The 55,866-nt window shown below is 48.2% G+C and carries 57 protein-coding genes and 1 pseudogene (2 of these 58 only partly in view); 36 read left to right on the forward strand and 22 right to left on the reverse strand.

The annotated features are described in order from the left end of the window. Positions 1-613 carry the 5' portion of a TsoY family (seleno)protein gene (locus tag LEUMU_RS0121250; RefSeq protein ID WP_022954327.1) on the reverse strand. 599 nt of this gene lie to the left of the window's left edge, so 613 of the gene's 1,212 nt are visible here — the first part of the coding sequence; it begins with the start codon at positions 611-613; its stop codon lies off the left edge, out of view. Positions 614-791: 178 nt separating this feature from the next. Here LEUMU_RS0121250 and LEUMU_RS0121255 point away from each other — a divergent pair, with 178 nt between their 5' ends. Together LEUMU_RS0121255 and LEUMU_RS29390 are read left to right on the forward strand one after the other, a co-directional pair. After that, positions 792-1,295, forward strand: coding sequence for a helix-turn-helix transcriptional regulator (locus tag LEUMU_RS0121255; protein WP_022954328.1), 504 nt, complete (start codon positions 792-794; stop codon positions 1,293-1,295). Positions 1,296-1,313: 18 nt separating this feature from the next. Continuing rightward, a pseudogene (locus LEUMU_RS29390) lies at positions 1,314-1,993 on the forward strand (VIT1/CCC1 transporter family protein). 31 nt (positions 1,994-2,024) lie between these two features. Here LEUMU_RS29390 and LEUMU_RS0121265 read toward each other — a convergent pair. Further along, the gene (locus LEUMU_RS0121265) at positions 2,025-2,549 is read right to left on the reverse strand and encodes a cytochrome b/b6 domain-containing protein (protein WP_022954329.1); all 525 of its coding nucleotides are present in this window, start codon (positions 2,547-2,549) and stop codon (positions 2,025-2,027) included. Positions 2,550-2,551: 2 nt separating this feature from the next. Then, entirely contained in the window at positions 2,552-2,854 is a 303-nt protein-coding gene (locus LEUMU_RS0121270) for a PepSY domain-containing protein (protein ID WP_022954330.1), read from the reverse strand. Positions 2,855-3,097: 243 nt separating this feature from the next. On the opposite strand from LEUMU_RS0121270, the gene LEUMU_RS28380 reads away from it, so the two are divergent. Together LEUMU_RS28380 and LEUMU_RS0121280 are read left to right on the forward strand one after the other, a co-directional pair. Continuing rightward, positions 3,098-5,455, forward strand: a complete 2,358-nt coding sequence (locus tag LEUMU_RS28380; protein WP_022954331.1) for a hybrid sensor histidine kinase/response regulator — start codon at positions 3,098-3,100, stop codon at positions 5,453-5,455. A 79-nt stretch (positions 5,456-5,534) separates the two neighbouring features. After that, complete coding sequence (locus tag LEUMU_RS0121280; protein ID WP_022954332.1) at positions 5,535-6,137, forward strand: protein-methionine-sulfoxide reductase heme-binding subunit MsrQ; 603 nt, start codon at positions 5,535-5,537, stop codon at positions 6,135-6,137. Here LEUMU_RS0121280 and LEUMU_RS0121285 read toward each other — a convergent pair whose 3' ends face one another. The 6 genes from LEUMU_RS0121285 to LEUMU_RS0121310 all read right to left on the reverse strand — a co-directional run bounded on the left by LEUMU_RS0121285 (position 6,138) and on the right by LEUMU_RS0121310 (position 13,502). Further along, the gene (locus tag LEUMU_RS0121285) at positions 6,138-6,851 is read right to left on the reverse strand and encodes a Crp/Fnr family transcriptional regulator (RefSeq protein ID WP_022954333.1); all 714 of its coding nucleotides are present in this window, start codon (positions 6,849-6,851) and stop codon (positions 6,138-6,140) included. 63 nt (positions 6,852-6,914) lie between these two features. Beyond that, a complete protein-coding gene (gene cydC / locus LEUMU_RS27235; RefSeq protein ID WP_022954334.1) occupies positions 6,915-8,684 on the reverse strand; it encodes a thiol reductant ABC exporter subunit CydC in 1,770 nt (589 codons plus the stop codon). Further along, complete coding sequence (gene cydD / locus LEUMU_RS27240) at positions 8,681-10,618, reverse strand: thiol reductant ABC exporter subunit CydD (protein WP_022954335.1); 1,938 nt, start codon at positions 10,616-10,618, stop codon at positions 8,681-8,683. The genes cydC and cydD overlap by 4 nt, the downstream gene beginning before the upstream one ends. Positions 10,619-10,628: 10 nt before the next feature. Beyond that, positions 10,629-10,730: a cytochrome bd-I oxidase subunit CydX gene (cydX, locus tag LEUMU_RS28655; protein ID WP_022954336.1), complete on the reverse strand. Its 102-nt coding sequence runs from the start codon at positions 10,728-10,730 to the stop codon at positions 10,629-10,631. 12 nt (positions 10,731-10,742) lie between these two features. Further along, the gene (gene cydB / locus LEUMU_RS0121305; protein WP_022954337.1) at positions 10,743-11,888 is read right to left on the reverse strand and encodes a cytochrome d ubiquinol oxidase subunit II; all 1,146 of its coding nucleotides are present in this window, start codon (positions 11,886-11,888) and stop codon (positions 10,743-10,745) included. 12 nt (positions 11,889-11,900) lie between these two features. After that, positions 11,901-13,502, reverse strand: coding sequence for a cytochrome ubiquinol oxidase subunit I (locus tag LEUMU_RS0121310; RefSeq protein ID WP_022954338.1), 1,602 nt, complete (start codon positions 13,500-13,502; stop codon positions 11,901-11,903). A gap of 169 nt (positions 13,503-13,671) precedes the next feature. Here LEUMU_RS0121310 and atpD point away from each other — a divergent pair, with 169 nt between their 5' ends. The 12 genes from atpD to LEUMU_RS0121370 all read left to right on the forward strand — a co-directional run bounded on the left by atpD (position 13,672) and on the right by LEUMU_RS0121370 (position 24,057). Continuing rightward, complete coding sequence (gene atpD / locus LEUMU_RS0121315) at positions 13,672-15,087, forward strand: F0F1 ATP synthase subunit beta (protein ID WP_022954339.1); 1,416 nt, start codon at positions 13,672-13,674, stop codon at positions 15,085-15,087. Next, positions 15,080-15,484 carry a F0F1 ATP synthase subunit epsilon gene (locus tag LEUMU_RS0121320; protein WP_211223049.1) on the forward strand — a complete coding sequence of 135 codons (405 nt, stop codon included), beginning with the start codon at positions 15,080-15,082 and terminating at the stop codon, positions 15,482-15,484. The genes atpD and LEUMU_RS0121320 overlap by 8 nt, the downstream gene beginning before the upstream one ends. Positions 15,485-15,535: 51 nt before the next feature. Further along, the gene (locus LEUMU_RS0121325) at positions 15,536-15,853 is read left to right on the forward strand and encodes an AtpZ/AtpI family protein (protein WP_022954341.1); all 318 of its coding nucleotides are present in this window, start codon (positions 15,536-15,538) and stop codon (positions 15,851-15,853) included. Continuing rightward, entirely contained in the window at positions 15,846-16,208 is a 363-nt protein-coding gene (locus LEUMU_RS27245; protein WP_022954342.1) for an ATP synthase subunit I, read from the forward strand. Before LEUMU_RS0121325 ends, LEUMU_RS27245 begins: the two co-directional genes overlap by 8 nt. Beyond that, positions 16,198-16,869: a F0F1 ATP synthase subunit A gene (locus tag LEUMU_RS0121335; RefSeq protein ID WP_022954343.1), complete on the forward strand. Its 672-nt coding sequence runs from the start codon at positions 16,198-16,200 to the stop codon at positions 16,867-16,869. The genes LEUMU_RS27245 and LEUMU_RS0121335 overlap by 11 nt, the downstream gene beginning before the upstream one ends. Before the next feature lie 36 nt (positions 16,870-16,905). Further along, complete coding sequence (locus LEUMU_RS0121340; protein ID WP_022954344.1) at positions 16,906-17,196, forward strand: F0F1 ATP synthase subunit C; 291 nt, start codon at positions 16,906-16,908, stop codon at positions 17,194-17,196. Positions 17,197-17,198: 2 nt separating this feature from the next. Beyond that, positions 17,199-17,993 (forward strand): F0F1 ATP synthase subunit delta, encoded by a 795-nt coding sequence (locus LEUMU_RS27250; RefSeq protein ID WP_022954345.1) that lies wholly within the window; start codon positions 17,199-17,201, stop codon positions 17,991-17,993. Next, on the forward strand, positions 17,980-19,410 hold the full coding sequence (locus tag LEUMU_RS27255; RefSeq protein ID WP_022954346.1) for an alternate F1F0 ATPase, F1 subunit alpha: 1,431 nt from the start codon (positions 17,980-17,982) through the stop codon (positions 19,408-19,410). Before LEUMU_RS27250 ends, LEUMU_RS27255 begins: the two co-directional genes overlap by 14 nt. After that, entirely contained in the window at positions 19,403-20,275 is an 873-nt protein-coding gene (locus LEUMU_RS0121355) for a F0F1 ATP synthase subunit gamma (protein WP_022954347.1), read from the forward strand. Before LEUMU_RS27255 ends, LEUMU_RS0121355 begins: the two co-directional genes overlap by 8 nt. Before the next feature lie 83 nt (positions 20,276-20,358). After that, on the forward strand, positions 20,359-21,849 hold the full coding sequence (locus tag LEUMU_RS28385) for a sensor histidine kinase (RefSeq protein WP_084708157.1): 1,491 nt from the start codon (positions 20,359-20,361) through the stop codon (positions 21,847-21,849). A gap of 48 nt (positions 21,850-21,897) precedes the next feature. Beyond that, on the forward strand, positions 21,898-22,323 hold the full coding sequence (locus LEUMU_RS27265; RefSeq protein WP_022954349.1) for a response regulator: 426 nt from the start codon (positions 21,898-21,900) through the stop codon (positions 22,321-22,323). Positions 22,324-22,329: 6 nt separating this feature from the next. After that, complete coding sequence (locus tag LEUMU_RS0121370; protein WP_022954350.1) at positions 22,330-24,057, forward strand: putative bifunctional diguanylate cyclase/phosphodiesterase; 1,728 nt, start codon at positions 22,330-22,332, stop codon at positions 24,055-24,057. Here LEUMU_RS0121370 and pyrE read toward each other — a convergent pair. Continuing rightward, the gene (gene pyrE, locus LEUMU_RS0121375) at positions 24,030-24,674 is read right to left on the reverse strand and encodes an orotate phosphoribosyltransferase (RefSeq protein WP_022954351.1); all 645 of its coding nucleotides are present in this window, start codon (positions 24,672-24,674) and stop codon (positions 24,030-24,032) included. The genes LEUMU_RS0121370 and pyrE overlap by 28 nt on opposite strands. A gap of 170 nt (positions 24,675-24,844) precedes the next feature. On the opposite strand from pyrE, the gene LEUMU_RS0121380 reads away from it, so the two are divergent. Continuing rightward, positions 24,845-25,069 (forward strand): DUF3622 domain-containing protein, encoded by a 225-nt coding sequence (locus LEUMU_RS0121380; protein ID WP_026745012.1) that lies wholly within the window; start codon positions 24,845-24,847, stop codon positions 25,067-25,069. Positions 25,070-25,071: 2 nt separating this feature from the next. Here LEUMU_RS0121380 and LEUMU_RS0121385 read toward each other — a convergent pair whose 3' ends face one another. Next, a complete protein-coding gene (locus LEUMU_RS0121385) occupies positions 25,072-26,004 on the reverse strand; it encodes a LysR family transcriptional regulator (RefSeq protein WP_026745013.1) in 933 nt (310 codons plus the stop codon). A gap of 4 nt (positions 26,005-26,008) precedes the next feature. Beyond that, positions 26,009-27,532 carry a thioredoxin family protein gene (locus LEUMU_RS0121390; RefSeq protein WP_022954352.1) on the reverse strand — a complete coding sequence of 508 codons (1,524 nt, stop codon included), beginning with the start codon at positions 27,530-27,532 and terminating at the stop codon, positions 26,009-26,011. A 41-nt stretch (positions 27,533-27,573) separates the two neighbouring features. Here LEUMU_RS0121390 and LEUMU_RS0121395 point away from each other — a divergent pair, with 41 nt between their 5' ends. The 4 genes from LEUMU_RS0121395 to LEUMU_RS0121410 all read left to right on the forward strand — a co-directional run bounded on the left by LEUMU_RS0121395 (position 27,574) and on the right by LEUMU_RS0121410 (position 31,536). Continuing rightward, positions 27,574-28,386 (forward strand): DUF4198 domain-containing protein, encoded by an 813-nt coding sequence (locus LEUMU_RS0121395; protein WP_022954353.1) that lies wholly within the window; start codon positions 27,574-27,576, stop codon positions 28,384-28,386. Between the two features lie 210 nt (positions 28,387-28,596). Then, positions 28,597-29,052 carry an ankyrin repeat domain-containing protein gene (locus tag LEUMU_RS0121400; protein ID WP_022954354.1) on the forward strand — a complete coding sequence of 152 codons (456 nt, stop codon included), beginning with the start codon at positions 28,597-28,599 and terminating at the stop codon, positions 29,050-29,052. A gap of 175 nt (positions 29,053-29,227) precedes the next feature. Continuing rightward, positions 29,228-30,385 carry a DesA family fatty acid desaturase gene (locus LEUMU_RS0121405; protein WP_022954355.1) on the forward strand — a complete coding sequence of 386 codons (1,158 nt, stop codon included), beginning with the start codon at positions 29,228-29,230 and terminating at the stop codon, positions 30,383-30,385. Between the two features lie 116 nt (positions 30,386-30,501). Next, positions 30,502-31,536, forward strand: a complete 1,035-nt coding sequence (locus LEUMU_RS0121410; RefSeq protein WP_026745016.1) for an IS110 family RNA-guided transposase — start codon at positions 30,502-30,504, stop codon at positions 31,534-31,536. 241 nt (positions 31,537-31,777) lie between these two features. Here LEUMU_RS0121410 and LEUMU_RS0121415 read toward each other — a convergent pair whose 3' ends face one another. Further along, positions 31,778-32,917, reverse strand: a complete 1,140-nt coding sequence (locus LEUMU_RS0121415; RefSeq protein ID WP_022954357.1) for a DUF1501 domain-containing protein — start codon at positions 32,915-32,917, stop codon at positions 31,778-31,780. Between the two features lie 11 nt (positions 32,918-32,928). Continuing rightward, complete coding sequence (locus tag LEUMU_RS0121420) at positions 32,929-34,269, reverse strand: DUF1800 domain-containing protein (RefSeq protein ID WP_022954358.1); 1,341 nt, start codon at positions 34,267-34,269, stop codon at positions 32,929-32,931. A 231-nt stretch (positions 34,270-34,500) separates the two neighbouring features. Between LEUMU_RS0121420 and LEUMU_RS0121425 the strand changes: the two genes are divergently transcribed. Next, the gene (locus tag LEUMU_RS0121425; protein ID WP_022954359.1) at positions 34,501-35,394 is read left to right on the forward strand and encodes a LysR family transcriptional regulator; all 894 of its coding nucleotides are present in this window, start codon (positions 34,501-34,503) and stop codon (positions 35,392-35,394) included. Here the strand turns inward: LEUMU_RS0121425 and LEUMU_RS0121430 are convergent. Together LEUMU_RS0121430 and LEUMU_RS0121435 are read right to left on the reverse strand one after the other, a co-directional pair. Then, the gene (locus LEUMU_RS0121430; protein ID WP_022954360.1) at positions 35,384-36,508 is read right to left on the reverse strand and encodes a Gfo/Idh/MocA family protein; all 1,125 of its coding nucleotides are present in this window, start codon (positions 36,506-36,508) and stop codon (positions 35,384-35,386) included. The genes LEUMU_RS0121425 and LEUMU_RS0121430 overlap by 11 nt on opposite strands. Positions 36,509-36,556: 48 nt before the next feature. Beyond that, the gene (locus LEUMU_RS0121435; RefSeq protein WP_022954361.1) at positions 36,557-37,276 is read right to left on the reverse strand and encodes a GntR family transcriptional regulator; all 720 of its coding nucleotides are present in this window, start codon (positions 37,274-37,276) and stop codon (positions 36,557-36,559) included. Between the two features lie 151 nt (positions 37,277-37,427). Between LEUMU_RS0121435 and LEUMU_RS0121440 the strand changes: the two genes are divergently transcribed. The 6 genes from LEUMU_RS0121440 (at position 37,428) to LEUMU_RS0121465 (ending at position 42,990) form a co-directional block, all read left to right on the forward strand. Further along, entirely contained in the window at positions 37,428-38,585 is a 1,158-nt protein-coding gene (locus tag LEUMU_RS0121440) for an LLM class flavin-dependent oxidoreductase (RefSeq protein ID WP_022954362.1), read from the forward strand. Beyond that, positions 38,585-39,487, forward strand: coding sequence for an aldo/keto reductase (locus LEUMU_RS0121445; protein ID WP_022954363.1), 903 nt, complete (start codon positions 38,585-38,587; stop codon positions 39,485-39,487). Before LEUMU_RS0121440 ends, LEUMU_RS0121445 begins: the two co-directional genes overlap by 1 nt. Then, complete coding sequence (locus tag LEUMU_RS0121450; RefSeq protein WP_022954364.1) at positions 39,484-39,963, forward strand: flavin reductase family protein; 480 nt, start codon at positions 39,484-39,486, stop codon at positions 39,961-39,963. Before LEUMU_RS0121445 ends, LEUMU_RS0121450 begins: the two co-directional genes overlap by 4 nt. A gap of 67 nt (positions 39,964-40,030) precedes the next feature. Then, positions 40,031-40,582: a TRAP transporter small permease gene (locus tag LEUMU_RS0121455; RefSeq protein WP_022954365.1), complete on the forward strand. Its 552-nt coding sequence runs from the start codon at positions 40,031-40,033 to the stop codon at positions 40,580-40,582. An 8-nt stretch (positions 40,583-40,590) separates the two neighbouring features. Continuing rightward, on the forward strand, positions 40,591-41,877 hold the full coding sequence (locus tag LEUMU_RS0121460; protein ID WP_022954366.1) for a TRAP transporter large permease: 1,287 nt from the start codon (positions 40,591-40,593) through the stop codon (positions 41,875-41,877). Positions 41,878-41,916: 39 nt separating this feature from the next. Beyond that, on the forward strand, positions 41,917-42,990 hold the full coding sequence (locus LEUMU_RS0121465; RefSeq protein ID WP_022954367.1) for a TRAP transporter substrate-binding protein: 1,074 nt from the start codon (positions 41,917-41,919) through the stop codon (positions 42,988-42,990). A 342-nt stretch (positions 42,991-43,332) separates the two neighbouring features. Here LEUMU_RS0121465 and LEUMU_RS0121470 read toward each other — a convergent pair whose 3' ends face one another. After that, positions 43,333-43,815 carry a tetratricopeptide repeat protein gene (locus LEUMU_RS0121470; RefSeq protein WP_040504002.1) on the reverse strand — a complete coding sequence of 161 codons (483 nt, stop codon included), beginning with the start codon at positions 43,813-43,815 and terminating at the stop codon, positions 43,333-43,335. A 13-nt stretch (positions 43,816-43,828) separates the two neighbouring features. On the opposite strand from LEUMU_RS0121470, the gene LEUMU_RS0121475 reads away from it, so the two are divergent. After that, complete coding sequence (locus tag LEUMU_RS0121475) at positions 43,829-45,250, forward strand: cytochrome-c peroxidase (protein WP_211223050.1); 1,422 nt, start codon at positions 43,829-43,831, stop codon at positions 45,248-45,250. 362 nt (positions 45,251-45,612) lie between these two features. Here LEUMU_RS0121475 and LEUMU_RS0121480 read toward each other — a convergent pair whose 3' ends face one another. The 3 genes from LEUMU_RS0121480 to LEUMU_RS0121490 form a co-directional block, all read right to left on the reverse strand. Next, complete coding sequence (locus LEUMU_RS0121480) at positions 45,613-46,539, reverse strand: FAD:protein FMN transferase (protein WP_211223051.1); 927 nt, start codon at positions 46,537-46,539, stop codon at positions 45,613-45,615. Between the two features lie 94 nt (positions 46,540-46,633). Beyond that, on the reverse strand, positions 46,634-47,614 hold the full coding sequence (locus tag LEUMU_RS0121485; RefSeq protein WP_022954369.1) for a type II secretion system protein N: 981 nt from the start codon (positions 47,612-47,614) through the stop codon (positions 46,634-46,636). Beyond that, complete coding sequence (locus tag LEUMU_RS0121490; protein WP_022954370.1) at positions 47,611-48,492, reverse strand: phosphoribosylaminoimidazolesuccinocarboxamide synthase; 882 nt, start codon at positions 48,490-48,492, stop codon at positions 47,611-47,613. Before LEUMU_RS0121490 ends, LEUMU_RS0121485 begins: the two co-directional genes overlap by 4 nt. Before the next feature lie 74 nt (positions 48,493-48,566). Between LEUMU_RS0121490 and purE the strand changes: the two genes are divergently transcribed. Genes purE through LEUMU_RS0121505 form a run of 3 tightly spaced genes read left to right on the forward strand, consistent with a single transcriptional unit; the run spans position 48,567 to position 50,793 of the window. Further along, a complete protein-coding gene (gene purE / locus LEUMU_RS0121495; protein WP_022954371.1) occupies positions 48,567-49,061 on the forward strand; it encodes a 5-(carboxyamino)imidazole ribonucleotide mutase in 495 nt (164 codons plus the stop codon). A gap of 8 nt (positions 49,062-49,069) precedes the next feature. Then, positions 49,070-50,197, forward strand: a complete 1,128-nt coding sequence (locus LEUMU_RS0121500; protein WP_022954372.1) for a 5-(carboxyamino)imidazole ribonucleotide synthase — start codon at positions 49,070-49,072, stop codon at positions 50,195-50,197. Between the two features lie 2 nt (positions 50,198-50,199). Continuing rightward, a complete protein-coding gene (locus tag LEUMU_RS0121505) occupies positions 50,200-50,793 on the forward strand; it encodes a class I SAM-dependent methyltransferase (RefSeq protein ID WP_022954373.1) in 594 nt (197 codons plus the stop codon). 51 nt (positions 50,794-50,844) lie between these two features. On the opposite strand, the gene ftsY is transcribed toward LEUMU_RS0121505, so the two are convergent. Then, positions 50,845-51,978, reverse strand: coding sequence for a signal recognition particle-docking protein FtsY (ftsY, locus tag LEUMU_RS27270; RefSeq protein WP_022954374.1), 1,134 nt, complete (start codon positions 51,976-51,978; stop codon positions 50,845-50,847). A 41-nt stretch (positions 51,979-52,019) separates the two neighbouring features. Here ftsY and LEUMU_RS0121515 point away from each other — a divergent pair, with 41 nt between their 5' ends. From LEUMU_RS0121515 to rsmD, 3 genes are read left to right on the forward strand one after another with little or no spacing between them, the layout of a single operon-like run. Continuing rightward, positions 52,020-53,441, forward strand: a complete 1,422-nt coding sequence (locus LEUMU_RS0121515; protein ID WP_245570711.1) for a M16 family metallopeptidase — start codon at positions 52,020-52,022, stop codon at positions 53,439-53,441. Next, the gene (locus LEUMU_RS0121520; protein WP_022954376.1) at positions 53,441-54,772 is read left to right on the forward strand and encodes a M16 family metallopeptidase; all 1,332 of its coding nucleotides are present in this window, start codon (positions 53,441-53,443) and stop codon (positions 54,770-54,772) included. The genes LEUMU_RS0121515 and LEUMU_RS0121520 overlap by 1 nt, the downstream gene beginning before the upstream one ends. Further along, positions 54,750-55,340, forward strand: coding sequence for a 16S rRNA (guanine(966)-N(2))-methyltransferase RsmD (gene rsmD / locus LEUMU_RS27275; RefSeq protein ID WP_022954377.1), 591 nt, complete (start codon positions 54,750-54,752; stop codon positions 55,338-55,340). Before LEUMU_RS0121520 ends, rsmD begins: the two co-directional genes overlap by 23 nt. Positions 55,341-55,369: 29 nt before the next feature. Here rsmD and hspQ read toward each other — a convergent pair whose 3' ends face one another. Beyond that, positions 55,370-55,687 carry a heat shock protein HspQ gene (gene hspQ, locus LEUMU_RS0121530; protein ID WP_022954378.1) on the reverse strand — a complete coding sequence of 106 codons (318 nt, stop codon included), beginning with the start codon at positions 55,685-55,687 and terminating at the stop codon, positions 55,370-55,372. Positions 55,688-55,858: 171 nt separating this feature from the next. On the opposite strand from hspQ, the gene udk reads away from it, so the two are divergent. Then, a protein-coding gene (gene udk / locus LEUMU_RS0121535) for a uridine kinase (RefSeq protein ID WP_022954379.1) crosses the window boundary here: on the forward strand, positions 55,859-55,866 show its 5' portion. The gene runs 631 nt beyond the window's last position; only the first 8 of its 639 coding nucleotides appear in the window; it begins with the start codon at positions 55,859-55,861; the stop codon falls past the right edge of the window.

Here is a 55,866-nt window from a genome sequence, read left to right on the forward strand (position 1 = left end):
CGCCAGCGGCTGAGAAGCCCACGCCGACCATCGCAAAGGCAAACACTGATAACAGCTGGCTTAAGCTATTGTTTTTACGGGTATCGAAGTTACCTTGTGACAATAAGCGAGAAATAAAATTACCGTATAAGATCAGCGCATAAACACCAATTGCAGCAAAAGCCAGTAGCGCGCCTGGGAATAGGTATTCAACGATCGTCCATAAGCTCGGTACAAATAATGCACCCACAATAAACGCCACATTCACCGACATTGCATAGGTTAGCGGAATAGCCATTAACTGTACTTCGCCATTGCTGGCAAACAGGGCTTTATGGGCCTCAGTTGTCTTGAACGCCTTGTACTCTTGGATATTCCAAACCAGCAAACGAACGTGCAAAACACTAAAGACAATAATGCCAATAATCGCGGCCACGATCATGCCAATTTGCCATATATTGCCGGTCTGAACCAGCGACATCAGCGTGTCAAAGGTGGGTATTGGTGCGGATGTGTGGGGTGTCATAAACATCAAATACATAAAAAATGAAACCACCAAGCCGCCTGCGCCCAGCGCTGCCAGAAAGTACATCGGGGAATATTTTTCACCCATGTGTTTGTTTAATGCGAACATCTCTTCGTCCTCCATTAGGTTTGTCATAGGTTTAGTGTATTAGTAAGTGCTAATATTTAAATTGATATTTCTCAATCGAGAAGTCTGCCAGCGAATTGGCTAACAATTTTGCATTAGGAGAGGGGGCTGCTATAGTCCGGACAGCTCAAAAATACTCAATTCAGGGAATGATGTTGTGATGAACTTTCGCCTCCAAGAGCTCTTTTTTATTGTTCTGCTAACTGTGACTGCGCTGATGAATATCGCTGATTTTATTGGTGATTATCGGGAGCAGTCTCCTGCGTGGCATTTGTTTCAAGAAGCGTTTGTGGTGATTGCTTCGGTGGGCGGTATTGCGTATTTGCTGTGGGAAGTGATGCTGCGCCGTCGTGAAATTGAGCAAATCAAACAGCAGCTGCAACAGGCCAATACTCGCTTATCAGCCTCAAACGAAAAACTCAAAGGCGTGCAGCAGTCATATCGCGAAGTGATTCAGCAACAATTGACGGATTGGGCGCTAACGCCCAGCGAGCGCGACGTGGCTATGCTATTACTCAAAGGGCTAAGCTTTGAGGAAATCGCCGGTGTGTGGGAGACCAAAGAAAAGACCGTACGCCAACAAGCTTCAATGATCTATCGCAAGTCCGGTTTAAATGGTCGACATGAATTTGCCGCTTGGTTTTTTGAAGACTTCTTACAGTAACGAGCAAAGGCCACTTTTATGCGGAAAAAAGAAAAGCATTATTCCAATCGGGTTGGCTGGTTACGGGCTGCAGTATTGGGGGCGAATGACGGCATTGTCTCGACCGCGAGTTTGATTTTAGGCGTGGCCGCGGCAGAGGCCGGCTCTTCGGGAGTCTTGGTTGCCGGCGTGGCGGGATTAGTGGCTGGCGCTATGTCGATGGCCGCCGGTGAATATGTGTCTGTTAGCTCACAAGCTGATACGGAGTCGGCTGATTTGGCACGTGAGAAGCAAGAGCTGATTGATGAGCCGGAATATGAGCACGAAGAGCTAGCTGCGATTTATGTGGAGCGCGGCTTAACCCCAGAGTTGGCTGCCGAGGTGGCGGTGCAATTGATGGACTATCTGCCCATGCTCGTGACGAGTTAGGAATTACCGATACGGTCGCAGCCAATCCCATTCAGGCGGCGGTTACCTCCGCACTGACTTTTTCAGTGGGGGCGGCATTGCCATTGTTAGTGGTGTTGCTCGCGCCTGAGTCTTACTTGATGTGGGGTGTTGCGGGCAGTTCGCTGGTGTTTTTAGCCTTGCTTGGAGTGTTGTCCGCGAAAGCGGGTGGTGCTTCGGTATTAAAAGCGGCGATTCGCGTGACGTTTTGGGGTGGTTTAGCGATGGCGCTGACCGCTGGAGTGGGTTCGTTATTTGGTGTGGCAGCCTAAGCAACGCGAGGTGCCTAGGCTACCAGATTATTTAAACCGAGCGCTTACCTGTAATCATGGTGCGAATCAGTGGGATGCCGGTAAAGCGTCCCATAACAATCACCGCAGCCACATGGATTACCACCAAAATCATGGTGAGATTGGCGCTAATCTCGTGAATCTCTTCGACCTCATCTGAGCCCCAGAACATCTCCCAGGTCAGCATCCAGCCGCTTATTGATACGATTGCTAGCATCAGCATAAGGGCAATCACCATGGCGCCGCCCAGAGGGTTGTGGCCTTCGCTGCGGTCGATATGGCCTTGCTGTAAGTCCGTAAGGTGAACTTTCACCCGAGTAGGGGTCGGGAAAAAGCGACTGAAGCGGGCATTGTGCGGGCCAATAAATCCCCAGATAATACGCAGGGCTAACAATCCACCCAGAAAATAACCCACCCATTCGTGCGGTGGGTCACCTCCTTCCAGCACCCAGAAATCCAGTAAAAAAGCACCTGCTACCGACCAGTGAAACAGGCGGACGAATCGATCCCAAATTGTGATTTCCTGAGTGCCAGGCATGATTAGTCCTCGATTTTTTGCTTAACGATATCGCCAGTTACAGGATGGAAGTAGATCTCTGTTTTGACACGCTCATCAACATTGTCTTCTGACTTTGGCGCAGTGCCGTAGATTTCATAGCAGTTGCCGCTGGTGACTTTGAACTTATACATAGTGAAGCCGTAGTCATTAACGATTTTCTTTTGCATGTCCATTTCGCTCATCCAGTTTTCCTGTGGCTCACTGGTGCAGTCTGGTCCGGCAATAGCGGCTGTTGAAGCAAAAGTAGCGGCGATGATCAGGCTTGAGAGTGTTAGCTTACGCATGGTTGTTTCCTTTTATGTTGGATAATTCGCCATCGGTGGCGTAGTCGAATTTTGACAGTCGCAGGAGATTGAAAACAGTGGAGGAATGGCGTACGTGCATTGGGCAAATGTCGGCTTAGGGCATTTGTCCCAGAGGCTATTTGGCTATGGGGCATCTGTCTTATGCTGCTTAATTTATGCTTTTTACAAAGTCAGTGATTTCCGATAACCTGTTACACTTGTGGCTTGTTATGTGGCGGTTGAATGATGCTAAAAGTGTTGCTGGTATTACTGTTGCTCATGCCTTCTATGCTTTCAGCAGACGATGCAGCAGTTCCAGCCTTGGTATTAGGCGACCAGCAAACAGTATTCTCCGGCTCACCACACGCCAGTTTTTTGGAAGACCCTTCCCGAGCGCTCACTCTGAGCGATGTGTTATCTCCAGCTTACGCTTCCCAGTTCTCCCTAAACCAAAAGCGCGTTCTAAACTTCGGGCGCTCGCAATCTGCTTGGTGGGTGAAGTTACGCATTGTCGACCGTTCCTCACAAAAGTGGTATCTGCGACTAAGCGCCATGATGGGGGAAGACTTTGATTTATATGCCTTGCCGGTTGCGGAGTCCGGTGCAGAATCGGTGAGCGTTGCTGATGTTGTCACAGCAAAATATTTTACGCGGCTGGATGATTTTAGACGCTACGCATGGTCTGTTAACTTACCGGAAAATCAAGCAATTGACCTGTATATGCGGGCAACTAACGGGAGTTCCATCGTTGTTGTCCCCGTCGAGTTCGTTAATTCCGATGTAATGATCGCCACGAGTAATCAAAATTATCGCTTATACGGAGCCGTCTACATTGGCATTCTGGTGATCGCGATCTACCAGTTTTTTATGTTTCTCATTCTGCACGAAAGCACTTATCTGGCGCTTACGATTAGTGCTTTGGGCTCGCTGATTACCACGCATAACTCCAATCCGGTGTTTGAAAGCCTAAGTATTTTTGGGGATACCGGTAGCTATTTTTTCCTGACGCCCTTATTGATTGCAGGCGCGGCAACCTTGGTTTACACCCGCAATATTTTAAGCATCGACAGCATCAGCATGCCCAAGATTAATAGCACATTTAATCTGATGATTGCGATCTCGATTGGCTTAATATTTATCACCGGTGCGAACCCTGACTTTGCCACAGTTGTATTAATGCTCGGCGCATTGTTATTGCCATTTATTGCAGGGGTGAGTCTTTATATTGCAGTCAAAAAGCGCTCCAGCGTAGCGGCCTATTTCTTCTTAATCTTTATGATTCCGCTACTGGTGAACTTGATTAATCTGTACGTGATTGTTGTCACACCCGATGAGCGTGATGCCTCAACCGACACTTATAGCATGGTAGCAACGCTAGGCTTTATGCTGTCATTGGCGATCGTTCATGCCTGGAAAGCACGGATTGAGCGGGATAAATTGCGATTGATTGAAGCCTCTGCCAAAGCCAAAGATGACTTCCTCGCCGTCATGAGCCATGAATTACGCACGCCGATGAATGCCATCGTTGGTTTAGGTGCGCTACTCAAGCTCAGTGATCTGAATAAAACACAAGCCGAATATGTCGAGAAACTCGGTTTAGCCTCCGGCTATATGATGCAACTGATCAGCAACGTATTGGATTTTGCCAAGGTGAAAAATAAGCGCTTTGAATTGGCACATGAAGCCTTTAGCTTGGATGTCGCCTTACGCGCTATCCGCAATATTGTGTCTCAGACCGCAGAGCAGAAAGACTTGGCGTTAGAGTTTGAAAGTGATGATTTAAGCAATATCAATGTGATGGGCGATCGCGGTCACTTATCACAAGTGCTAATCAATTTGCTGGTTAACAGCATTAAATACACCGAAGAGGGCAGCATCCGTTTTGTGGTGGAGAAGCTGCCCTCCGGTTCTGATGATGAGTTGCGGGTTAAATTTAGTGTAAGCGATACCGGTATCGGTATCAGCGAGGAAGATCAGCAGTATTTATTTGATGCTTACCGACAAGTAAAGGGCGAGGGCGCAGGCTCCAAAGAAGGAGCGGGACTTGGCTTGTCGATCAGCCAAAGTCTGGTCGAACAGATGGGGGGCAATTTGCAGGTTGAAAGTACTCTCGGAGAAGGCAGTTGCTTCTTTTTCGAGCTGATATTTGAAATCACCAATGAGTCGGTCACTCCTGAGCTGGAAGCCTTTGAGTTATCTGACTTTGCGCTACCCAAAGGCGTACAGATCTTATTAACCGATGACTCTTTATTGAATCGCTATGTCGGCTCTGAAATGATTCAAAATCTGGGCGGTGATGTGACTTTGGCCTCTAGCGGCGAAAGTGCCACGCTTCTGCTCCAACAGCGCACTTTTGATGTGGTGTTGATGGATATTAATTTACCGGGCCGGGATGGTTTGGAGATTAGCCGCTGGATACGCAAAAATGCATTAGATCCAACGGTGCCGATTATTGCGCTGACTGCCCATGAGTCAGCGGAAGTTCGACAGCAATGTGAAGACGCTGGCATGGATGACTTTTTGACGAAGCCGTTTGAATATCAGGATCTGTATCTGGTAATTCGTAAGGCCTTAGACCGGCCGGTCATTAAGCAATCGTAAAGGCATGTAAATTCAATATTCTGGCCAATGTATTTGCCTTATGCTTGAACTATTTACTAGCTAATCGAACGGACTCCTCATGTCTTTTATTAAATCACTACTTGGCTCGCGCTACCTGCTTTGGGTAATACTGGCCATTCCCTCATTCGGCTTTGTCTCTGGCTTGATCAGCGAAGCGGCTTCGGTACATGGCTTGCTGCACCCAACGGGTGAATTTGCCGCACGATTTATGATTATTGCGATGCTGGCAACGCCATTGCGTTTATTGTTCCCCACTCAAAAATGGACGATGTGGCTAGTGCGCAATCGTCGTTATTTTGGCGTCGCGGCCTTTATGTATGCGGCCTTTCATACCGTGCTTTATGTGCTGGATATGGGCGCGCTCCAGGGCATGCTGGATGAATTCTTTAAGTTGGGTATTTGGACTGGCTGGTTGGCATTCTTTATCTTTATTCCGCTGGCGATTACCTCAAACGATGCTTCAGTGAAAGCCTTGCGCCAAAAGTGGAAGCCGCTACAGCGTTGGGTTTATCCGGCTGCAGTGCTCACATTGGCTCACTGGATATTTGTTGAGAATAATGTGGGGCCTGCGATGGTGCACTTTGTGCCATTGGCATTGTTGGAAATCTACCGCGTTTGGCTCCAAAAGTTTCGCAAGCCAAAGCAGGTGGCTACCGCTTAATTACAAGCCACGTGCTGAAGTACAAACCGCCTTTTTTAATCCCTCAGGGTCTGTTAGCTGAATGGTGTTGCGCGTATCCTGAATAAGGCCTTTGCGCTTCCAATCTGATAAGAAGCGGCTGACTGTTTCGACGGTCAGCCCTAATAGCTCCGCAATCTCAGAGCGCGACAGTGGCAAATCAATCCATTGTCCGGGCTGATTATCTTTGCACCACTTCAATAAGAAACTTGCCAAACGCTCGGGTGCTTTTTTTGCGCCAAGGTCCAGCAGCATATTTTCCGCGGCACGTAATCCCTGTATCCAACCCTGCATCATGGCTTTATCCACTTCCGGACTGGTGGCGCGAATTCGCTCCAAATCTTTCATGGGGAGCTTACAAATTTCAATATCGGTGAGGGCCAAGGCGGTTTGGTTATAGTCTTCGCCGGCTAACCCATCAAAACCAAACAGCTCGCCATGGCCAATAATGCGCACGATTTGGGTGCGGCCATCAGCCAATGACTTGGTTAATTTGACGAGCCCTTTACGTAAAGTATAGGCGTGTGCAGCGGCATCGCCTTCAATGTAAATGTTCTCATTGTGCGTTAATGTGATGACAGATGTGCGGAAATCTTGGATAACGTTCGGTAAGTCCGCTTCTGGAATGCCGGAGAAAATACTGCGATAACGGATGGGGCAGGTCTGGCAATTGCCTTTACCTTGAAGTTTTGCCATGTTATCCCAGACTCCTCACGCATGCGCGCAAATTACATAAATTGAGTCTTAGAATAATCTAGTCTATAAGCGTTTGACAATATGCCCTTGTTCCAGATGGATGATCTGATGCATATCATCTAATCCGACCGAATGATGCGTGATCAGGATTAGGGTGCGATCTTTGGCGCTTTCGGTGATGGCTTTAAGCATGGCTTGCTCGGTGACACTGTCTAAACCTTCGCCCGGTTCATCCAAAATCAGCACCGGCGCAGCTTTCAATAAAGCCCGTGCAATACCCAAACGTCGCATTTGCCCACCGGACAATTTATGACCCGCTTCGCCAATCCAGGTCTCATAGCTCTCCGGCAGCGTTTCAATAAAGTTATGGATTTGGGCCAATTTACAGGCTTGTTGAATTTCATCCTCGGTAGCATCGCGCTTAGCCAGCAGCAAATTACGGCGAATGGTGCTGTTGAATAAGGTGCTTTGCTGAGCGGCAACCGCAAACTGACTGCGCAAATCATCGCCCGTTAATTGTTCAATGCTCATGCCGCCAAACTGGATAGTGCCATCGGCCACCGGCCAAAAACGCATAAGTGCATTGATCAGGGTGCTTTTACCGGAACCACTTGGACCAACAATCGCGAGGTGGCTGCCTTGTGGAATGGATAAGTTGATCGCCTCCAACGCATTGCTTTGGTTATTGGGGTAGCGCAGGGTGACACTGTTGATTTCAATATCAAAGCGCTCAGGGAGGTCGCTTGGTGAGCTGGGCTCCTGAACCGCTGGTTTGCTGTCGACAATATCAAACAAACGTCGCGCCGCAGCCAAAGTGCTGGGTAGGGTTTGAAAGGCTAATGGCAAAGGCAGAATCGCTTCAAAGCTGGCCAGTGCAAACAGCGCGAGCATCGGTAAATTCGCTGGCGTCAGGTTGCCCACCGTAACCATTGGAATGGCGATAATCAGCATTAGCCACATACTGATATTGGCGCAAAAGCCAACGGCAGATTGGGTGCCGCCATTGAGCTTTGCCAAGTGTTGCTGGTCGCTAATTAGTTGTTCGCTGAGTGTGCTGACTTTTTCAGCTTGTTGAGCTGCCGCGCCATAAATCAGTAATTCGCTCATGCCTTGCGTGCTGTCGATGACTGCCGAGCGTAAAGCAGAGGTTGTTTCAACTTTTCGGCTGGCGGCTTGATGCGCTAAGTGATTGACCAGTAATGGAATCGCAACGCCTGCAATCATTAGTAAGGCGAGTTCGATCAACATCAAAATGACGCTGTACTGAGCTAAAAATAATAAAATCGCTAAGCTGCTAATCGCTGCGACCAATAAGGGAGCGAGAATGCGTAGATAGAAGTTTTCCAGCGCATCAATATCGGCACGGATACGACTGAGTAAATCGCCACTGCGGTAGTTTTGCAGAATAGCCGGTGCGAGTGGCTCTAGGTGTTCATAAAACCAAGTGCGCAAAGTGGCCAGCAATCGGAAAGTCGCTTCATGAGTGACTAAGCGCTCGCCATAGCGGCTGGCGGTGCGGGTAATTGCAAAAGCTCGAATACCGGCCGATGGCGTGAAGTAGTTAACACTCGCACCCGTGACGCCCGCCATTGCCATCGTGGCGATAAACCAGCCGGAGAGCGCCATTAGGCTGATATTGGCCAAAATGGTAATCAGTGATAGCAAGGCTCCCAGCAACATCCAGCCCCACCACGGTTTGACTAATTTTAATAGCCGGCGCATGACTGCCCAGTTAGTCATTTCATCAGCATGATTGCCATTGCCATTGCCATTGCCATTGCCATTGCCATTGCCATTGTTTAGGCGGGTGCTATTTAAGTTGGCGTTATTCATAGGGCACCTTGCCTTAAGCGCGAGGCCATTTCAGCATAGCGAGGCTGTTCGGCTAATAAGCTATCGTGACTGCCAATTGCCAGAATTTCACCGGCTTCCAGTAATACAATGCGGTCAGCTTGTTCGATAGTTTGCAAGCGATGCGCAATACTAATCACCGTGCGATTTCGCGCTAACTGCTCAAGGCTTTTTTGAATGCGTTGTTCACTTTCCTGATCTAAGTGCGCGGTAGGCTCATCCAATAACATAACCGGCGCATCTTTTAAAAAGGCACGTGCCAATGCGATTCGTTGAATTTGACCGCCAGATAATCCCGCGCCACGTTCGCCAACGGCTGTTTCATAAAGTGCTGGCAGAGTCTCGATGTAATCGGCGATCTGTGCGGCTTCAGCTGCGGCTTTAATTGCCTGATCGCTAGCTTCTGGTTGGCCTAATGCAATATTGTCACGCACGCTGCCATGAAATAAGTGTGCCCGTTGTGGCATCCAGGCGAGTTGCTTGCGCCATGCTTCAAAGTGCTCTGGGGTTAGTGGCATATCGTTAATGCGAATTTCACCAGACTGCGGGCTGATAAAGCCCAGTAGCATATTCATCAGCGTGCTTTTACCGGCACCGCTGGCACCGACAATGGCAATCGTTTCATGAGGCTGAATGCGTAATGAGATGTTTTTTAGTGCAGGGCGACTGGGTTCGTAGTCAAAACTAACCTGAGCAAATTCAATTGTAATGCCGCTTTCAGCATTAAATGTAGTCCAGTCTTGCTCCGCCGGTAAGCTCTTATCAGTCTTATCAGTCTTATCAGTCTTATCAGTCTTATCAGTCTTATCAGTCTTATCAGGTGAGGCAGCGGGTTTAATGGTGCTGGTTTTAGGTAGCTTGGTATCAGCACTTTCAGCAGCCGTTTGCTCTAAAGTAGATTTAGGCACCTGCACCAAAGGCTCAACGCCATCTTCTAATTCAAGTGTTCCCGGCTCTAACACTTCCAGCATTTTCTCCGCCGCGCCAATCGCTTCCATCCGCGCATGATAATGGGTACCCATATTACGCAGCGGCTGGTAAAACTCCGGCGCTAATAGCAGCGCAAAGAAGCCATAGAAAAAGTCTAGCTCGCCATACATCAGGCGAAAACCAATAATCACCGCCACCATGGCAATGCTGACAGTCGAGAGAAATTCCAATAACAAGGAGGATAAAAACGCCACACGCAGTACCGACATGGTGCTGCGGCGATAATCATCCGAAATGCGTGCAATCACCTGCGCTTCGCGGCGACTGGCATTAAATAGTTTGAGGGTTGTTAGCCCTTGGATCATATCCAGAAAATGCGCACTCATGCGCGCCAGCTTGCGCCATTGTTTCTTGTTTAACCGCTCGGTACCTTTACCAATCAGTATCATAAAAAACGGAATCAAGGGGGCAGTCACCACCATGATCAACCCGGAAATCCAATCAATCGGGAAGATAAACACCAGAATGGATAAGGGGATCAGCGCTACCAATGACATGGTAGGCAGGTAGCGGGCGTAGTAGTTTTCCAGCGCATCGACGCCATCAACCAATGTGTTGACCAGTTCGCCGCTGCGTTCATTATTCAAATAGAGTGGGCCGGCATCAAACAAACGTTGATGTAGCCGTTGTCTGAGGTCGCGTTTGACCCGCATGGCAGCTTCGATAGCCGCTCGCTCCGAGGCTTGGTTTAGCCCGGCGCGTACTAAAAATATGGCCAGTAAGGCGATTAAGTAATAAACGACATCGCCAAGTTTGGCTTGCTCGAAAATTACTGCGTTAACAATACTGGCAAGGCTCCAGGCCTGTGCAATAAGCAACAGGCCAGAGAGCAAGCCCAAGCCGACTGACAGGCGTAAATACATCCCTGTCAGCGGTTTTTGGGCTTTCAGAAATGCCGGGATAGCTGAATCAGTTACCTTAGACATTTACGTCACGTTACTCGTCTTCATCCAAGCCATTGAGCTCCAGCCACATCACATTGATGATACCGAAAGCACAGGCCAGTAATACGCCGAGAATCCAGGCAAAATACCACATGACAATCTCCTATTAGTAAAGGGTATGCTCATTAGCGCGGATGTCTTCAACGCTGTATGAGCCCCATAATTTGGCATAACACCAAACGGTATAGATCAAAATAATGGGTACGAACAATAAGGTCGCAACCAACATAATGGACAAGGTTAGCTCACTTGATGCCGCATCCCAAATAGTCAGACTATGGCTGGGGTGAGTGCTGGATGGCAGAATGAATGGGAACAGTGCAAACGCTCCAGTCAGGATAATGCCAAACATGCTGCACGTGGTGAACAAGAATGCCAATGCAGGACGACGCATGCGCACAAACAAAAAGACCAATGCTGCAGAACCCAGACCAACCAATGGTGCAATCATGGTTAATGGGTATTCGCTGTAGTTGTGGAACCACGCGCCAGCGGTAATTTCAACCGTTTTGGTCAGTGGGTTAGCTGGTGCGCCAGTATCAATCGCACTGCTAATCACATAGCCATCAATCCCAAAATACAACCAGATGCCTTCGATCGCGAACAACGCCAGTACCGCTAATGCTGCATATTGTGTGTATTGACGAGTACGGTCGTACACATCGCCACCACAGCGCATCATTAGGTAAGCACCACCGTGCATGGCAAACATAGCGATCGCTAGCAGGCCGGATAACACAGCAAATGGGTGCAGCAGTAAGAAGAAGTTACCGTCGTAATAAGAACGCAGGTAATCGTCATAGTGGAACGGTACGCCTAAGAACAGGTTACCGAACGCCACGCCCAAAATCAGTGGAGGTACGATGCCGGAGATGAATAGTCCCCAGTCCCATGTGCTACGCCATTGCTTGTTTTGCAGCTTAGAACGGTAATCAAAACCGACTGGGCGGAAAAACAGCGAGAACAACATCAACATCAGCGCCAGATAGAATCCGGAGAAGGTTGTTGCGTACACGATTGGCCATGCCGCAAAGATCGCACCGGCGGCCAGAATCAACCACACCTGGTTACCATCCCAGTGTGGTGCAACCGCATTAATCGCAACGCGACGTTCTTCATCGGTTTTGCCCACAAATGGCAGCAACATACCCACGCCCATATCGAAGCCTTCGGTCAGTGCAAAGCCAAGCCATAGCACCCCTACCAGCAACCACCACACCATTTTCAGTGTTGTATAATCAATAAATTCCATAACCATATCTCCTTACATCAGCTCTGCTTCAGGATTTGTTGAAGGGGCGTGATAGAGTTTTCCACCAGGCTGTTCGTGGTAATAGCGTCCGGTATGCAGTGAGCTTGGGCCGAGGCGCGCAAATTTCTGCATTAGGTACACTTCAATGATTAGCAGAATGGTATAGAACACCACGAAGCCGATCAGGCTGGACAAAATATCGTTGTAAGTCAGTGTTGAAACGGCCGCTGAGGTTGGCAGTATTTCACCCACCGCCCATGGCTGACGACCATATTCTGCAACTACCCAGCCGGTTTCAATCGCAATCCAAGGCAGTGGTAAGCTGAGGAATGAAGCCCACAGGAACCAGCGCTTGGTAAATACAGTACGGCGTGCAGTAAACAAGAAGGCCAGTGCAAAGATACCTAACATTGTGAAACCAGCTGCAACCATAATCCGGAATGACCAGAATACCGGCGCAACATGAGGAATCGTTTCTTCAGCCGCCTTCTTGATTTGCGCTTCAGTGGCATCAACCACGTTTGGTGCATATTGCTTCAAGTGCAGTGCGAAGCCTAAGTTGCCTTTAACTTCCTGAAATTCTGCAATTTCAGCTTCAGTGGCTTCCTTTTTACGAACTTTTTCAAACAGTGCGTAAGTATTCATGCTGTTGCGGATATTCACTTCGTTTTCTTTGATGATGTCATTTAAACCCATGACTTCTTCATCTAAAGAGCGCGTTGCGATAATACCCATCACATAAGGAATCTTAACGGCATTGTGCGTTTCTTTGGCTTCCTGATCTGGAAAACCGAATAGGGTGAAGGCTGCAGGTGCAGGCTCAGTTTCCCATTCTGCTTCGATCGCGGCCAATTTAGTTTTTTGCAGTTGTCCGGTTTCATATCCACTTTCATCACCCAGCAGGATAACGGAAAGAATAGAGGCCAAACCAAAGCCTGCTGCAATCGCAAACGAGCGCTTGGCAAAACCAACGTCACGGCCTTTTAGCAGATACCAGGCACTGATGCTCAGTACAAACATAGAGCCCGCAACATAACCACCAGATACTGTGTGAATGAATTTCACTTGGGCAACCGGGTTAAACAGGATTTCTGAGAAGCTGGTCATCTCCATACGCATGGTGTCGATATTGAATTCGGCACCCACTGGGTTTTGCATCCAGCCGTTAGCGATCAAAATCCACAGTGCAGAGAAGTTAGTTCCCAGCGCCATTAGCCAAGTCACGGTTAAGTGAGAGACTTTGCTCAAACGGTCCCAACCAAAGAAGAAGATACCAACAAAGGTCGACTCTAAGAAGAAGGCCATTAAACCTTCAATCGCCAGGGGCGCACCGAAGATATCCCCGACATAATGGGAATAGTAGGACCAGTTGGTTCCGAACTGGAACTCCATGGTCAGACCAGTGGCGACACCCAGTGCAAAGTTAATACCGAACAGTTTTCCCCAGAACTTAACCATGTCCTTGTAGATCTGCTTGCCGGTCATAACATAGACCGACTCCATAATGGCTAGCAGAAAGGTCATTCCTAAGGTGAGGGGAACGAAAATAAAGTGATATAGCGCGACGGTTGCGAACTGCAGCCGCGATATATCGACAACGTCATCTGGAATCATGAGGCTTGCGCTCCTTAATCTGATATTCCAAGGAAATGAAAAAACGAAAAATCTGTGTGCTTTATAAATCAGCCTAACCACTACGTCTTTGATATATGTCAAAGATGGTCAAGCCAGATGGCTTTATTGTCACGCTGTACACTTTACTTGTAAAAGAGTCATTCCGATTATGGACGAAAATTTACTATTGGCTAATCAAGAACCTACAACGGCTGAATCCTCTTTCGGTAAAATTGTTGCAGTGCGGGGTAGTGTGGTGGATATCCACTTTTCTGAGCATTTGCCAGCCGTTCGTAACCTACTGAAAGCAGGACCAGACTCCGGTGTCTTGTTAGAAGTGCAAACACAGCTAAGTGATGAACTGGTACGTGCTATTGCATTGACGCCTACTGCGGGTTTAGCACGCGGCATGTCGGTGACCGATACCGGTGGCCCGCTGCAAGCCCCTGTTGGCCCACATATTTTGTCGCGAATGTTTGATGTGTTTGGCAATACGATTGATGGAGGAGCCGCTCCGGAAGGTGTTGAATGGCGCTCAGTCCATAACACACCACCGCCACTATCGAGCCGTTCGACCAAGACGGAAGTATTTAGTACCGGCATTAAAGTGATCGATTTATTGGTGCCACTGGAACGAGGTGGTAAGACCGGTTTGTTCGGTGGTGCAGGGGTTGGTAAAACCGTGCTGCTGACCGAAATGATTCACAACATGGTCGGTCATCATAATGGCGTGAGTATTTTCTGCGGAATCGGCGAGCGCTGTCGTGAAGGTGAAGAGCTGCATCGTGAGATGAAAGAAGCGGGCGTGCTCTCTGACATGGTAATGCTGTTCGGGCAAATGAATGAATTGCCGGGTAGCCGTTTTCGGGTGGGTCATGCCGCGCTGACCATGGCGGAGTATTTCCGCGATGACGAACATAAAGATGTGCTGCTGTTGGTGGATAACATTTTCCGCTTTATTCAGGCCGGTGCTGAGGTCTCTGGCTTGATGGGGCAAATGCCATCCCGCTTAGGCTATCAGCCAACCTTAAGTACTGAGCTGGCGCAATTAGAAGAGCGCATTGCGAATACCGATGCGGGTGCGATTACCTCGATTCAGGCGGTGTATGTACCGGCGGATGATTTTACTGATCCGGCAGCCGTGCACACGTTCTCGCATTTATCGGCCTCCATTGCTTTATCGCGTAAGCGTGCTAGTGAGGGCTTATTTCCAGCTGTTGATCCTTTGCAGTCGCATTCCAAAATGCTGACGCCGGGTGTGGTGGGTGTGCGACATTATGAGCTGGCGCAATCGGTGCGCCGTACCTTGGCGCAATATGAAGATTTGAAAGACATTATCGCCATGCTGGGGATGGAGCAGTTATCGCAGAATGATCGCAAAGTGGTTTCACGAGCGCGGCAGCTGGAGCGCTTTTTGACGCAACCGTTTTACACCACCGGCCAGTTTAGTGGCATGGCAGGCGCAACGGTTAGTCTTGAAGATACCTTGGATGGCTGTGAGCGCATTCTCAATGATGAGTTTATCGATTATCCGGAAAGTGCGCTGTACATGATCGGCAAGATCGATGAGGCCAAACGTGACTGAGTCCGCCATGCAACTTCAGGTCTTACTGCCCTCCAAGGTGTTTGCACGCCATGAGGCAGTCACCAGCATTGTGCTGGAAACGCCGGAAGGGGCTTATGGCTTGCTGCCAAACCGTTTGGACTGCGTGGCGATACTGGAGCCTGGCATTCTGACTTATACGCTGGCGGGTGAGAAACCTGCCTATATCGCCGTCGATGAAGGCGTCTTGGTTAAAGTGGGAAAGGAGGTGCGGGTGTCGGTGCGTAATGCGCACGCTCATGCGGACCTGGAACAGTTAAAGCTCATGGTAAAAAATGAGTTTCTAAAGCTCAGTGATCAAGAGTTACAAGTGCGGGCGGTGTTGGCGCGCTTGGAAAGTGGTTTTATGCGCGGCTTTAATGATCTTCATCCGCACTAGTAAGTCCCACGCCTTCAAAATGGCTGATCGGTATAGGCTCAGGAGTGAGTAATGAATAAGGATAGTGACAGTCGGTTTGTGAAAAATGTGGATGCCAAAGCCACCCGCAAGCTCAAAGCGCTACGCAAGCCGGGGCGCTCGGTATGGATGGGCTTAGGTACCATGGGAATTGTGGGCTGGTCGGTCGCGGTGCCGACATTATTAGGGCTAGCTCTTGGTTTTTGGTTGGATAAGCATCACCCCGGCTCCGTGAGCTGGAGCTTGAATTTATTAATTATTGGCTTAGTGATTGGCTGCGCAAGCGCTTGGCACTGGGTCTCGAAAGAAGATCGCGATATGCATAACGATAAGGATGCAAACGATGATTGAAACACTACTATTAGCATTACTCGCCGGTGGCGCATTAGGCGTGTTTTTCTTTGGTGGACTGTGGTTAACAGTGCGCAAAGGGATGCAGGCGGCAGTACCGGCAGCATGGTTCTTGCTGAGCTTTTTGCTGCGTATGGCCGTTGCACTTGCGGGCTTTTATGGCATTGCGAAATTTGGTGAATGGCAGCATTTAGCCTTGGCGCTATTGGGCTTTATCGTGGCGCGCATGGTGCTGACTCGCTTTATCCCAGAGCCATTAAGCTCGCCAAACAATGAGGCAGCTACAGAGCAGGTCGCTGAGCCATTGGCCGAGTCACTGACTGACAATGGCAAGGAGCAACGCCATGCATCTTAGTTCGGATGAGTCAATTTACTGGCAATGGGGCTTTTTTAATTTAAACCTTACGATTGTCACAACTTGGGCCGTCATGCTGCTCATGGTCGGCGGCGCTTGGCTAGTCACTCGTAAGTTGAATGATGGTTTAGAGATTCCGCGTTGGCAAAATGTGCTGGAAGTGATTGTGCTGGGTGTGAAAGATCAAATTGAAGAAGTTGGCCTTAAGCAATCACGCCGCTATATGCCCTTTGTGGGGACTTTGTTCTTATTTATTCTGGTCTCCAATTTGCTGGGTGTATTGCCTTGGTATGAGCCACCAACGGGGTCTTTATCAACCACTGCGGCGCTGGCTTTGTGTGTATTTCTGGCGGTGCCATTTTTTGGTATTCGCGAGCAGGGCATTGCTAACTATCTGAAATCTTACGTAAAGCCAACGCCAGTGATGTTGCCATTTAATATCATCAGTGAATTGTCTCGCACATTGGCACTGGCGATTCGTTTGTTCGGAAATATTATGAGTGGCGCGATGATTTTGGCCATTTTGCTAATGGTAACGCCCTTTATTTTTCCCGTGTTAATGAATGTACTGCATCTGCTAACGGGCGTAGTGCAGGCTTATATTTTTAGTATTTTGGCGACGGTTTATATCGCTGCCGCTACCAGCGGCAAAGCCGCCTGAGTTAATAATCATCCAAGATGACTGACAGGAGTTCACATGGATAGCTTGACCTTAATTGCAATTGTTTCAATTATCACTTCCGGTTTAACCATTGCCATTGGCGGTATTGGGCCGGCATTGGGGGAAGGTAGGGCAGTCGCCACCGCACTGAGTGCATTGGCGCAACAGCCGGATGCTTCATCCACCATTACGCGGACCTTATTTGTTGGTTTGGCGATGATTGAGTCGGTGGCCATTTACTGTTTCGTGGTGGCGATGATTCTGATCTTTGCTAATCCGTTCTGGAATTATGCGATTGTTGCGATTGAAAAAGCCGCTGGAGGTTAATCGTGTTATTTGACTGGTTTACCATCATTGCGCAGATATTTAATTTTCTGCTGCTGATGTGGTTACTGAAGCGGTTTTTATACAAGCCGGTACTGGATGCGATTGATGCCCGTGAGGCGCGAATTGCCACCTTGCTGAAAGAAACGCAGGCCAGTCAAGAGCAGGCCGCCGGGCAGCAAGCAGAGCTAAGCACTAAAAATGCCGCCTTTGAAACGGAGCGTGTGGGCTTATTTGAGCAAGCAAAAGCGGATGCGGCAGAGCGGCAAAAGCAATTGCTGGATCAGGCCGCCCACGAAGTCGCCACTCAGCGTGAGCAATGGCTACTGGCGTTGAAAAAAGAGCAGCAGACATTGGATCAGGATATTAATCAGCGCACACGTCATGAGGTCTTGAATGTGGCGCGTCGGGCGCTGGCTGATTTGTCTGATAGTGAGCTTGAAGTGCAGATCGTTAAAGTACTCATTCACCGCGTTGAGGCAATGACACCAGAGCAACGTAAAGCCTTTAACCAAACGGCAGATAGCCCGAGTAATGACGTATTGGTGCGCAGTGCCTTTGAGTTTACTGCTGAGCAGCAGGCGACACTCACGGAGTCTTTGCAGGGTGTATTGCCTACCAAGCCAGCGGTGAAGTTTGCCCATGATGAGCATTTAATCGGTGGCGTTGAGCTAGTTGGCAATGGTCACAAGTTGAGCTGGAATCTGGACGCTTATTTGTCTGATCTGGACGCCAGCATCAAAGGCTTAATCGACAATAAATTACGGTTTAGCGGAGCGCAGTCTAATGGCGGAGCTTGAGTTAAATACGGCCGTGGAGCGTGCTTTTAATGAGGTGCGCGCGGCTAGTGACCAATTTAAAGCGCCACTAAGCACTAGTGAGATCGGGCGCATTAAAAGTGTCGCAACCGGTATCGCCAAAGTCAGTGGCTTGCCGGGTGTGGGTTACGAAGAGCTGGTGAAATTCCCCGGGGATCTTTATGGCATCGCCTTTGATTTAACGCCAGATGAGCTTGGTGTGGTGCTGCTGGGTGACTATTGGCACCTGCAAGCCGGTGATGAAGTGGAGCGTACAGGCCGGGTAGTGGATGTGCCCGTTGGCAATGAGCTGGTTGGGCGGGTGATTAATCCTCTGGGTGTGGTGCTGGACAGCAAAGGGCCACTGAATTACACCGAGCGTATGCCGGTTGAGCGCCCCGCGGCGGCGATTATGGATCGCACGCCGGTGTCTGTGCCATTACAAACTGGCATTAAAGTTATTGATGCGATGGTGCCGATTGGTCGTGGCCAGCGTGAATTGATTTTGGGAGACCGGCAAACCGGTAAAACCACCATTGCGGTCGATGCCATTATTAACCAGCGTGAGCATGGCGTGCAGTGCATTTACTGTGCGATTGGCCAGCGCGCGTCAGCAGTGGCCAAAGTGGTGGCGGATCTGGAAGCGCATGGTGCAATGGCGTATACCACGGTCGTGGTAACAGAGGGAAATAGTCCACCAGGTTTAACCTATATCGCACCGTATGCAGCGACTAGCATTGCCGAATACTTTATGCAGCAGGGTAAGGAAGTGCTGATTGTTTATGATGATCTCACCAACCATGCACGTGCTTATCGTGAGATTTCATTGCTGTTGCGTCGGCCACCGGGGCGGGAAGCGTTTCCGGGTGATATTTTCTATATTCATTCGCGCCTGCTAGAGCGGGCAACGCATTTGAAGCCAGAGTTAGGCGGCGGCTCATTGACGGCTTTGCCAATAATCGAAACCGAAGCACAGAATATGTCGGCGTATATCCCAACTAATCTGATTTCGATTACGGATGGGCAGGTGTATTTATCGCCTAAACTCTTCGAGCTGGGTGTATTGCCTGCGGTGGATGTTGGGCGTTCCGTGTCACGGGTAGGGGGCAAGGCACAGCGTAAGGATTACCGTAAAGTGGCGGGTAGTTTGAAGCTGGCTTATGCGCAGTTTGAAGAGCTGGAAAGCTTTGCCCGCTTTGGTACGCGACTGGATGAATCCACACGCAAGCAATTGGAACACGGCAAGCGTATTCGTGCCTGTTTGCATCAGGGTGAGCATCAGTTGGTGCCGGTCGATATGCAGATTGCATTACTTCAGGCATTAACAGAAGGCAAGTTTGATGAGGTTGCACTGGCTGATATGCCTGCTGCGGAGCAAGCCTTGTACGACACGCTGATGCAGAGTGAGAGCAATGACTGACAGCCTTGAAGCGCTTCGCCATCGGGCAGATGGGGCGGTAGACTTACAAGCCGTTGTGCGCACCATGAAAGCGATGTCTGCCTCTAGCATCACGCAATATGAAAATGCAGTGCATGCGCTGGATGAATATTACCGGACGGTTGAGCTAGGGCTAGTTGCCTGCCTCAAGCATCCTGAGTTGCGTTTATCGCAGATGGCTTCAGATGCGCCGCCTGTGAATGCGGTCGTGGTGGTGTTTGGTACCGATCAGGGCTTGGTTGGGCAATTTAACGATCGCTTGGTTGAGTTTTTTCGTGAAAAGTTGCCTACACTAAAGGGCGAGCTTAAGATTTGGGCGGTCGGCGAGCGCGTTCGGGATCAACTGGAAGATGCGGGATTAACACTGCAAGGCTGCTTTAATGTACCCAGCTCAGTCAGTGCGATTACGGCGTTAGTGGCTGAGATTTTAGTGGCCACTGCGGAGTATTGGGAAACGGATACCGCGAATGCCCTGCACTTGTATCATCACCGGCCAGGAGAGTTATCCGGGCAGTATCAACCGGAAGTGCATCGCTTATTGCCATTGGACGCTAGCTGGCAGCAAAACTTAAGGCAGGAAACGTGGCCGAATAACAACTTGCCAGAAACTTTGGGCAATGGCCCTGCGACCTTGAGTGCTTTAATTCGTGAATATTTGTTTGTGTCCTTATATCAATCTTGTGCAGAGTCTTTGGCAAGTGAGAATGCAAGTCGCTTAGTGGCGATGCAACGGGCTGAAAAGAATATCGATGAAATGCTCGATGAGCTAAGGCATGCCTATCATCATCAGCGTCAGGAGGCGATTGATTCTGAATTGTTTGATGTGGTTTCAAGCCTAATTGAATAAATGTATGCCATTGACAAATGTGCTATAATTGGTCATTATTGCGCCACATTAAGAAATATTAATCTATCAAGTCTAGGTAACTCATGGGGCATCGTTTAAAGGACGAGTTGTATAGACTTGTCCAGCAGGACTCGACCATCTTCGATTTTATTCAATCAACGTCTATGGACGGCCTCTGGTATTGGGATGTCGACAAGCCGGAAGAAGAGTGGATGAATGAACGCTTTTGGGAGGTTTTAGGGTATCCAGCCTCAGAAAAAAAGCATTTGGTCTCTGAGTGGCAGGCGTTATTAATTGACCCGGAGGGGGATTTTAATAAAGCTTACGAAGCGCTTGAGAAGCACTTTCAAGACCCGGATGTTCCTTTTGATCAGATCTTAAAATATCGCCATGCAAATGGCTCCACAGTGTGGATTCGAGTGCGTGGTGTGGCGATTCGGGATGATACGGGTAAGCCCATTCGCTTATTAGGGACGCATACTGACATTACTTCAGGGGTAAGGCTTAACGAGCATGAGTCTTTACTCAATACTGCGATGAAGGCCTTGCCGGTCGGTTTAATTATTGCGGATGTAAATGGTACCTTCCTCGAAGTAAATGATACTTTGGCTGATTTGTTAGGCTATGCCGTTGATGAAATGCGGGGTATGTCGGTATTTGATATCGCGCCAGACTGCGAGCTAGAGCGAACTAGGAAAATATTTTCCGAGGTGCCAGTTGATGATTTTGAAGTCATCGGGCTTGAAAAGCAGTATAAGTGTAAAGATGGCAGTGTAATCTGGTGCACTCTAAATAGCCGTTCGGTGAAAGACGAAGCCTCAAAATCTCTTTTCATTGTAAGTAGTTTGATGAATATTCAGCATGAAAAGACTCTAAGGCTTAAGATCAAACAACAGAATCAGGAATTGACGGCTGCCAATCAAGAGCTTGATCAATTTGCTTATATCGCCTCGCATGATCTCAAATCCCCGCTCAGTGGAATTCGTAAATTAGCCAATTGGATTTCGGATGACTGTCAGGATATATTGCCAAAAGACTCTCAGCGCCATTTGGAGATGCTGGGTGGCCGTATTGATCGAATGGAGCAACTACTGGATGACTTGTTGGCGTACTCCAGAATTGGTCGCAAGAACTATGCTTTAGAATCTGTTAGTCTAAAACCTCTGGTTACGAGTATTTTTCAGATGCAAAATGCTGCGGAGGGCTTTAAATGCTCTGTCGATGATGTGCGCTGTAAAGTTTGGCGCATACCTTTTGAGACAGTGCTGCGCAATTTGATTAGTAATAGTATTAAACACAACAAAACTAAAGCGGGCAGCATTGCTGTTCATCTTGAGAAGTCCGATGAAGAGTATATTTTAACCGTTGAGGATGACGGTCCGGGAATCGCGCCGGAGTATCATGAAAAGGCCTTACAAATGTTTCAGACTTTGCAATCAAGAGATATTGTAGAAGGAAGCGGGCTAGGTCTGGCATTAGTTAAGAAGACGGTAGAGTCCTTCCAAGGCAGCCTAGCTATCGAGTCTGATGGCATCAAAGGCATGAAAGTAATCGCCAGATGGCCAAGGCCTTAAGTCTGTAGCGTTCAAAATAGTGTTACAGAATAAAAAAGGAATCACACTATGCAAGAAGTGACGTTGTTGTTGGTCGAAGATGATGACTTGGATGCTGAAATTTTCATTCGTTCAAAGCGTTTTCAGAAACTAAATAATCCCCTTATTCGTGCCCATGACGGAAGAGAAGCGTTAGATTTATTGTTGAATGATGAAGTGCCTTCGCCTTATGTGATTTTGCTGGATTTAAATTTACCACGTTTAAATGGTATTGAGTTTTTGGTGAGTTTGCGCCAACACAAAAAATATAACCCTTCAGTCGTATTTGTACTGACAAGCTCTGGTGCTGACGAAGATATTAAGCGGGCCTTCGAGCATCAGGTGGCAGGATATATCGTTAAGCATGAGAAGTCAGATAGCGTAGATACTTTCGTGGGTTTTTTGGGAGAGTATTTAAACGGTTCTAAGCTTCCAGCAATAGAGATGTGGAGTTAGACCGGGATGAATGTATTACTAGTAGATGATGATGCGATTGATCGGGAGCATGTACGGCGAGAGCTGGCTAAATCCGATTCGCAAATGGTTGTCTACGAAGCCCAAAGTGCAGAAGCTGGCATAGAGCTGTTTGAGGCGCATAGCTTCGACATTATTCTGCTGGATTATTTCATGCCCAGACGGGATGGCATGGAGCTGCTGATTGAATTCAGAAGCAGTGCTAAAAGCTCGACGGCGGCGATTATTATCATGAGCCACTCTGAAAATGAGCAGTTGGCGATTGAGTGCATTCGCAATGGCGCTCAGGACTTCATGATAAAGCCGGAGATTACCGGCACACGTTTACACCGCGCGATTGTATATGCCCAAATCCGCTTTGAGCTTGAGCGCAAATTACTGACTGCTGATGAAGAAAAGAAATATCTGCAAAGTCGGGATGTACTAACAGGCTTGGCGAACCGCTATTCCTTTGATCAAACTCTAAGTAATTATCTGGAAGCTGATGTCGGTGCTGACTGGCGGCGCGGTGTGGCGCTAATCGATCTGGATAACTTCCGGTTGGTCAATGACTCCTTTGGACATACTGTGGGTGATGAGCTGCTTAAGCGAGTGGCAGGCATTATTCAACGCTGTGTGCCTGCGAATGCTTTTTTGTCTCGCTTAGGTGGCGATGAGTTTGCCTACCTATTTAAATACCAGAATAATATTGAGGAAGTCATTGCGGTTGTAAATAGCATTCTTAAAGCGTTAGAGAAGCCTGTTAAGCTGAGTCATGAAATGCAGCTACCGGTGAGTGCTAGCATTGGTATTGCAATTGATGGCATGGCTAATATGCACTCCGATGAGTTGTTAAGGCATGCTGAAATTGCGATGTATCGCTCTAAGAAACTGGGTCGTAACCGCTATTGCTTCTATCAGGAAGAGATGCAAACCCAAGCCGTGCGACGCATTAATATTGAAGCTGGATTACGTAAAGCGATTCGTGAAAACGAGTTCTTTTTAAATTATCAGCCGGTTTATGGTGACTCAGGCCGCTCTTTATGGGGCTTTGAGGCGTTAATTCGCTGGAAGTATGAAGGTGAGTTTGTGTCTCCGGATGAGTTTATTCTGGTGGCCGAAGAAACGCGCTTAATTATGCAGATTGGCGAATGGGTCATTCATCAGGCGCTTAGTACGATTGCGTATTGGAATGAGAAGTTAGGTCAGCAATTAAGAATTGCGATTAACTTGTCACCGGTGCAGCTTGAAAATGAGATGTTGGATCAGTTTGTTGCAGAAGCATTGGCGCAGCACGGTGTTGACCCGACGTTAGTAGAGTTTGAAATTACTGAAACCGCGTTATTAGAGCACTCTGTTGCAAACGTTGGAGTGATTGAGCGCTTGTCTGAGTTGGGTTGTCAGATTTCACTGGATGACTTTGGAACCGGCTATTCATCGATTATCAGCTTGCAGAAGATGCCGATTAGCGTGGTTAAAATTGATCGCTCTATTATTCCGGTTGATGCCAACGATGAGAATAATAAGCGACTGACAACCGCGCTAGTGGTGATGATTCATTACTTGGGGTTGGAGTCTGTTGCAGAGGGCGTTGAGACGGCTGAGCAGCATGCCTTTTGTGAGTCTTTATCCGTTGACCGGATACAAGGCTATTACCGCTCCAAGCCTCTGTTGCTAGACGATGAGGTCATGGAGCGGCTATTACAGTGTCAATCGACGCCGTATGTGTCTCGATAGTCCTGAATACGCTGTAGTAAGGTTGCGTCATCCGCAGTCTCTTCAATGTGCTGAATCACATCCTGCAAAGCGATAATGTGCAGCACGCTGATTCCATAGGCTTCTTCAACTTCTTGTACCGCTGATTTTTCTCCGGTGCCACGCTCCTGACGATCCAGAGAGATTGCAATACCGGCCAGTGTTGCGCCGTTAGCCGTTACCAAGTTAGCTGCTTCGCGGCAGGCCGTTCCGGCACTGATCACATCATCAACGATTAACACTCTGCCTTCCAGTGGCGCACCGACAATGGTTCCACCTTCGCCATGGTCTTTGGCTTCTTTGCGGTTGTAAGCGTAAGGGTAATCGCGGCCATGCTTTTCATAGAGAGTGGCGGCGACTGCAGAGACTAATGGAATGCCTTTGTAAGCAGGGCCAAACAGCATGTCGAATTCCACGCCTGAGTCGACAATGGCTTGAGCGTAGTAGTCGCCGAGGCGAGCCAGTGCTGAGCCGGTACGAAATAAACCGAAATTGAAAAAATAGGGGCTGAGTCGACCTGACTTAAGGGTGAATTCCCCAAAGCTCAATACGTTATTGTCGATGGCAAAGTTTAGGAATTCATTCTGATAGTCTTTCATGCGCATGGGTCCTTGTGGGCAAAGGGAGGCCGGATTATAACCAGCTCAGCCAACACAATAAAGCGTGATAAACAGTAAGTCATTTGCTAGGGGATTGATTTACAATGGTGCTATTGTATTGAGTGTTCATTACAAGTGATCGTTACTTAACCTGCAGGAATTAATCAAGAATGGCAACCAGCAAGAAATACAGTGTTCAAATTGTACAGGAAGAGAATTTTTGGACGGCTGATATTGTACGTAGAGTGAGTGCTCGCTCTAATATCGTTTCAAAAAGCCAGAGTGGTTTTGCATCAGAAGCAGAAGCTCAAGCTTGGGCAGATACTGAGCTTCAGGGCTTTATGACCAACCAAAGTGAGCGTAACAAGCGCCGCGCTAAAAAACGCGAAAGCTAACGTTAGGCGAGCTGCATAGCCTCTGAAGAGGGCGGCTCATGCATTTCGGTGGTTTGCTGTTGCATCCATTCATAGAATGACACCAGCGGCGGATAGCTTGAGCGGTGCTTTGGCCAGACCAAGTAATAACTTTCTTCAGATTGTGTGGAGTGTGGCCAAGCCGGTACTAAGCTGCCGCGCTCCAGTTCTTCCTGAATCAAAAACTCGGGCAGTAGCCCAATGCCAATACCTGACTTCGCCAGCTGCGTAATGGTCGAAAACTGATCCAGTAGCATGCTGGTGTGATTGCCATTAAAGCGGACGCTGTGCAGATTAAACCAGCGCGCCCAAGCCTCGGAACGACTGCTTAAGTGAAGCAGTGGAACCTGTAGCAAATCGGCTGGGGTTTCAAATTGCTGTGCTCGTTGCATGGTTGGTGAGCACACGGGAATCACATGTTCATCCATTAGAAATTTACAATGTGCACCAGGCCAGCGTTCCTTTCCGAAATGGATTGCTGCATCCAGCTTTTCTTGTTTGAAGTCGAATGGCTCCAGTTGGGTGACTAAATTCACGTGTATATCAGGATTATTCGCCAAAAAGCCCGGTAGCCTTGGGGCCAGCCAGCGCGAACCAAACATGGGTAGAATGCCTAAATTTAAGGTTCCACCACTGGGGTTTGAGTGAATGTTGCGCGAGGCAGTCGCGATTAACTCCAATGCTTCACGGACGTGGTGAGCATATTCTGCACCCGCATCGGTAAGCTGAATTTGCTGTCGTTCCCGCGTAAATAAACACACTTCCAGCTGTTCTTCCAGTGCTTTAATCTGTCGACTAATCGCACTTTGCGTCAGGTTTAACTCCTGAGCAGCCATCGTAAAGCTGCCACTACGAGCGGCGGCCTCGAAGGCTTGCAACAGGCTAATTGACGGAAGAAATCGGCGGGATAAATTCATTGGGTTATTTCCAGATGTCGACATCTTGGCCGCTTTCGCGGAGCGTGTCGGCACGTTGACTAAGGTATTTCTGAAAGCTGGGCTGTGTTTGATAAGCGCCGCTCAGTACATAGTCCAACGTGGACTGCGTGTGGAGCGTCTTGAATAAGGCTTCCATGCGGATGACTTCTTTCCCCTCGGGATCAAATAAGACAATAGACGGTGCGTAATTAATGTTTAGCGCATTCGCCCAGTCTTTGGCAGTCGTTGCCTTACCAGAGGGCGTAATCAGCGGAGTATTGGACCACATATCCAATTGTATCGCTTTAAATTTACTTATAATTTTTTGAGTCTGGTCGTCTTGTATGACGGTTTGATGAAGTGTATCACAGGCAGGGCAGTCCTTTTGTTCAAAAAATACGGCCAGCGGGCGTTTGGCACCGGTTGTTTGTGAGGACAGGTCGTAGGGCGCTGATTCGAAAAAGCCCTCTGAGTTGAGGCTACTTTTTGCAGCGTTCACGGGGTTGGCAGCAACGTATTCGCTATAGCTTTGGGAGGCTTCCTGTTTTCCTGTTACATAGTTAAGCGCCCGCTTAAATTCCGGTGGTGGCAGGTAGCCATTCAGGCGCAATACGATCTGCCCTTGCTCATTAAAAAATAGCATGGTTGGGGTATATTGGACTTTTAAGCCAGCGGCAAAGTCTCGCTCGGCATACGTTTCCCCTGCGACGCTGACCAATTCCCGCGAGCCCCACATATTCAGCGCCACGACATCTAATTTGTTTTGCATCTGCTGGCTAATATCTTGCTGCGCTAAATTGCGCTCGATCAGCAAATTACAGTAAGGGCAGCCATCTTGATAAAACAGGATAGCTAGCCGTTTACCCTCTGCGCTGGCTTCTGCGATGTCATCTTTAAACTCCAGAAAGCTTTCCTTAAACCAGCGGGGATATTCAGTATCTGTCGCGCCTAGGAAGCTACCAACACTAATGACAAACTGCTCGCTGGCAGCACCGGACTCCAAGTAGGCATTAAAGGCATCTTGTTTGCCGGGCGTGTGAATGCGTAGCGCAATCGGGCCATAGAGCTTGTCCCATTGCCAGCTTAGGGTTTTGGGGGGATCACTTAAGGTGGTAGTAAAGCGCACGATAGACTGCCGCGCTTTACTGGTATCGGTGTTATCAGGGATTTCGCTGCCGACCCAGCTCAGGGGCACAGCTTGATCATTCAACAGTAGCTTTACTTCCTTTAGGAAGGCTTCGGTAAATTGTTTGAATTCGGTTTCTAAGTCTGAGGCGGGAAGTTTGCGCAAGGCAGCATAGCGAGCGGCTTTGGCAAACTCCGCCGGGTTATGCTCCGGCCCAACGCCCGAGATGAGTGCTTCCAGGTTGGCGGTTAACTCAAGTGTCAGCGTGTTGTCTTCGTGGATTTCAAGAATGGCAATGGCCGGATTGGATTCGTGAGCCAGTGCTGCCTGCGAGCCAAAGAGCAGCAGACATGCCCATATAAGATGCAAGCAATGTTGCAGGATGTAAGAGTGGGGGCGCATACTGATCTCCATTAATTATGGTCTGAATGAGGTGATTCTACGTGTTCTTAAAGTATGTGCACAAACTACCGCTCGTTGCGCTAAGTTTTTTCATGTTGCAGTCCGTTGCTGCGCATGAGTTTTGGATTGAGCCAATTAACTTTGAGGTCGCTAAAGGCGACAATGTCCGCGCGCATATCAAAGTTGGGCAAATGATGGATGGGGAGACATATTCCTTCTTTCCGGGTAACTTTGAGCGTTTCGACATTACAGCAGGTGGAAAAACGCAGCCGGTCGCCAATCGTTTTGCGCAGTCGCCTGCGGTGGATCAGCCTACACAGTCTGGTTTGAATATTCTGACCTATCAGTCTAAAGCCTCTGTTCTGACTTATAGTGAGCGCGGTAAGTTCGAAAGTTTCCTGAAAAATGAGGGCCTTGAGTGGGTCATGCCAGAGCACAAGCGACGTGGCTTGCCGGAAGTTGGTTTTGTGGAGTTGTTTAAGCGCTTTGGCAAGTCATTAGTTAAAGTGGGTGATGGCGCTGGCCAAGATCAGGTCATGGGCATGCCGATTGAGTGGGTGGTTGAAACTAATCCGTATACGGATAAAGGCAATGCTGTCACTGCGCAGCTGTTGTATCAGGGAAAGCCATTTGCTAACTCGTATGTGGTTGTGTTTAACCAACTCAATGGAAAAGTGACGAAGGCCGGCTATCGCACCGATCAGAACGGTCGGGTGAGTATTCCAAAAGGGGCCGGCGGTGTGTTTTTGGTGAATGCCGTACAAATGATTCAGCCAACCGCTGCGCAGGCAAATGGCTCTGGCGCTGTTTGGATGAGTTTGTGGGCTTCCACGACTTATGAAATTAAACGCTAGTCACGAAAGAGTGACTTCAGTGGTATGAATTAAGGGGTAGAAGGCGTCATTTTTTAAGCGAGTTCGCTGGGTGCCTTGTTCACTACCCTTTATCATTTTTGGATTATCCTGAGCCTGTTGTTTTTGCCATACTTATCACCCTAATATATTAAATAAAGTATGTTAATAAAGGCAAGTATCTGTTTTTATTGATTATCCAAGGAGTGATAGATGCCCCCCGTTAAATTAATTCTTGCCACGTTGGTGCTTGCATTGAGTCCTTCTTTGAGCAAAGCAGAAACCCCGCGTGAATTATCTGAAGCTTTGTTTCTAGCCGCTCATCTTGGGCATATGCCATCCATTGTTGACTTGGTGCAACGTGGCGCAAACGTTAACTATATCAATCCAAGCCGTGAGACTCCGATGCATGCAGCAGCAGCTCGGGGACATTTAAATGTGATTCAGTTTTTGATTTCCCGAGGGGCTAATATGAATCCACGGACGGTGCAGAACTGGATTCCTTTACATCACGCCGTGCGATTTGGTCATGTTCCCGTTGTTCACTATCTGCTGAGTCGCCGTGCTCCAATCTATTCGCGTACCCGAGGTAATCAGACGGTGTTTGATATTGCGAAAAGCACGCGCAATCAGCAGATGATTAATTTGCTGGAACGCTATCGCCGTTAGTAGGCTTCGGATTGACGAAAGTCGTCAGGTTTGCTGGCGATTTCGTGCCTGAGTATAATGGTCTCGGAATATTTGCATCTATATCCGGCCTCTATCAAGAATGTTAAGCGAATAGACCACGTTCGGTGGTATGTTTGAATTTCATAAAAATAGACTGTTAGATCAGGAGTGAAATATGGGGCTAATCCAGGATATGGGTTTTTGGCAGTACGTTGGAACAGCGTTAGTTTTTACACACATTACAATTATCGCGGTGACTGTTTTCTTACACCGCGCTCAAGCACACGGATCCGTTGAACTCGGTCCAATACCATCCCACTTTTTTAGATTTTGGTTGTGGCTAACAACCGGAATTGTCACGCTTGAATGGGTTGCCATTCATCGCAAACACCATGCAAAGTGCGAAACTGAGGAAGACCCTCACAGCCCACAGGTCAAAGGCCTGAATCGGGTGCTTTGGGGAGGTTTAGGGCTGTATCGCGCTGAAGCCAGAAATCAGGAAACACTTGAAAAATACGGTCGTGGTACACCTAAAGACTGGCTAGAGAACAATGTTTATAAGAAATACCCAAGCGTTGGTATCTCTTTAATGATGGTGATTAACCTTGTCTTATTCGGTTGGGTTGGTGCAATTATTTGGGTCGTGCAGATGGCTTGGATACCTTTCTGGGCAGCTGGCGTGGTTAACGGTATTGCGCACTTCTGGGGATACCGGAACTGGAATACGCCGGATGCGGCCCGTAACATCTCACCAATTGGCATTATCATCGGCGGGGAAGAGCTGCATAACAATCATCATGCATTTGCTTCATCAGCAAGACTGTCGAACAAGTGGTATGAGTTTGATATGGGTTGGTTTTATATCCGCCTGATGGAAGTTTTGAAACTGGCTAAAGTGAAGAAAGTTGCACCACGCTTGCGGGTTGATCGCGATAAGTTAGCGGTTGATTTGGAAACCATGAGTGCCGTGTTGGGCAATCGCTTACAGGTGATGTCTAACTTTGGGAAGCAGGTGGTTAAGCCGGTGCTGAGAAAAGAGTTAGCGGTATTTGATAAGAAAGATCGCTCATTGATTCAGCGTATGTTGACTGGTGCGGCAGAGTTTGATGCGCATAATAAAGAGCGGCTGCAGACGTTGTTGGCAGATCACCCGGTGTTGCGCTCTGTGTTTGAGTCGCAACAGCAACTGCATGAGTTGTGGGGACGTACTACCTCAAATCAGCAGGCGAGATTGGAGTCTGTTCAGAAATGGATTCATGATGCTGAGCAGACGGGGATTCATGCCTTGGAAGAGTTTGCGCAGAAGTTGCGTGGTTACTCGATGGTGAGTTGATCGTTTGACTGGTTAGTAAAAAGCCTCGCCGGGTGATACTCGGTGAGGCTTAATTAGATGGTCCGCCTCACCTTAATCGCTATGATTAAGGTTGAGGTTAACTAAAGAGGCGAACCATCATGTCAATTAAAGTCATTGGAATCGATTTAGGCAAGTCCATTTTTCATCTGGTTGCACACGATCAGTTTGGAAAAATCGAATTTCGTAAAAAACTCTCCCGACAAAAGCTGAAAGAATTCCTCAGCAATCACCCGCTCACCACGATCGCATTTGAGGCCTGTGGCGGTGCTCACTGGCTTGGTCGTTACTGCCAGCAAGTTGGCCATCGCGTTAAACTGATTCCACCGCAGTATGTTCGTCCCTATGTGAAAGGCAATAAAAATGACTTCATTGATGCTGATGCAATCGCTGAAGCGTCTGGACGACCTTCGATGCGGTTTGTTGAGGTAAAGTCAGAGTCAGCCCAAGTCATTAATGCTATTCATCGTATTCGAAGTGCTTACATCAAAGAGCGAACAGCCTGTATGTCAAGGATAGGCGCGCTATTACTCGAGTTTGGGATGAGTTTGCCAAAAGGGCATGCTTCAATGAAGCGATTATTTGCGTGGTTGGCCACGCAACGTCAGTCACTGCCGCCTCTGCTAATGGATGAATTGCTCAGTATACATGAACACTACACGGGGCTCTGTACCCGCATTAGGCAACAAGATGACAAGTTGCTTCGCCTAGTCGCCGATCATCCGAATGGCCGTTTACTCAAGTCGATACCCAGTGTGGGCGATATGACCGCCAGCCAGTGTTTGGCGGACTTAGGCTCCGTTAAGCAGTTTAAAAATGGCCGCAACCTGGCCGCCTGGCTAGGGCTGGTGCCCCGTCAGCATTCGACGGGTGGCAAACACACCTTATTGGGCATCAGTAAGCGAGGGAATAAACACCTCAGAACGCTGTTTATTCATGGTGCGCGTGCCATTTTATCTAAGCCTGATAAGACAGGCGTTCCCTTTGGCGATTGGTTAATCCGGTTGCGAAAGGAAAAGCCCTTCAATGTTGCCTGTGTGGCATTAGCCAATAAGTTGGCGCGCATTGCGTGGGCGGTATTACATTATCAACAACCCTTTAACGCAGCCATGCTGCACTCCGAGTCTGCTTGAGCAAATAGGTGATGACACAAACGGTAAAACCACCGGATTAAAACCTGGCATAAAAAACAGCAGTCCATGCTTTGGGCTTTTTGAGGATAATCCGGCGCGGAACTCATTGTGGAGCGGGAATGCGAAGGCGTCCCAACAAGGACTCCGGATACATTAGCGCAGACCCACTCCCGTCATCAAAAATTGTTCTTGCAACAACGGGGCGGACCATACATTTTTATTGGGCGTAATTTGCAGGGTGTTAGCTGTGTATTAATTGGAATGGTTGGTATTGGCTCCACGGGGAATTAGTACGTAACCATTGGCTAGCGACCGTGTGATACAGCGAGCGGTAGTCTGATGTAAAGACGATATCACCTCTACTATCCAGTTGGTCCAGACGTGGTGCTGTACCATGGAAGCCGCCTCGGACTCGTCCACCCATTACAAAGTGAGCTGCTGCTGCGCCATGATCGGTACCACCACTCTTATTTTCTTCTGCTCTGCGGCCAAACTCTGAGTAAGTCATAATCATGACATTGTTCCATTGGCCCGATTGCTTCATGGACTGGCTAAATGCTGCTAAGCCTTGTGCGAGCTGACTAAGCAAGTTGTTGTGCTTATTAGCTTGGGCACGGTGAGTATCAAAGCCACTCAATTCAACTTTATAAATACTGGCACCTAATCCGTTATTGATTAGCTGTGCAGCTTCTTCTAGTTGTTTACTAAATTTACCTTTGGGGAAAGTGGCCGTTGTCTTATTGGTGTGTTTAAGGGTGTCAATAACTGTACGAGCATTCTGGTGTACGTTGTTTTGTACATCAAGTACTCGGGCGAGCGCAGAGTTATTCGTTTGGGAACGAACCTCCTTAAGGCGGCGAGTCAGTGCAGCAAAAGACTTAGAGTCTTCCATCACCATTTTGTTAAAGCTATCACCAGCTAATGGGCCTTCATCGCTTCCAACAACCACACCTTGGAGTTGACCCGTTTTCTGTGGATAGAGTTTTGCAATCCAGCCTTCAGTGTTGTATTCATCAGAATCGCTCGCAGTTTCCCAAATTTCTATAGAGCGGAAGTGAGAGCGATTAGGGTTTGCATATCCTAGTCCGTGTATCCAGGCTAAATGCCCAGCCTGCCATTCTGGTAAAAGTGGCTTTAGGGCGCTGTGCATAGCGAAACCTTCGCCAATAGGGAGGCTATTTTGAGCCTTGATTGCAAGCTTTGGTCTTAGTTTAAAGTAGCTCGGGTCTTGTACAGGGATTAGTGTATTCAGTGCATCGTTGGCACCCTTCAACTCAACCAATAGTAAAATAGGAGCCGATTTGTTTGTGGCGAAAATCGATGGCGCCAGCCCCAGTGTTGGGAGCAGTGCGGATAATTGGATAAATTCTCTGCGGTTCATGGCAATGTTCCTTATTTTAATTGGTAGGCCGGATCAAGGAGGAGGGATTCTAAGTAGCGTTCAGGTTCGCTGATTTGGGTAGGCGTTACCGGTGCTATTGGTAACAACCAAACTGCCCACTGAGCTTGTGGTAAGTTAGGTAGCTCCTCCATATTCATCGCGGGCATGCTCTGTTTTTTGGCTTTCATCATTGAGCTTTGCATCGATGGCTTTTGATTGTTATCGCCACGCATTAACTTTCTCAGAAACTGTTGGCGCCTAGGTAGGGTAACATCATTCACCCAAGCCTCCCCTCCAGGCCAGCCTTTGACATTTGGTGGTGTGTACAGGTCCTGTCCTAATTGATTAAACTGTACTGAAAGAGCACGAAGTGGAAGGTTATTATCTTCTAAATCCATTGCTCGCAACGTGCCAATAATAAGGTCCAAAGGTGACTTGATTAAAGAAGCGCGGTTGCGTTGATCCCAAAAAGCAGGACTAGTGAGGACCGTGCGAATCAATACTTCGATATTGTAGTTGCTTTGTCTGAATTTATTTCCCCAGTCTCTAATGATGTTAGGGGCTGGCTGCTCAAGACTAATAAATTCATACCAGAACTTTTCAGCAATAAATTCCGCGGTTCTTGGATGTTTGAGAAGAATGTCTAAAATATCATTCGCGGTGAACCGACCGGTTTTACTCAGGAATGTTTTAACAGAAGTATCATGGCGTCTTGGACGGAAGACCCCTTGCTTGCTATTTTTATCGATACCCCAGCCAGTAAGTGCTTTTGCAGACTCGCGGATATCTTGCTCATCGTAATGTCCCTCACCTAATGTAAAAAGTTCAAGAAGCTCTCTGGCAAAGTTTTCATTTGGTTTACCTTTGACATTCGAAATGCCGTCCAAGTAAATTAGCATCATCGGGTTGAAGGTCATAGCTTTCAGTAACTCGCCAAAATTTCCCATGGCATGCTTGCGAATTACCAGATCTTGGTCTAGCATCATATTTAAGGTGCGTCGGGACCTGAGGTGAGAGCTTGTGAAATGATTATGCCAAAACCAGGTCATTCTTTCTTGAAGTGCATTGGGGTTTTCTAAAGCCTGCGTAATCCCCCACTGTTTTAGACGTTGCGAGTCTTGTCTGAAAGACTTATTCAGCTTATCCCTATTTTTTGATTTTCTCAGAGCCTGCATTTCACTTAGGTTATGAAGCTTCGGTGGTTGAACTAAATAGGTACGCTTGAGCTTGAGAAGTTCCTCTATAGCCTGATTGCTAGTCATCTGAGCAAACCTAAAAATCTTTTCTAACTCCGGCCCATACCCCGACCTCACAACCAAGTGCTTACTCTGCTCAAAGCTCAATACAGCCATAGTCTACCCCTACTTATTTAAATTATATTAGGAACCTAAGTTCACTTTTTCTACATGTACTTAGTATAGTGGATTCCAAAATTGGTTCTATTATGAAATAGTAATCATTCAGCCCATTACTATTAAATTCCTCATATATTGCCATAAAAAATATTAGACCAATTCTGCTTTTACATATACATTGAAAGGCTCTAATAATTTGATTTCATTCACTTAGGAATTTGACTCCGAATGGCGCACCGACTCCCCAACCTCAACTTACTTCGCGCTTTTGAGGCGGCAGCCAGGCATCGCAGTTTTACAACTGCTGCTGAAGAGCTTTCGCTAACTCCCGCTGCAATCAGCCAGCAAGTGCGTGCACTTGAAAATAATCTGGGTTTTTTATTATTTGAACGGCTACCTAGAGGCGTCGCGCTCACTCATATGGGAGCGGCCTATCTGCCACCAATCCGTCAGGCTTTTGATGATATTTCTGCCTCGACAGCTGGCTTATTTGGCCTCAAGGGCGAGAGTTCCGTCAAAATACGTGCACCCATTTCCTTTTCGATGCTGAATTTAACACCACGTCTGGCACGCTTTAATCAAGAGTATCCTGATATCGAAGTGCGCTTAGGCTCCTCATTATGGGCAGATGAAGTTGAAGCCGAGAGTTACGATCTGGACATTCGATTTGGTGATGGCAATTGGTCGGGCTTTCATGCGGATTTGCTAGTCAATGAGGGCTGCGTGCCAGTTTGCTCCCCAACCTTAGATCCGATGCCGGATGACTTAGCGAGTATGGCCAAAGGTAAGCTGATTTCAGTGATGGGTAGTGAAGGCGCTTGGCTGAGTGCCATGAATATCAGTGGGTTTGATGAAACCTTCCAAAAGCGGGTGTTTAGAGCTGATACCTATTTAGTGGGTGCTGAGTTAGCAGCTGCCGGTGGTGGATCTCTATTTCTATTGAAAAGTTTGGCAGAAAGCTACCTGAGCCAAGGTCGTTTAATCACGCCGGTAGATTTTGAACTACCGGTTACAAACTCGCACTACCTACTGCGCAAAGAAGATCACCGGCGTACGAAGCCGGAGATCACTATTTTGCAGCAGTGGCTAATCAACGATTATCAGGCAATGGCTACGCTGTAAAGCTGAAGCCTGAATCCGTTAATGTAATGGCTTGCCCGAGGCGAATCGATTCTTGGGCAGCCATTCCAATAACCACCGCGCGTAAACCATCCTCAACACTCACCTCGACAGGCTCTCCCTCAGTGACTGACTTATAAAATCCTGCATGCTGATAATACGTTGAACCATTATGGTCACCCGCTTCCAAAAGATCAGGATTAACCGGAATTTCCGATTCAATCGGGCCTTTTGGATCTCTTGGACTAAGTGTGACCTTAGAAATTGGCGCAGCACCTAAAGTGTCTACTGGCCAGAAGCGTCCTGGTCCCGGTAGTTCACATTCCAATTTAGCCTTAGGGCCAATCGCCGTAATACGCTCTTGGTAACGAGAGCCTTCCGCAAACATGGATAGCTCTAGCATGGCGCGTTTACCAGAGGCAAAGTCCACGATCACAAAGGCATTATCAAGGATATCAGGCTGCTCCCCGTTATAGCGCTCATCGCGATGATTTTGATCGGCGGCGCCCGATGCCATAACACGCACGGCTTCATCTTGCGTCATTAAGCGCATTAGGTCGAAAAAGTGACAGCATTTCTCAACCAGCGTACCGCCTGAATTGCGATTAAAGCGGTTCCAGTCACCAACCTTTGGCAAGAATGGGAATCGGTGCTCGCAAATTGTCATCATTTGCAGTGGTCCAATATCACCATCGCGCACTTGCTTCACCAGCTGCGTAATGGCTGGCATATAGCGGTATTCCATAGCTACCCAAACCGGTGCCGGATGCGCCGCTGCTGCTTCACGAATTGCTGCAACATCTTCCAGTCGGGTACAAATTGGCTTCTCAACTAAAATAGGAAGCTTGGTTTGTGCGAATACGGTCAGTAGTTGTTCTGCATGCTGATAGTTAGGGCTGACAATGAGCAGGGCATCAAAGTCATCAACCGACAACAGCTCCTCTAAGTTATTGCAAAAACGGGCATTCGGAGCCAATAACTGATTGTCCGCTTGCATCCCCGCATCAGGGTCAGCAATGGCGGTCACGCTAGCGCTGTCAATCAGGGCAATATTGCGAATGTGTTCTTTGCCCATCATGCCGCAGCCTAAAATGCCATAACGTAATGTCTTGCTCATTGGTGTGATATCTCTTGCTTGGTTTAAATAGTAATTAGTTGGTTTGGTTTAAGACCAGCGCGCCACATAGCGACAAACCGCAGGATCAAACCAGGTATTGGAGAACTCTTCAATCTGGCCATTATTAGCCCAGCTACGTCGAGCCGCCCAGCCGCAAACAGAATCATGCGGGAGTTTTAGGTTGTCACAAGCCCAGGCGGGCGCGGCTTGGCAGCTGACCTCATCAGAAACGTGTGTAATCCAGAAGTTAAATGCGGTGCGGTAATGCATGTACAACGATTCATGCATGCCCTCGGGTGTCAGGTCATCAGCGTGACGACCATCAATCCAAATTTCTTCACTGGCGATTGGCTCACGACTTAAAAAGCGTAAACGTCGAATACGCCACAGCGTACGATCAACATCACCGTGCCCAAATATCCTTGCAATTTCAGGGCTTTTTATAGGCTCTACCGATAGGGTTTTAGCGGTTGGCAGGCCTCCACCTTTGAGTAGCTCCAAACGGAAAAACTGATAGATCGCACCGCCCTCGGGGGGCTTGGTGACATAGGTTCCGGAGCCTTGTCGACGCTCCAGTAAGCCATCGCTTTCAAGTTTAGATAAAGCTTTACGCAGGGTGCCGACCGCGACGCCAAGGTCTTGAGCTAATTGGGATTCGGTAGGCAGGCGCTCGCCTGTTAGCCAGTGTCCGGCAGCAATCTCACGCTGCAATAACTCACTGATTTGCAGATAGAGGGGCAGTCGGGTTTGGGAGTCATTGAGTGCCATGCCACGGTACCAAATTTTGAAAACGAATGCTTATCATGCCTTAGTGTGTTAACAATTCCTATATCATTGATTTATTTTTTCTTGCATATTCATCTACGATTGATTTACTGTATTTCCTAGTCGATATGCACCATCCCTGAGGAGAGAATCAATGAGTGTTGTGCCAATTTATAGTGAAGATATGCAAGCCGCTGAAGTGTCGTGGTTTGCGCCCTTATGCAGCGATGACTTCCGCTTACTCGGCGTTCCGGAAGGCGATTTACGCTCTAGCTGGGAAAATACTCGCGATATCGCACTCACGGCGGACCGTTTAGGTTTCCGCAATATTCTCTGCCCATCCTCCTATCAAGTTGGCCAAGACACGCTAACATTTGCTTCAGCTATGGCTCCTCTGACCTCGCAGATTAATTTGCTGGCAGCGATTCGTTGCGGCGAAGTACACCCTGCAATGTTGGCTAGAACCGTGGCGACTCTTGATCATATTCTTAAAGGTCGTTTAACGCTGAATGTTATTTCCTCTAACTTTCCGGGTGAAGATGCGCCAAGCAAATACCGCTATCAGCGTTCCCGCGAAGTGGTTGAGATTTTGCGCCAAGCCTGGACGCAGGATGAGATTAATTACGAAGGTGAGATCTACAACCTGAAAGGCCTGAACACCGATCCGGTTAGACCGTACCAACAAAATGGCGGCCCGTTGTTGTACTTCGGTGGTTACTCGCCCGATGCGCTAGAGCTTTGCGGTCAGTTCTGTGATGTCTACCTTATGTGGCCTGAAAACGAAGAAAATCTCAAGCAGCGCATGAAAGATGTCGCCGCTGTCGCAACACGCCATAATCGGGTATTGGATTACGGCTTGCGTGTGCATATGATTGTGCGTGACACTGAGGCTGAAGCCCGTGAATATGCCGATCACTTGGTGTCTCAGTTGGATGATGATCAGGGTACAGCCATTCGTGACCGTGCTTTGGATGCGAAAAGCTTGGGCGTCTCGCTTCAGTCTGAACAGCGTAAAACAGCGGACCAGTCTGGTTACTCAGAGCCACATTTGTGGACAGGCGTCGGTCGTGCACGTTCTGGCTGTGGAGCTGCTCTGGTCGGTAGTGTTGATCAGGTGCTTAGCAAAATCGAACGGTATCAAAAAATGGGAATCCGGGCGTTTATTTTCTCGGGCTACCCGCACCAGCAAGAGTGCGAAATATTTGGCAGCAAAGTACTGCCTCAACTAAAAACATGCTCGTTGCCAGAGGTGTATGGCCGTATTCCTGCGTCCACACCCGCAACCCCACTTGGAATTGGAGAACGTAAATAATGGAAATGGTCCAGCTTAATGCCTCACTGCCCGCATTTAGTCGTTTAATCTATGGCGCGTGGCGCTTGGCTGATGATGAAAATCAAACCACTTCACATGTACGGGCGAAGATTGATGCCTGTCTGGAGCAGGGGATTACCACTTTTGACCATGCTGATATCTACGGTGAATACGCTTGTGAAAAGCTGTTCGGTCAGGCGATGGCAGAAGATTCCTCGCTGCGTGATCAGATCCAACTGATCAGCAAATGTGACATTGCGATACCGACGTCAAAGTACCCTGAGCGCCGCGTGAAGTATTATGACACCAGCCCTGAATACATCCGCATGTCGGTTGAAAACACCCTGCGTAACTTACACACCGACTCGCTGGATTTATTGCTGATTCACCGTCCTGATCCTTTTATGGATGCCAATGCCACAGGTGCAACGCTGGATGCTTTGATTAAAGAAGGCAAGATTAAAGCGGCCGGTGTATCTAATTTCAAATCTTGGGATTGGGAATTGCTGCAAAGCCAAATGGAAAACAATCTGGTGACCAATCAGATCGAAATCAGCCTGATGGCGCGTGATGCTTTCACGGATGGTTCACTGGCACATTTGCAGATGATGAATTTGAATGCGATGGCTTGGTCTCCGTTGGCCGGTGGTCGCTTATTTGGTGATGACCCAGTCGCACAGCGCGTTATGCCAGTTTTGCAGCGCATTGGCGATGAGCAAGGTGTTGCAGTTGATGCAGTGGCCGTAGCATGGCTATTAGCGCATCCGGGTAAGATCCTACCAATCGTTGGTACCAATAATCTGGCGCGCATCAAAACGTTATCAGACTCCATGAAAGTCGAAATTGATCGCCAAACATGGTTTGAATTATTGACCGCTGCAGCGGGTGAGGAGGTTGCATGAGTCGCGAATTACGGGACGCCCTCGGGTGTTTTGCAACGGGGGTGGCGATTGTCACCACCCGTTTTCAGGGTAAGGACATTGGAATGACCTGTTCCTCGTTTAACTCGGTTTCTCTGGAGCCAGCAATGGCGCTGTGGAATATTCAGAAAACCTCAAATTGCCGGGAGGCATTTCACCAAAGTGCCGGTTATACTGTGAGCGTGCTGGCGGCGGATCAAGGTGATGTGGCCATGAGCTTTACGCGTGGGCCTCAATCTGAGCGCTTTGCAGGGTTAGAGGTTGAGCGTGCACCCAGTGGCAGAATGCTGATTCCCGGTTGTGTAGCATGGTTTGACTGCGACTTGCATCAAGTCATCGAAGCGGGCGATCACGATATTCTGCTCTCTAATATCCGCGATTTCAGCTGGAACATTGGCAGTGGCTTAATTTTTGAACGCAGCCGCTTTGGAAGTGTTCAATTATCAGCAGTGGCTTAGTCTCTGATCGGTAGCATTATCGAATAGGGCTGAGGAGGAAAATCATGTTACTACGGTCGTTCATACGATGAAGTCTTTACGCAAACTATTGAACGGGCTTGAGCTGTTCAACGATTATATGTTGGCAGCTGGCCGGTCTATTGCTTGGGTACTCGTTGCCCTAATGGTGGCCAGCATTTTGCTGCAGGTGTTCTTCCGTTACGTACTCAACGATGCCTTGCCTTGGCCTGAGGAAGTGGCGCGTGCCTTAATGATTTGGATGATGGGGTTGGTTGCCGCCTCCGGTTATCGCTGGGGCGCCTTCGTAGCCATTGATATGCTCAGCGAAATGCTGCCATCCATCATTCGGCAAATCCTGAAGCTGTTACTGCTGACTTTAGCCATGGTCGTTCTGGCCGAATTATTCTATCTAGCCATTGAGTTTTTCCAGCGCGGATTCAGAACCCGTGCAGCCTCTTTCCAGCTTTCCCGAGCTTGGATTTATCTGGCGATGCCGGTCTGCTTCGGCTCAATGCTGATGGTGAATATCGAGATGCTACTGCGTGAAATTGGCCGCACTTTCGGCGACCCTGAAAATTTCCCTGAGCCTAAAAGCCCTTCAATCTCTACTGCCGAGTAGGTCTGACTATGTTGATTTTGTTTTTACCGGTTTTTCTGGTGTTGTTATTGTTGGGTATGCCGGTGTTCTTCGCGATGCTGACTGGCCCGGGAATCATGCTGTATGTTGAAGGCATGGATCGCGATATCCCTTTGCTGTTCCGCAATATTTACAACGGTATCGACTCCTTTCCGTTGATGGCGATTCCATTTTTTATGCTGGCTGGCGAACTGATGAATCAGGGCGGCATCACCATGCGTTTGGTGGCGTTCTCACAGTCCTTAATTGGGCATGTGCGTGGTGGTTTGGCGCATGTAAATATCTTATCCAGTATGCTGTTTGCCGGTTTGTCTGGCTCTGCGGTAGCCGATACTTCTGCGCTAGGTTCCATGCTGATTCCAGCGATGGTGAAGAACGGTTATACGCGTAAATTCTCTGCCGCGATTACCGCTGCATCCTCCGTCATTGGCCCAATCATTCCGCCATCGGGCATTATGATTATTTATGCCTACACCATGGAAGTTTCTGTGGCGGCATTGTTTGCGGCGGGTGTGATTCCGGGGATTTTGGTTGGCTTAGGTCTAATGGGTATGACTGCGCTGCTGGCGAAAAAGCATAACTTCCCAGTGGCTGGAAAGAAGTCTACCTTACGCGAAAAAGGCGTGGCAACCCGCCAAGCAATTTTGCCATTACTAACACCCGTAATTATTCTGGGTGGTATTTTAGCGGGTATCTTTACCCCGACTGAGGCGGCTGCCGTAGCGGTTGGTTATGCCTTATTCCTGAGTTTGTTTGTACTTAAAAGTGTGCGCTTTAGTGACTTGCCGGGCATCTTTACCCGTAGTGCGATTTCATCTTCCGCAGTGTTGTTGCTGGTGGGTGCGGCGATTGCTTTTAAAACGGTCGTTAGTTTGTCGCATGCCGCTGAGTCAATGGCGAGCTGGACTTTGTCGCTGAGTGACAATGCGCTAATCCTATTATTCCTAATCAATATTTTGTTGTTTATCGTGGGTATGTTCTTGGATGCGGGTCCTGCGATCATTATTTTGGGCCCGATTTTGGCACCGATCTTTATCTCGTTGGGTGTTGATCCGGTTCACTTCGCGACCATTATGAGTGTGAATTTAACCGTTGGTTTGGCCACGCCGCCGATGGGGCTGGTGCTGTTTGTCGCCTCCAGTGTATCCGGCGAAAAGGTGCATACAATCGCCCGTGCGATTCTGCCATTCTTATTTGTTGAGATTCTGGTAATCTTCATGATTACTTTTATCCCGGCGATTTCTATGACGATCCCACGATTGTTGGGATTGGCGTAAAAAAGTTGTAACAACTATAAAGCTTAAGAGGAGCTAATCATGATGAAAAAAACGACTAAACTCATGCTGTCCAGTTTGTTAGGGGCATCCATGTTATTCGGTGCGGGCGTTGCGTCTGTACAAGCGGCTGACTACAAATTGCGGGCAGTGGCTAACTCCAATGAAAATGATGAAGACTATGATGGCTTGGTAGTATTCAAAGATTTCGTAGAGTCTCACTCTAACGGCAAAGTAGAAGTTGAGCTATTCATCGGAACGCAGCTGTGTGCTAACGGTACAGAGTGCATGCAAGCACTGGAAGATGGCTCGGTCGATATTTATATTTCGACCTCTGGCGGTGTTGCCAACATGTACCCTTATGTACAAGTACTGGATCTGCCTTACATTTTACGCGATGACCGTGTTGCCGAGACGGTATTGGCGGGCGACTTTACGCGTGAAATGCGCAAAGCAATTCTGGCTGATTCAGATGATAAAGTACGCTTGATGACGATCGGTAATACTGGTGGTTGGAGAAACTTTGCCAACACTAAGCGCGAAGTAAAAACACCTGAAGATATGAAGGGTTTGAAAATCCGTACCGTAGTTGCTGATTTACCTCAGGAGCTGGTTAAAGCTTTAGGTGCTAGCCCAACACCAATCCCATGGCCTGAGCTGTTCACTTCATTCCAAACTGGCGTAGTTGAAGGTTCTAAAAACGGAATCACGGACATTATGGGAATGAAATTCCCGGAAGCAGGTTTGAAAAATGTAACACTGGATGGCCATGCGTACATGAGTGCTTTGTGGTACATGAACAATGAAGCATTCCTGGATATGGACGAAGCAACCCGCAAAGTGATTGTGGATGGCTTTAGTGCATTGCAGCAGGCGACGTTTGCGTCACCAAAGCGTAAATCAATTAAAGCCTATGCTGATTACAAGAAAGCGGGTGGCAATCTGTACGTACCAACGCCTGAAAATAAGGCAGCATTCAAAGCAGCCGCTGAGCCGGTTTATGCTTGGTTTAACAAGAATGTGAAAGATGGCGAGAAGTGGTTTAACTTGTTGTCCGCTTCTGCGGCAACGGCAGAAAAAGAGATTGAAGCGGCTTACGCGTCAGACTTGAAGTAAGGGAAAAAAGGAGTTGCGGGGAGCGTTGTTATTATTATTGTGCTTCCCCGCATCATTCAAACCCCGAAGGGTTGAGAGCTTTGTGCTTGTTAGCACTTAGTTCTCATTTGTAACAAAATCAGCAACATTTGTTGTTATTTTTCTTCTTATTGTTTTATTTTGTTGTCGCTGTTAGCCCCTGGAAGCTGAGTACTATTCTACGGATTCGGACTGAATGATTTATTAACCTCAGCACTTAATTAACTTCTATTCATCAATAAAACCACAATCCAGAAAGCGTGTATTCAGATAAGCCAAAAGATTGTTGCTATCGCATCTATTGTCGTCGTTTGGCCGAAGAAATTAGTCGTAGGGATATAAGTGTGCCTTGTAGTCTGCGATCAGCAGTTGAGCATCGTGAACTTGTTCCTTAGTCATTTTCTTAATGACTTCCTCTTGGCTAATCGCAGCATCCGGATCGCCACCGATGGCGGAGAGCACATACCACATATATGCCCGTACTAAATCTTTGCCCACACCACGACCCACTTCGTAATACCAGCCAACGCCAGATTGTGCGCCGGGATGTGCTTTCATTGAGGCACGCAAATACCATTCAAATGCCCGACGATCATCTCTGGCCACGCCCAAGCCCATGGCATACATAACTCCAATCAGTTCCTCAGCATCGGCATTGCCAGCTTGCGCAGCGGGTAAAAACTCCTGCATGGCTTCGGTGAAGCGGCTTTGCTCCATCAACTGGCGACCTTTCTCAACATCTGCGAAACTGGTTTGCCACACACAACAGGTGAGTAGGGTAGTGAATATAAGCTTTAAATGCGGCATAGATTTCCTTCGTTTGAGTATCAGAGCCTTGGCGGCTAGCTGTGTGTTAGTCAGCGGTGTGAACGCTGCTGATATGACGGCTTCAGAGTTGGCGCTGCCCGAGGCATTAAGCGATGCAGATTTTCGTCCTATTAATCTTGAGAGTGCAGCGCTTGGGCGCTTGTTATTTTACGATAAAATCCTTAGTGGTAATAAAAATATTGCCTGCTCTACGTGCCATCATCATGACTTGGCTAGTGGCGATGGGCTGTCGTTGGGCATTGGCGAGGGTGGTATTGGTTTGGGGGCGAAGCGTACTGTGGGTATTGGCTCATCGAAAGTGAAGCGGCGGGTACCGCGCAATGCTTCAGCCTTGTTTAATCTGGGCGCTTATGAGTTTACCAGTCTGTTTCATGATGGTCGGGTGTCGGTTGATCCTATTTTCCCGAGTGGCTTTAACTCGCCAGCGGAAGAGTTTTTGCCAAAAGGGCTCAATAGCTTGCTGGCAGCGCAGGCGCTATTTCCGGTGACGTCGCCAGTTGAAATGGCGGGTGAGCGCAATGAAAATGAAATTGCCGGCGCGACACGGCGTCGACCAGATTATGTTTGGCCTATTTTAATAAGGCGAATTCAAGCGGTTGAGGGGTATGAGCCATTATTTAAAAAGGCTTTTAGCGAGGTGGAGCAAGCGAGTGATATTACCATTGTGCAGGTGGCGAATGCTTTGGCTGACTTTATCGCGCATGAGTGGCGAGCAGACCAAAGCCCATTTGATCGCTATTTGCAGGAGCGTAATCGCCTAAAGAGTGTTTCGCAAAGTGTAGAAGCGTCATCGGTAGCAAACGCTGTAGGTAGTTCTGTTTCGAGTGACGACAAGTCATCAATACTGACACCGGAGCAAATTGCCGGAATGAAGCTATTTTATGGCAAGGCACAATGCGTGAGTTGTCATAGTGGCAAACTGCAAACCGATCATCAGTTCCATGCCTTAATGCTGCCGCAGTTTGGTCCGGGCCGTACCCGTCGCTTTGAGCATATCGCTCGCGATCGTGGTCGTTTAAATGAATCTGATCGATTGGAAGATAGTTACCGCTTTCGAACGCCAAGTTTAAGGAATGTAGCCGCCACCGGGCCATATGGCCATAACGGCGCTTATGCCACGCTGGAAGGTATTATTCGGCATCATTTATCCCCCGAGGAGAGCTTCGATAGCTATCAGGCAGATCAGTTGGTGATGCCGCAGGATGAGTATCTACTTAAAACTGATTTTATATCCCAGCAAGATGCGCGTGAAATGAAGCGCTTGCGGCGTTATCGGGACATTAACTTGCCGATGCTTGATGAGAGTGAAATAAAGCAACTAGTGGCTTTCTTGCATGCATTAACGGATCAGGCAGCGCTGTATGGCAAGCTTGGCGCGCCGGAGTCAGTGCCCAGTGGTATTGCGCTGGATTAAGTCGGGCGAGGCATGAAATGCTCCGACATGCCTCGCCAGAATGTGGGCTAGCTTATTAGCAAGCGGGGGATTGCAGTTGTTTGTGGCGATACATCGACGAAGATAATACGTCGCGCATCAGGGCCTTGTTTATTGGTTGGAACGCGAACACACGCCTGTAACGATGGAATAATGAGCGCTACGAGTAAGAGCTTTATTATTTTGTCATTCACTGTACTGTCCCTGTAGTGGATGTTTTTGTTAGTCGTTATTTCATAGAGAAACGGTGCCTTCAGACTCCGCTAAAGGCACTTCAAAAATAACATTGATTGCAAGCCTGACCTAGTTAAAAACAACGCCTTGTTATGAAACTGTACAAATGGTCAAGGTTTGATGAAAAGCTCATCTGAAAAATTATGCCAGCTTTCGAAGCCATTTCCGTTCGCGGCACGGCTAATCATATAGCCACTGAGCTTGTTATCTTTCAGGAAGGTTTCGCCTTGTTTTTCGCCGAGTACCATCAATGCAGTCGCTAAGCCATCGGCCATCATGCTGCTTTCATGGAGTACCGTGACGGAAGCCAAGCGGTGTTTGATCGGCTTGCCGGTGGCTGGATCAATCGTGTGGGAGTAGCGCTCACCATCTCGTTCGAAGTAATTGCGGTAGTCACCAGAAGTTGCGACACCGACATTATCCAGCAAAATGCCTTCTTGGATAATGCGCTCAGTAGTGCTGGGCTTTTCGATAGCAATCCGCCACAAATCGCCATTCACCTTACGGCCATGCGCACGAATCTCACCACCCACTTCCACTAAATAGCTGGTGATGCCTTCTGCTTCTAGTTGCTCAGCCAGTGCATCAACTGCATAACCTTTAGCTATTGCGGATAAATCAATGCGTAACCCCGGAATTTGCTTACGAAGCGCCGGTGGGGATTGCTGAAGTTCTAAACGTTGGTAACCCATGGATTCACGAGCGGTAGCAATGGCAGCATCATCAGGGTTATTGTTTTTAAAGTTTGGACCAAAGCCCCACAAGTTCACTAGCGGGCCAACGGTGATATCAAAAGCACCATTGCTCATCTTGCTGATTGTTTGTGCAGCGGCGGTGACTTTTAAAAACTCCGGTGAAATTGGAAACCACTCGGTACTTTGCGAGTCATTAAAGCGGCTGATTTCAGAGTCTTTAATATAGGTCGACATTTGCTGGTTGATGCGTACTAGCGAAGCATCAATTTCCTGCTGAATCGTCTTGGCATCCAGCTCAATGTCTTCCGGTGGATACAAGGTGATATTGTATCGTGTCCCCATAGTGGGGCCGGTCAATTTAATCGGTTCTGCAGGTTGGCTACAGCTGCTTAATTGCGCCGCGATGACGACTAAGCATAAGGCTGTAACAATAAACTTAAAGCTGGGGATTGAGAATCTGCTCACTTCCGCCTCGTATGACTTTCAGTGTTAATGATGGAGAGTCTGCCACTTGTTGCATGATATTGGCGGCTTTATCCGGGCCGTCAATCAGCACGTCATTCACCTCGGTGATCACGTCGCCATTCCGTAGGCCTAAAGCACGGAACAACTCTCGGTTACGGCTTGGATATACCCGAATCCCTTTGATTTCGCCATTTTCACGTACGATAGATGGGGTAATCACTGACATTAGAATGTTTGGATTTTCGATGGCTTGCTCGCGAAGCTCAGTCAAGGTTTCGATTTTTCCATTGCCCGGCGTTGGCATAGCATCCGGAGCAGGCTCATTAGTCATCTCATCATCAGCCGCATCGGCTGCTGCTTGGCGACGGCTTCGGAAGTTCGATGCGGTTTGACTGCTGCTAGACCGGCTAGATGCTGTTTTCGCACTAGCAAAGTCTGGCAGCTTAATTTCTTGCTCTACGCCATTGTTATTAATAATGACATTGGTGGTATTGATTCTAACGACCGAAACTCCGGTATCCTGAGCTTCTTCGCCAGGTGCTGCCTTTGGAATCATATCGCCTTGGCGGTAAGCATCTTCAGGCTTGCCGTTATAAGACATCATCGCGTAGCCATTGCCATTCTTATAAGCCAGAATGGCAGAGACTTTAAGGTTTAGATTAGTCGGTTTTGGCGCGACTTTTTTAACCGGAGTTGGAGCACGAGCAATAACAGGAGCTGCCTTTGGGATAACGCCAAATAAGTGTTCATCCGCGATAAGCTTGCCATAATTTTCTTTAGTACCGCTGGCAAGGTTTACTCGGCTGCTGCTACGGCTGGCTGCTTCCGCCACTTGGGGGACGGGTGTAACGACCAGCCATAACAAGTTGGCCAGCGTAACGCCCAGCGCAATCACCATAAAAAATGTCAGCAAACCGGGAGCGCGTTGTAACCACTTTTTGGCATCACTCATACGCTAGACTCCGTTAAGCGACGTGCAACCTCACGGTATTTGTCTGCTGTTTTCTCAAGTATATCGGCTGGAATCACTGGGCCGGGAGGAGTTTTATCCCAATCCAGCGTCTCCAGATAATCCCGAACAAACTGCTTGTCGAATGAAGGAGGGCTTGTGCCTTCCTGATATTCATCGGCAGGCCAGAAGCGAGAGGAGTCAGGCGTGAGAATTTCATCAATCAGAATCAGATTGTCATCTTCATCCAAACCGAATTCGAATTTGGTATCGGCAATTATAATGCCACGTTCTAAAGCATAAGCCGCCGCTTCAGTGTAAAGCTGAATGCTGGTATCGCGAATCTTAGCTGCAAGCTCTGCGCCAATGCGTTGCTCCATCACAGAGAAAGCAATGTTCTCATCGTGATCGCCCACTTCCGCTTTGCTGGATGGCGTGAAAATAGGCTCTGGTAATTTGCTCGCCTGTTTCAACCCGCTTGGTAGCGTGATGCCGCAAACTGCGCCAGTCTTTTGATAATCTTTCCAGCCGGAACCAATCAGATAGCCGCGTACGATGGCTTCAATCGGCAGCGGCTTTAGGCGACGGACCACAATGGCACGGCCTTCCAGCCACTCGGCTTCTTCATCCGTTACCGACAGCTCATCGATATCAATGTCGGTCAGATGGTTTGGAATCACGTGGGATAATTTATCGAACCAGAAGTTGGATACCTGCAGCAGGACTTTACCTTTATCCGGAATTGGCTGTGGCATGACCACATCAAATGCAGATAAACGATCGGTGGTTACAATCAGCATGTACCCGTTGTCGAGTGCATAGATATCCCGAACCTTACCTTGGGCAATGAGTTCGAGGTTTTTTAGTTTTGGCTGGCTCATAAATCGTTTACGTAGAGATAATAGAAAACGGTGCTATAATATCAGGTTTTTTGCAGGATATTGGAGTGAATGTGATGTCACAACCTGTGGTTGGCGTTGTAATGGGTAGCAGTAGTGATTGGCCTGTTATGTCAAAAGCCGTTGAAATATTAGAAGCCTTTGATATTCCTCATGAATACCGGGTCGTTTCGGCGCACCGTACACCAGACTTGCTGTATGAGTATGCAGAAGCCGCTGGTCCAAATGGCTTAAAAGCGATTATCGCCGGAGCCGGTGGTGCTGCGCACTTGCCGGGCATGTTGGCGGCGAAGACGATTGTGCCTGTTTTAGGTGTTCCAGCGCCGTCGCGTTACCTGAAAGGTGTCGATTCTTTGCACTCGATTGTGCAGATGCCAAAAGGGATTCCGGTGGCTACGTTTGCAATTGGTGAAGCGGGTGCGGCAAATGCGGCCTTATTTGCAATTGCGATGTTGGCTGTAACCGATGAAGCATTGGCGACTAAGCTGACCGCTTATCGCGAAGAACAGCGCCAGCACGCGCTTAATATGACATTACCTCCAGAAGCATGAATACAGAAATGATTTTACCTGGCGCCACAATCGGTATGATTGGTGGCGGACAACTCGGCCGCATGTTTGTGATTGCTGCAAAGTACCTCGGCTACCGAGTGATTGTATTGGAGCCGGGCCCCGATAGCCCTGCAGGCCAAGTCGCCGATGAGCAAATTGTTGCGGAATATGACGATGCAACGGCGTTAGCTATTTTCGCTGAGCGCTGTGATGTCATCACCACCGAATTTGAAAATATTCCTGCGCATGTATTAGAAAGCTTAAGTGCGACTTGTCCGGTTCGCCCATCAGCCCAAGCGCTGGGTAAAACGCAGGACCGCATCGTTGAGAAAGATTTCATTCGCGAATGTGGTTTGTTGCCCGTGCCATACGGTGCCATCCGCACCCGCTCTGATGTCGCTACCGCGATTGATGCGATTGAGTTCCCAGCCATTTTGAAAACCGCGCGCTTTGGGTATGACGGCAAAGGCCAGATTACCGTGAACACGCCGGATGAAGTGGTTGAAGCCTATCATGCGCACAACTCAGCAGATTGTGTGCTAGAGCAGCGGATTGATTTAGCTTGCGAAGTCTCTGTAGTGCTAGCACGCAATGAGCGTGGCGAGACTCAGTGTTTTCCGGTTTCTGAAAACCTGCATCGCGATGGCATTTTGTATCAAAGTATTGTGCCAGCGCGTGTGGATGAGTCTATCGCTAAGGCGGCCCAAACGGCAGCTAAGCACATTGCTAATCAGTTGGATTATGTCGGTGTACTTGCGGTTGAGTTCTTTGTCACAAAGCAGGACGCTTTGTTAGTGAATGAAATTGCGCCGCGCACACATAACAGTGGCCATTTTACGATTGATGCGTGTGTGACTTCGCAGTTTGAGCAACAGGTTCGTACGGTATGTAATTTGCCATTTGGTGATACGCGTTTACTAAGCCCTGTTGTAATGACTAATTTGTTGGGTGATCTGTGGGGCGATAGCCAGCCAGATTGGCAGCACGTGTTTAACAGCCCAGCGACTAAGCTGCACTTATATGGCAAAGCCTCTGCACGGGCGGGTCGCAAGATGGGCCATTACTGCACCTTGGCTGATTCGGTGGAAGCTGCCCAAGCGGAAGCGAACACTATTTTTACTGCATTGAGTGAATAGGCATGACAAACGAAGATTATTTAAAGTCGCTACGCCAGGATATCGAGTTCAAAGCGACGCTGTGCGATAAGCTGATGGTGTTTCGCTCAACGTGGGGAATTTTCTCGCCACGTGAAATTGATGCAGGTACCGATCTGATATTGCGCTATATCAAGCCTGCTGAAGATGCGGATATCTTTGACTTGGGCTGTGGTTATGGTCCGATTGGTTTGACACTAGCCAAGCTTGCGCCAAAAGGCCAAACGCTGATGTGCGATAAAGATTTCATGGCGGTGGATTATGCCAACCGCAATGCAATCTTAAATGGCATCAAAAATGCTGAAGCGATCTTAAGTAACGGCTTTCAACACGTTGATAAGGATCGCCGCTTTGATATGGTGGTTTCCAATGTGCCGGCTAAAGTTGGCAACGAGATGATGACGCTGATGTTGCATGACGCTTACCGTCATATGAAGCCGGGCGGAGAAATCTACTTGGTGACTGTGAATGGCTTGCGCCAATACATGAAGCGTAATCTGAAAGAAGTCTTTGGTAACTACGATAAGTTAAAGCAGGGTAGTGCGTATACCGTTCAGATGGCGACTAAAGAAGGCTGATTTATCAGGGAGGCTGGTTGAGAGTTTGACAACCAGCCTTTATCGAATTGCTTAGCTAAAATCCCCACCCAGCAATGCGCCGGTAAAGTTCTCAGCATCAAACGTCTGCAAGTCATCAATACTCTCGCCCACGCCAACAAAGCGAACCGGAATGCCTGTCTGGTTAGCAATGGCAAATAAAATCCCACCCTTTGCCGTACCATCCAGTTTAGTCACGGTAATACCCGTTAAGCCAAGCGCGTTATGAAACTCTTTGGCTTGCGCTAAAGCGTTCTGACCGATACTCGCATCAACAATTAACATTATTTCATGCGGCGCGGTTGGGTCGACCTTTTGCATGACCCGCTTAACCTTTTTCAACTCTTCCATCAGGTTAGTTTGGGTGTGTAAGCGACCCGCTGTGTCGGCCAGCAATACGTCGATACCACGAGCTTTAGCAGCCTGCATGCCATCAAAAATAACCGATGCGCTATCTGAGCCTTGGCCTTGGGCAATGACTGGAACTTTGTTGCGCTCACCCCAGGTTTGCAGCTGTTCAACCGCCGCAGCACGGAAAGTATCACCCGCCGCTAACATTACCTTTTTGCCATCATTCTGGAATTTCTTCGCCAGTTTGCCTATCGTAGTAGTCTTACCAGCGCCGTTAATGCCGACCATCAAAATAACCATCGGCTTTTTGCTGCCATCAATTTCCAGAGGCTTAGCGACAGGCTTCAGGATATCGCTCATGCTGCGATACAAAGACTGCATCAGTGCTTCAGTATCATTTAGCTCGTTGCGGTCAACTTGCTGAGTCAGGTCTTTAATGATTTTTTGGGTAGCTTCAATGCCAACATCGGCCATTAACAAGCGAGTTTCCAGTTCTTCCAGAACTTCATCATCAATCTGTTTTTTGCCCATAAACAGATTGCCGAAGCCTTCTGTTAGTGAGGAGCCGGTTTTAGATAAGCCACTTTTTAACCGGGAGAACAGGCTAGGCTTTTCTTTGGTTTCAGTGCTTACCGGTGCGGGGGCTGGAGTCGGTGCAGGCTCAGTTGCTTTGGCAACGGGTGTCGGCGCAGGTACTGGCGCAGTTGGTGTTTCATCAGGTGTGCTTACGGGCGTGTTTTCTTGAGCGGCTGGCAACTCGGCAGCGGTCTCATTCCCTTGTTCAAGCTGTTTTTTCTTCTTGAAAAATTTGAACATCGTTTATACTTCAATTTTGGTTAATAAATGTGAATCATGTAATGCAGAGAATCTTATCACTTGGGAAGCCAATGCGTAACTGTCGCGTGCTGTTTGCGGCAGTCCTGATGTTGAGTATGCCGGTTCAGGCAGAGACGAGCGCGGTTGCAGCGCCCGATACGACCACTAATGCATCAAAGATTACAGAGAAAACCCTGAGCAACGGGCTGAAGGTCATCGTAAAAGAAGACCATCGCGCACCGATTGCTGTGCTACAAGTTTGGTATCGAATTGGTACTAGTTACGAACATGAAGGCATCACCGGCCTGTCGCATGCGCTTGAACATATGATGTTCAAAGGTACGACGACTCGTAAATCAGGTGAGTTTGAAGTGATTCTGGCGCGTAATGGCGCTCGCAATAATGCATTCACCTCACAAGACTACACCACTTATTACGAAGTGCTGGCAGCGGACCGCTTGGAAGTGGCGTTTGAGCTGGAAGGCGACCGGATGCGTAATCTGGTGCTGGACAAAGATGAGTTCGCTAAAGAGATCGAAGTGGTTAAAGAAGAGCGCCGTATGCGCACCGACGATAACCCGAATTCTAAAATGCGCGAGCAGTTCAACGCCGTTTCTTATCTGAATAATCCTTACCGTGCGCCAGTGATTGGTTGGATGGAAGATTTGGATACGATGAAACTGGCTGATCTGAAAGATTGGTACAACAAGTGGTATGCGCCAAACAATGCAACCGTGGTTGTGGCGGGCGATGTGAAGCCAGAAGCGGTATTCGCATTAGCAGAAAAGTATTTTGGTGATTACAAGTCGGTTGAGCTGCCGGAAGTAAAGCCACGTACTGAGATCCCACAGGTCGGTATTCGTGAGATTGTTGTTAAAGCGCCAGCGAAAGTGCCAAATATTATGATGGGCTTTAAAACGCCAAGCATGATCAGCGCGAAGCAAGGCAAAGTAGAAGCGTGGGAGCCGTATGCATTAGATGTGCTGTCAACGATTCTGGATGGCGGTAGTAGTGCGCGCTTCTCCAAAAATCTGGTGCGCGGTAAAGAAATTGCTGCCGGAGCCAGTGCCTATTATATGGCTTATGGCCGTATGCCAGAGCAGTTGATCGTTTCTGGTGTGCCAGCAGATGGTGTTGATATCAATGACCTGCGCAAAGCGTTACTGGCAGAAGTTGATGTATTCAAAACCGAGTTGGTTACCGAAGAAGAGTTGGAGCGCGTAAAAGCGCAAACCTTAGCCTCTGAGATTTTCCAGCGTGATTCAGTTGAGCACATGGCAACACTGATCGGTATGATGGAATCTGTTGGTTTGGGCTGGTCGATTTTGGATGAATATCAGGATCGCGTTATGGCAGTTACTGCTGAGCAAGTCCAAGCGGTTGCGAAAAAATACCTGAATGAAGATCAATTAACAGTGGCACGACTTGAGCCTCAGTCACTGGATAATCGAGGGGCTAAGTAATGCGTATCCTGAGAAGTTTCGTACTGCTGGTCGTCACCAGCGTTGCCAGTTCGGTGGCTTTTGCTGGTCCGAAAATTGAAAACTGGACTTTAGATAGTGGCTTGCGCGTGTTCTATGTCGGGATTGATGATCTGCCGATGTTAGATATCAATGTCACGTTTGACGCCGGTAGCGCTCGCGATGGCAAGCAGTCTGGCTTGGCGAATATGACCATGTCGATGCTGGATAAAGGCGCGGCAGGCATGAATGCTGATCAACTGGCGGAAGTGTTTGAGTCAGTTGGTGCTAATTTCTATTCTGATGCCTCACGTGATAACGCCAATATAGGTTTGCGTACGATTACACTGGAAAAGCCGTTCAAAACCGCCATTGATAACTGGTTGGCTGTTATGGCGAAACCAGAGTTTCCGGAAGCAGACTTTGAGCGTTTACAAAAGCAGATGATTGTGGGCTTTGAAGCGGCTAAGCAAAACCCAGGCAGTATTGCTGGCGAAGCGTTTTATAAGAACCTGTATGGCGACCATCCTTATGCTATGCCAGTTAGCGGCACTGAAGACAGTGTTGCCGCGCTGAAAACGGATGACCTGAAGGCGTTCTACCAGCGCTACATGGTTGAAGATAATGCCATGGTGACGATTGTTGGTGCAGTGACCCGTGAAGAAGCTGAGGTATTGGCTAAGCGTGTGGCTGAAGTACTGCCTAAGGGTGAGAAGCCAGAGCCCATTCCACCGGTTAAGCTGCTGACTGAGTCAAAAACGGTACACATTCCGTTCCCATCTAGTCAGGCTCACATTATGATTGGTCAGCCTGGTAATAAGCGTGGCGACCCTGATTACTTCAAGCTATACCTTGGTAACCATCCTTTTGGTGGTGGCGGATTTACGTCGCGCTTAATGAAGGAGATTCGGGTAAAGCGTGGCTTGAGCTACAGCGTTTACAGCTATTTCTCCGTTTCACGTGAGTTTGGACCGTTCCTAATGGGCTTGCAGACCAAGGTTGCACAGATTGATGAGGCAAAGCAAGCGCTTGAGGATTTGCTCAATCAGTACCTTGAAACTGGCCCGACTGAAGAAGAGATTGAAGAGGCTAAGCTGAATATTACTGGCGGCTTCCCAATGAATATCGCGGGTAACAGCAATATTGCTAACTATGTCGATATGATCGGTTTTTACGGTTTGCCATTGGATTATTTGGATAAGTTTACGGGTGAAATCAACAAGCTAACACGCGATGAAGTGGCTGATGCACTTAAGCGTCGAATTAACCCAAAAGCGATGTTGACGGTCATTGTAGGTGGCGAAAAGGCTGATGAGCAAAGCACGAAAGAGTAGTAGCAACCGGCTACGTATCATCGGCGGTCAGTGGCGCAGTCGGCAGCTTTCCTTTGTGGAAGCGCCGGGTCTGCGCCCGACTCCGGACCGGATTCGGGAAACACTGTTTAATTGGTTGCAGGGTGATATTGCGAGTGCACGCTGCTTAGATTTATTTGCGGGTAGCGGGGCGATCGCCTTTGAAGCCTTGTCTCGCTATGCCGCTGAAGTCGTACTGGTTGAAATGCACCCCAAAGCTGCGCAGCAACTGCGGGATAACCTGCAGATACTTGAAAATGGTGAGGTCTCGCGTGGCGAAGTGGTCAATGCCGATGCCTTGAGCTTTCTAACGCGTAACTCAAAGCCGTTTGATTTGATTTTCTTAGACCCGCCATACCGAAAAGGCTTACTGCCAAAGGTGTTGGATCTGATTATGGAGAAGCAATTACTGACGCCGCATGGGCTTATTTATCTGGAGCACGAAGCTGAAGAGTCATTTGATTGGTCAGTGTGGGGTTTAGATATCAAGAAGCAGAGTAAAGCGGGGCAGGTAATGGGGTATTTGTTGGAGCCGATTGCGGCCTCCTGAACAGTTGATGCAGGAGGCTTCGGCCCTTATTAGTTTAGTGTGCGCATGGTTTGGTACTGACCATTGCCAGTGGTCGTCAGCATGTCAGCAATCATTGGATTATTAACTTCCATATCTGACTGATCCGAACAAATGTTTTGCTGGGAGACATAAGCCATCACCGAGTCGTCATCAACCAGTACATGGTACCAAGGTTGGTTTTTAGGCGGCTCGTTCTTGGCATGCTGCTCATACCATTCATCGTCACCATCAAATTCGGGGTCTACATCCACAATCACGCCACGAAAATTATAGTGTCTGTGATAAATCACTTGTCCGATATTAAATTCAGCTCGATTAATTTTCATATTTCACCTGATGATAAATCTCAATTGTTTACAATGATGGGGGATCTGCGTCACATTTCAAGTAATGCCTAATATAAAGTCATTATAGCATCTGTTAGCTGAATCTACGGTTTAACCATTGTTTTCGTTTAGTGATAAACTGCGGTTTCAACCTACTACGAAGCACAATCTATGAGTCC

It is taken from the genome of Leucothrix mucor DSM 2157, assembly GCF_000419525.1.
GTDB lineage: Bacteria > Pseudomonadota > Gammaproteobacteria > Thiotrichales > Thiotrichaceae > Leucothrix > Leucothrix mucor.

Excerpts from the sequence above, each read along its gene's own strand:
- cydX (WP_022954336.1), bottom strand. The coding sequence starts at position 10,730 with ATGTGGTATTTTGCCTGGATTCTCGGCGTATTACTGGCCTGTGCTTTC.
- rsmD (WP_022954377.1), top strand. The coding sequence starts at position 54,750 with ATGAGCAAAGCACGAAAGAGTAGTAGCAACCGGCTACGTATCATCGGC.
- LEUMU_RS0121340 (WP_022954344.1), top strand. The coding sequence starts at position 16,906 with ATGGATAGCTTGACCTTAATTGCAATTGTTTCAATTATCACTTCCGGT.
- LEUMU_RS0121370 (WP_022954350.1), top strand. The coding sequence starts at position 22,330 with ATGAATGTATTACTAGTAGATGATGATGCGATTGATCGGGAGCATGTA.
- cydC (WP_022954334.1), bottom strand. The coding sequence starts at position 8,684 with ATGAATAACGCCAACTTAAATAGCACCCGCCTAAACAATGGCAATGGC.
- cydD (WP_022954335.1), bottom strand. The coding sequence starts at position 10,618 with ATGTCTAAGGTAACTGATTCAGCTATCCCGGCATTTCTGAAAGCCCAA.
- LEUMU_RS0121355 (WP_022954347.1), top strand. The coding sequence starts at position 19,403 with ATGACTGACAGCCTTGAAGCGCTTCGCCATCGGGCAGATGGGGCGGTA.
- LEUMU_RS27265 (WP_022954349.1), top strand. The coding sequence starts at position 21,898 with ATGCAAGAAGTGACGTTGTTGTTGGTCGAAGATGATGACTTGGATGCT.
- LEUMU_RS0121425 (WP_022954359.1), top strand. The coding sequence starts at position 34,501 with ATGGCGCACCGACTCCCCAACCTCAACTTACTTCGCGCTTTTGAGGCG.
- LEUMU_RS0121430 (WP_022954360.1), bottom strand. The coding sequence starts at position 36,508 with ATGAGCAAGACATTACGTTATGGCATTTTAGGCTGCGGCATGATGGGC.
- LEUMU_RS0121255 (WP_022954328.1), top strand. The coding sequence starts at position 792 with ATGAACTTTCGCCTCCAAGAGCTCTTTTTTATTGTTCTGCTAACTGTG.
- LEUMU_RS0121390 (WP_022954352.1), bottom strand. The coding sequence starts at position 27,532 with ATGCGCCCCCACTCTTACATCCTGCAACATTGCTTGCATCTTATATGG.
- LEUMU_RS0121420 (WP_022954358.1), bottom strand. The coding sequence starts at position 34,269 with ATGGCTGTATTGAGCTTTGAGCAGAGTAAGCACTTGGTTGTGAGGTCG.
- LEUMU_RS0121520 (WP_022954376.1), top strand. The coding sequence starts at position 53,441 with ATGCGTATCCTGAGAAGTTTCGTACTGCTGGTCGTCACCAGCGTTGCC.
- LEUMU_RS0121280 (WP_022954332.1), top strand. The coding sequence starts at position 5,535 with ATGTCTTTTATTAAATCACTACTTGGCTCGCGCTACCTGCTTTGGGTA.
- LEUMU_RS0121490 (WP_022954370.1), bottom strand. The coding sequence starts at position 48,492 with ATGAGCCAGCCAAAACTAAAAAACCTCGAACTCATTGCCCAAGGTAAG.
- LEUMU_RS0121455 (WP_022954365.1), top strand. The coding sequence starts at position 40,031 with ATGAAGTCTTTACGCAAACTATTGAACGGGCTTGAGCTGTTCAACGAT.
- LEUMU_RS0121485 (WP_022954369.1), bottom strand. The coding sequence starts at position 47,614 with ATGAGTGATGCCAAAAAGTGGTTACAACGCGCTCCCGGTTTGCTGACA.
- LEUMU_RS0121470 (WP_040504002.1), bottom strand. The coding sequence starts at position 43,815 with ATGCCGCATTTAAAGCTTATATTCACTACCCTACTCACCTGTTGTGTG.
- LEUMU_RS0121270 (WP_022954330.1), bottom strand. The coding sequence starts at position 2,854 with ATGCGTAAGCTAACACTCTCAAGCCTGATCATCGCCGCTACTTTTGCT.
- LEUMU_RS0121400 (WP_022954354.1), top strand. The coding sequence starts at position 28,597 with ATGCCCCCCGTTAAATTAATTCTTGCCACGTTGGTGCTTGCATTGAGT.
- LEUMU_RS0121415 (WP_022954357.1), bottom strand. The coding sequence starts at position 32,917 with ATGAACCGCAGAGAATTTATCCAATTATCCGCACTGCTCCCAACACTG.
- LEUMU_RS0121380 (WP_026745012.1), top strand. The coding sequence starts at position 24,845 with ATGGCAACCAGCAAGAAATACAGTGTTCAAATTGTACAGGAAGAGAAT.
- LEUMU_RS0121265 (WP_022954329.1), bottom strand. The coding sequence starts at position 2,549 with ATGCCTGGCACTCAGGAAATCACAATTTGGGATCGATTCGTCCGCCTG.
- LEUMU_RS0121435 (WP_022954361.1), bottom strand. The coding sequence starts at position 37,276 with ATGGCACTCAATGACTCCCAAACCCGACTGCCCCTCTATCTGCAAATC.
- LEUMU_RS0121505 (WP_022954373.1), top strand. The coding sequence starts at position 50,200 with ATGACAAACGAAGATTATTTAAAGTCGCTACGCCAGGATATCGAGTTC.
- LEUMU_RS27255 (WP_022954346.1), top strand. The coding sequence starts at position 17,980 with ATGGCGGAGCTTGAGTTAAATACGGCCGTGGAGCGTGCTTTTAATGAG.
- LEUMU_RS0121285 (WP_022954333.1), bottom strand. The coding sequence starts at position 6,851 with ATGGCAAAACTTCAAGGTAAAGGCAATTGCCAGACCTGCCCCATCCGT.
- LEUMU_RS0121325 (WP_022954341.1), top strand. The coding sequence starts at position 15,536 with ATGAATAAGGATAGTGACAGTCGGTTTGTGAAAAATGTGGATGCCAAA.
- hspQ (WP_022954378.1), bottom strand. The coding sequence starts at position 55,687 with ATGAAAATTAATCGAGCTGAATTTAATATCGGACAAGTGATTTATCAC.
- LEUMU_RS0121405 (WP_022954355.1), top strand. The coding sequence starts at position 29,228 with ATGGGGCTAATCCAGGATATGGGTTTTTGGCAGTACGTTGGAACAGCG.
- LEUMU_RS0121440 (WP_022954362.1), top strand. The coding sequence starts at position 37,428 with ATGAGTGTTGTGCCAATTTATAGTGAAGATATGCAAGCCGCTGAAGTG.
- LEUMU_RS0121515 (WP_245570711.1), top strand. The coding sequence starts at position 52,020 with ATGCAGAGAATCTTATCACTTGGGAAGCCAATGCGTAACTGTCGCGTG.
- pyrE (WP_022954351.1), bottom strand. The coding sequence starts at position 24,674 with ATGAAAGACTATCAGAATGAATTCCTAAACTTTGCCATCGACAATAAC.
- purE (WP_022954371.1), top strand. The coding sequence starts at position 48,567 with ATGTCACAACCTGTGGTTGGCGTTGTAATGGGTAGCAGTAGTGATTGG.
- LEUMU_RS28380 (WP_022954331.1), top strand. The coding sequence starts at position 3,098 with ATGATGCTAAAAGTGTTGCTGGTATTACTGTTGCTCATGCCTTCTATG.
- LEUMU_RS0121465 (WP_022954367.1), top strand. The coding sequence starts at position 41,917 with ATGATGAAAAAAACGACTAAACTCATGCTGTCCAGTTTGTTAGGGGCA.
- atpD (WP_022954339.1), top strand. The coding sequence starts at position 13,672 with ATGGACGAAAATTTACTATTGGCTAATCAAGAACCTACAACGGCTGAA.
- cydB (WP_022954337.1), bottom strand. The coding sequence starts at position 11,888 with ATGGAATTTATTGATTATACAACACTGAAAATGGTGTGGTGGTTGCTG.
- LEUMU_RS0121310 (WP_022954338.1), bottom strand. The coding sequence starts at position 13,502 with ATGATTCCAGATGACGTTGTCGATATATCGCGGCTGCAGTTCGCAACC.
- LEUMU_RS0121480 (WP_211223051.1), bottom strand. The coding sequence starts at position 46,539 with ATGGGGACACGATACAATATCACCTTGTATCCACCGGAAGACATTGAG.
- LEUMU_RS28385 (WP_084708157.1), top strand. The coding sequence starts at position 20,359 with ATGGGGCATCGTTTAAAGGACGAGTTGTATAGACTTGTCCAGCAGGAC.
- ftsY (WP_022954374.1), bottom strand. The coding sequence starts at position 51,978 with ATGTTCAAATTTTTCAAGAAGAAAAAACAGCTTGAACAAGGGAATGAG.
- LEUMU_RS0121335 (WP_022954343.1), top strand. The coding sequence starts at position 16,198 with ATGCATCTTAGTTCGGATGAGTCAATTTACTGGCAATGGGGCTTTTTT.
- LEUMU_RS0121460 (WP_022954366.1), top strand. The coding sequence starts at position 40,591 with ATGTTGATTTTGTTTTTACCGGTTTTTCTGGTGTTGTTATTGTTGGGT.
- LEUMU_RS0121450 (WP_022954364.1), top strand. The coding sequence starts at position 39,484 with ATGAGTCGCGAATTACGGGACGCCCTCGGGTGTTTTGCAACGGGGGTG.
- LEUMU_RS0121500 (WP_022954372.1), top strand. The coding sequence starts at position 49,070 with ATGATTTTACCTGGCGCCACAATCGGTATGATTGGTGGCGGACAACTC.
- LEUMU_RS0121445 (WP_022954363.1), top strand. The coding sequence starts at position 38,585 with ATGGAAATGGTCCAGCTTAATGCCTCACTGCCCGCATTTAGTCGTTTA.
- LEUMU_RS27245 (WP_022954342.1), top strand. The coding sequence starts at position 15,846 with ATGATTGAAACACTACTATTAGCATTACTCGCCGGTGGCGCATTAGGC.
- LEUMU_RS0121385 (WP_026745013.1), bottom strand. The coding sequence starts at position 26,004 with ATGAATTTATCCCGCCGATTTCTTCCGTCAATTAGCCTGTTGCAAGCC.